This window comes from Facklamia hominis CCUG 36813 (assembly GCF_000301035.1).
Classification (GTDB): domain Bacteria; phylum Bacillota; class Bacilli; order Lactobacillales; family Aerococcaceae; genus Facklamia; species Facklamia hominis.
Genome location: NZ_JH932292.1, coordinates 792073 through 847464, shown reverse-complemented (window position 1 = coordinate 847464; position 55392 = coordinate 792073). Strand labels below are relative to the sequence as shown.

Below are 55392 nucleotides of genomic sequence, written 5' to 3'. Positions count from 1 at the left end.
GGCACTCGAATGAACTATATCTTGGATGCAGTATATTGTCAGGACCTCAAGGAAACCTATGATTACTGGATTGATTTATTTGACCTACCAGACTATACCGGGCATAACTTAGATGCCTTGTGGGATGCAATGACTGACCGATCTTATAGTCGAATAGAGGTAAACCATGCTCGCTTATTTTATGAACAGTTGGCGGAGCGTGGATTAGCTTTTTTAGATCTATTGGGTGACTTGGATCGGGATGGCTATCATCAAGTTATAATAAAATGGTAATAGGAAAGGAATCGAATCATGTCACAAGCGAAGGTCAAGATGGGACTATATATTCATATTCCTTTTTGTCAAAAAAAATGCCACTATTGTAATTTTTTAACATTTACGGATCAAGCCAATGAAGTTGATCCCTATATTGATTATTTGATTCGAGAAATGGCATTTTATCAGGAACAAAATTATTTGATTGATACCATCTATTTTGGTGGCGGGACACCTTCTTATTTATCTGCTGACCAGATGGTAAGAGTGATGGAGGGAGTTTATCGCTATTTTGAAGTGAGCCAAAGGGCTGAGATTTCGATTGAGATGAATCCTGAATCGGTTACTAGTCGCCGATTAGATAGTTATCTTGAATGCGGCTTTAATCGGTTTTCGATGGGTGTTCAATCTTTCAATGATGAAGTGTTAAAAATGATGGGGCGACTCCATGATCGAGCTACGGTCTTTGAGAAGATTGAATTGATGAAGAATAAAGGGATCGATCGACTAGGGATAGATTTGATGTTTGCTAATCCTAAGCAAACCTTGGAGATCCTAGAAGATGATTTGAATCAAGCACTGACGCTTCCCCTTACTCATTTATCAATTTATTCATTGATGATTAAGGATGATACACCTTTAAAACGCTGGGTATTAACGGGTCAGGTAAAGTTACCGAGTGAAGAATTAGAGAGGACGATGTATCATTATATTCAGGAGCGTCTAAAAGCAGCAGGTTTTGAACAGTATGAAATTTCAAATTTTGCCCGTCCAGGCTATGAAAGCCGCCATAATAAAAAATATTGGCGCCTAGATAATTATTTAGGCTTAGGCTTGGGAGCTTCTTCAAATGTGGATTTGATTCGCTATGATAATGAACGATCATTTTCAGCATATTATCAAAAGATTGATCGGGGGCTTCCACCTGTTATGTCTCAAGAAGTGATGACTTTAGAGGATCGTGAAAAGGAATATATCATGCTGAATATGCGGCTTTTAAAAGGTTTTTCAATTCCTGAAATTAATCAGCGATTTGGAATTGATTTTTTGACAAAATATCAGAAAGCCATTGAAAAGCACTTAAATACAGGGATCATCCAATTGAGTGAAGACCGCATAGCCTTTACAGAGCTTGGTTTAGACATTGGCAATCAATTTTATCTTGATATTTTGTAAATGATGGTATAATGAACTTGTAACGATTCAATTCCGTCTTAAGACGGAGGTTGAAAAAGTTATTGTAGTTGATAATACAATTAAAGGAGAGGATATAAATGTTATCATTGGAATCATTTTTTAAGCAAATCCCTAAAGATGCTTGGATTTATAATTATGTAGCTTCATTTGTTTTCTATATTATTGGAGACTTCAATAACTTCATGTCATTGATCTTGTTCCCTATTACAATTGCATTAGTCCTTTATGTATTGACATACGTCATTGATGGTAAAGAATATACGCAGTATCTTGGCTTTTATCCATTAGAACGAGATACGATTGCTTTTATTATTTGTCTTATCTGTAATTATATTTTATGGCACTTGTCCTTTGGTCTATTAGTCATTGCCCTTGCTTTAATTATTTGGCAAAATGTACGTCGGGCTTAATCAAAATTAACCCCCATCTAGTGTTTTTCTAATCACTAGATGGGGGCTTTGTTTGTAATTTTGAAGGATTTGATTTAATTCGTAGGTTTATATTTATTTTGAAGGATTATTTCTAATAAACTTTCGTAGATCGGTTGATTACCTAAGAACTCACTCACCAAGTCGGCGGTGTAGCAGGCGATCATCATGGGGAGTAACCAGGGGAGTGAGGCACCGGTCATTTCCATAATTAAAACCATCCCTGTTAAAGGAGCACGAACGATCGCTGCGAAATGACAGGCCATCGCAATAATCGAAAAGTAAGGGATTAAATCGGCAGAAGCTAATCCAAGTTGAGCAAGGGTCAAACCATAAATTTGGCCGACAAGTGACCCTAAGGCTAGTAGGGGAAAGAAGATTCCTCCTGGAATTCCTGAGCAAAAAGCTAGTAAAAGTAGAACCAATTTAACGAGGTATAGGTAACCTAGATTCGGTAACGTTAAGGAAGATTCGAAGGGAAGCTGAATCAAATTAGCGCCCGATCCAAATAATTGTGGGTCATAGAGTAGAAAAAGACCAGTGACTAAGAATGGCAAGGCTGTCTTAAGATACAGTGGGGCCTGCCAATTTGAGAAAATATTTTTGAGACTTAGAATGCCTTGATTAAATAGAAGCCCAGAAAAAGCGACTAAGATACCTAGTAAGAGGCATTGAATCAAGTTCGGGAAGTTATCGGAGTTAAATACCGGAATTGGAATGGATACCCGGTTGCCGAGGATATATTTAGCGGTTAAGCTAGAGCTAGCGATTGTGATTCCCGTATAGACAAATAATCGACGATTAGATTGATGAAGCAATTCTTCGATGACAAAAAAAAGACCTGAAAGAGGGGCGTTAAAAGCGGCTGCCATTCCTGCTCCAGCTGCACCAGCAATCAGATAGTTGGAGACTTCTTCCTTACTTCGACTTAATTGAGCCATTCCTTGACCGATAGAAGCCCCAATTTGGACAGAAGGGCCTTCGCGGCCTAACGTAAGTCCTGAACCGATGGTGGCTAAACCTCCTAGGAATTTATAGATGAGGACGCGCCACCAATTTTGTTGTAATTGACCTTGGAGTTGTCCTGATACCTGGGGGATTCCAGAACCAGAAATGTTACTTTCGGCTTTAAGACAGTAGCCTGCAAAAACACCAAGAATGAGTAATAAGCCTAAAAATAAAAGACCTTGAAAAAAGTGTTGTGAAGACTGGACAAGCAAGCTTTGTAAAAGATGATTGATTTGACTAAGAGCTAATCGAAAATAAGCAACGATAATACCGGTTAAAGTACCGGTTAAGAGGGCGAGCCCTAAGGGTTTTATTCGAAGGGTATGAGAGTGGGACACAAGAAACATCCTTTCTAATAGGCTAAAAGATTAGGAAATATTGATAAGTGAATGGGTATATTAAAATAATTATCGTCTCTGGAGCGCTTTATTAATTAGGGTTATTTTTTGAAGTCGTAAAGCAGTTGATTAGAATCAAGTAGGCTTAGTAGTGTGTTCTCATCAGAGAGCTTATATTTTTGTTGATGATAAACTTGTTGATCGGGAATCAGTAGGCTAAGTAAAGACTGATCTGGTAGACGGTCTACTACGATTCGGTCAACATGTTGATACGGAAGTTTTTTAATAGTAAAAGTGATGCCTTGAAGAACAAAAAAGCCATCCTTAGAGACACCCTTACACCCAGCCATTGATAAGGAATAGATCATAAATAAACCCAACAATAGATAAGCTTTCGGGTCCATTCTTAATCCGCGACCAACAAATAACAATATCAGTAACGTTAGAACTTGGGCAATCCACCAAGAAGGTGTGATCGTTTCCCGAAGGATTATTTGACGTTTTAAGTAAAGGTTATAGCTGATAGCGCCTAAAAGGATAATTAATATAGGATAAAAAAAGATAGCAGACATAAAAACCTCCAATTTTTTACTTGGCTTAACTATACCATAATTCGATAGCAATAAATCAGGTAATTTTAAGGACTAAGAATAAGTGCTGTAAGAAAATGGGAGCAGAGGGTCTATTTTTTAGAGGAGTTATTATATTTATCAGCTTATTGATAGGCTAATTACGAAAGACTAAGCTATATTAATTGTATGTAGGAGTGAATCTTGTTATACTTGTAAACAGATTTAATAGAGGGGGATTCTATGAAAAATAAACATATGCTTGGGAAACTTGGATTACTCTTGACGGCATTAATCTGGGGATCGGGCTTTACTTTTTCTTCAATTGCACTGAAATACTTTACGACGTTTCAAGTGATCGCTTTACGTTTTACGATTGCTTTTGTCATTTTATTGGTGATTAATGTGGGTAAATTAAAGAGAATTTCAAAGGACGAATTTATAAAAGGCGTCACAGTGGGAGTTATTTTATTTTTAGCTTATTTCTTTCAAACAAAGGGACTTGAGTTTACCACTACGTCAAAGAACTCTTTTTTAACAGCAGTCAATGTCGTCATTGTTCCTTTTATAGGATGGCTTGTTCTTAGAGAAAAGTTATCAAAGAATGCGTTGTTGGGGGCTTTGATTTCTTTAATTGGAATTGGATTCACTTCTTTCTCTGGGGGAATTGGTCAAATCGCCTTTAATTTCGGGGATGCTTTGTCACTAATTGGTGCCGTCTTCTTTGGAGCCCATATATTTTATATGGACCATTATGGGGAGGGAATGCCAAATTGGTCCTTGATGCTTCTTCAAATGGGGGCTGCAGCAGCCCTTAGTTGGATAGCGGCCTTCTTCTTAGGCGAAGCCAATATTCATTTTACTCAAGAGTCTATCCTACCTATTTTATATGTTGGAATTGTTGCAACACTTGTTGGTTATGGCCTTCAAACCATTTCACAAAACTATACTACCAGTAATGAAACAGCAGTTATTTTATCAACAGAAGCCTTTTTTGGAATGTTAACAGCTATTTTGATTTTAGGAGAGCCTGTTATGTTGACTATGATTGTGGGGGGAATTTTGATTTTCTGTGGTATTCTAGTAGTAGACTTAAAACCGCTTAAAGAAAGTTAGTTTTGATGGCTGCTTAATGAAAAAACTTAAATATCTAGTCGTTTACACTGTGATGAAAATCTGGTTTGAGCGACTAGTTTTTTTATGATCATTTATGTAAATGATTAGAAAAGATAAGGAATTCGTTTTTTTTTTTGGAAAACAACTAGTTTGGCTAACTTTTATTTGATACACTAGCGGAGTATTTCATGATTGTTTTGGAGAGGAGATGGCGAGAAATCATGTTTTTTGATCGTGAATATGAGCATTTGAAAAAATTTGCAGAGGATCTATTTGACCATCCGGAACTAGGCTTCAAGGAAGAACGAACTCAAGGTAAGGTGATAGATTACATTCATTCGGTTAATCCGAAGGCCAAAATTAAAACTTTTGCCTTAACTGGACTTCGTGTGGATCTAAATCATAATTGTCAACATACCATGGCCTTCTTGGCTGAATTGGATGCGGTCTATACCCCAAACCACTTCCGAGCAAACCCTCAAACCGGAGCGGCACATACATGTGGTCATTTTAGCCAGGTGACGATTGCATTAGCTTTGTACCACTATTTTTTTGTGACTCAAGCCTATCAGCAGTTAGATTTTAATCTAGCCTTTATCTTCGTACCAGCGGAGGAATATTTGGACTTACATTATCGGCGTGGTTTACGAGACCAAGGGAAGGTGGTTCACCTTGGTGGTAAGGCAGAAGCAATGCGTCTAGGGGTCTTCAATGATATCGATTTTGCGATTCATATTCACTCCATCGGTGAGCGTTTTCATGAGCCAACAATTGAATTGGCATGTGATTTGGCAGGCTTTTGTTATAAATACTTTGATTTTCAAGGTAGAGCCAGTCATGCCGGCTTTGATCCTTATTCAGGAGTGAATGCTTATAGTATGTCCACCCTGTTTAATACAGCAATTGGTTTAGCTAGGCAACAAATGCGCGAAGATGTTTATTTACGCTTAAATCCAATTATTATGGATGCAAGCAGCATGTCGACAAATGTGATTCCAGATCAAGTTCGTGTAGGAACCGATATTCGATCGATGTCATTAGATTATATGAGGGAAGTATCGCAACGTTTAGATCAGATGGCACAAGGCTCTGCATTAGCTTTAGGTGGGCAAGTGACCTGTGAGACAGAAATGGGCTATCTTCCTTTTCATCAAGATGATTATTTGACGCAATTAGCTAAAGAGGCATTTATGGCCTATCCAGCAATCACAGGTTTGATCGACCAACGAGGGGCAATTGCTGCAGCGGGAGATATTGGAGACTTATCATATATGCTGCCTTGTATTCAGATTTCTTATGGAGGCTTTGAAGGACGTATTCATGGGATTGATTTTCGGATGATTGATCCAGAATTCGTGCTAAAGACCTTCCCAGACTATTTGGTTCAATGTATTCACCATATCAGTGATTCAATGGATTACAACAAGCTATATCGACGGTCATACTCGGACTATTTATCAACCTTAACAACGATGTTATAAGATTATTAATTGAAGGAGAAGGACATTGACACATAAAAAATCATTAATGTATTTAATTCCCTTTATTTTGCTTGCGATAGTTGCTGCAGAATGGATTGGTTTTAGAAGTTTAAGCCTAGGTCGTTTTACCATAAATATTTTACCCCTTGTTTTTGCGGTATTAATTACCATGATATTTGCTATTCCATTATGGCGTAAAGGAATTTTGAAGAAAATCTATTCGCCCGAAAATATTAAATTTGCATCAGGAAGTTTAATGTTTATTATGTTGCCTTTAATGGCTCGTTATGGAGCCGATGTTGCTCCCAATCTAAAGGAAATCCTCAAAGTAGGCTGGGTTTTCTTATTGCAAGAGTTAGGGAATACGGGGACGGTTATTTTAGGGATGCCCATTGCTTTATTACTTGGGTTGAGACGGGAAGCCATTGGTGCAACGCTTGGACTTGGCCGTGAAGGAGAACTGGCTTATATTTCAGAAAAGTATACTTTGGATTCGGCAGAAGGTCGAGGTGTCCTTTCGTTATATTTGATCGGTACCCTATTTGGATCTATTTTCTTTAGTATTGTAGCCCCGCTATTTTTAAAACTGGGGCTAGATTATCGAGCTTTAGCAATGGCTTCTGGACCAGGCTCAGCTTCAATGATGGCAGCTTCCTCTGCTTCGATTGCAGCATTAATGCCAACAGAAGCAATGGCGGAAACAGTTCGTTCTTATGCGGCTGCTAGTCAATTGCTGACAAGTTTTTTGGGAACTTATACGATGTTCTTCATAGCCATCCCAATGCAACGATTCTTCTATAATTTCTTTACGAAAGGAGATCATTATGACCATGGAAAATAGTTCAAAGCAGAAATATTTTGATTTTGGTGCACGAATCGCTTTAGGCTGTTTTTTAATTCTTTTTACACAAGGAATTAAGCTATTAAAGAATCCAGCTTCCACTCCAATTACTGGATGGACGCTTTTAGGTCTTCTTATTTTATGGCTCTTTTCCATGTTGGGAATTTTTGTGGCCGATTTTATGAAGGCCAAAGAGATTCCAGTAGCGAAAGATTTTCCAATTCTGGGATGGGTTTCGATCGTTTCTTTAATTTTTTGCTTGATTTTTGGCGAAGTGATCATCAAGTCCATCCAATCGGTTGACTTTCTAGCGGTTACAACGCCTATTTTGGCAGTAGCTGGGATCTCGGTAGCCGATAGTCTAGTTGATTTACGACGTACCTCCTGGAAGATAATGATTGTGGCAGCCTTTGTTTTTATCGGTACCTACTTAGGGAGTGCTCTTATTTCTCAATTAGGTTTATGGTTAACTGGCGCTTTATAAAGTAATTTCAGAAAATCTGGCAGAAATTCTGCTGGATTTTTTGCTTAAAGCAATATTTGTCAGCTTTTAAGATTAAAAGTATAATTCGATTATGGTGGATGGGAGGTTGAAAATGTGTTGAGAGCCAAGTCAGGGAAGGGCCTTTTAGTGATGATACTAATTTTCACTTTAACTGCTTGTGGTAAAAGTCCCTCTGTTAAAAGTTTGGAGCACGATATTAGTCAAACAATAACGAAAAAGCAAGTAGACCAAGATGAGTTGGAATCACTTGTACAACGTTATCAAAAATTGACGGATTCAGAAAAAAGACAGGTCGCTAACTATCAAGAGTTACAAGAAATTCAAAGAAAAATGGATCAATTGGCAATTGATCACGTGGAATTACTTATTAAATCGATTAACCCGTCCGTTCCAGATGGACAAGAGTCCATCCAAAAAGCGAGAAGAGCATATGATGATCTGACAGATGATCAACAAGCTTATGTAGCGAATTTTAGTGATTTGCTTCAGGCTGAAAAAAAGTTTAAAGAGACTGTGTTTACTCAGACCTTTCAACTAATGGATAAAATGAGCGACTTAGCGGTTCAAGATCTTGCTGCTGTTGACACATTAAAAACGCTTTATTCTAAATTAACTGCTTCACAAATCCAACATTTGCCGCAAAATTATCAAGGGATCGACTCCTTTATCAAGGATTATAAGATTAATCTGTTTGATTATTTAGTAGATAATTCATCTTATCAAAGTGGCTTAACAAATGGTCAGCAGACTAAAGAATTATTAAATTTGATTCAAATATATAAGTTACTAAGTGCGGAAGATCAGACTCAGGCTCAACAAATAGAGACTTTTAAAAAAATGATACAAAACTATCTTTTTTATTATAATAATCGGCAGTGGGATGACCCTGTTTTTCAACGTTATCGATATTTGCAAGAATGCCAGAAGATTCCATTCGAGAAGTTAACAAAGTATCCTTCTAGTTTAAAAAATCGTAAAATTAAAATTACGGGTCAGATCATAAAATCCAAACACGGAAGCTTGATTCAACCGGCCCATCTATGGATTCAGGAAGATAATAAACCTGACCAGATATACCGGTTAACGGATTTACGGATTGCAAAGGAACCTAAATTAAAAGTGGGTGATTCATTATCTTTTTATGGCGGTTACATGGGCTTGGAGGATGGAGAGCCACAGATAGATCTGCGTTACACAGAGCTTGACAACTTAGGCGTAATCACTAATAATGATCCTTTGATGAAGATTAACTTCGATGAAGCCTTGGAAGACAAGCGTTTGGAACTCTATAAGGCGGCAAAGACGATACAATAAGGAGGACACCATGAAATACGTTGTGCAAATATTGAAATATATAACCATTTTAGTCTGTGTAGGCATCTTGACATATTTCTTCTTGCCAAGACAGTCTGAAAGCCCAAAAATTGCTACGCAAGAAATTGAGGCATCAATGGCAGATATTGGCGAATTAGCAACTTCGGAATATCGGTATAAGATTTCACAAGTGAGTGAAAAACCGAATAAGAAGGTATTAGGTTTTAACTTACCCTTTACAGACTCTAAGGTGTTATATAGTTATGAAGGAGTGATTAAGGCGGGCTTACAGTTTGAGTCGATAAAATTTACGGTGAATGAAGCTAAAAAGACAATTTATGTAGAATTACCAGATACTCAGATTCTTAGTCAGGAAGTTTTTCCAGATAGTTTATTAGTTTATGATGCAAGCTATAGTCCTTTTAATAATTTTACCTTCGAGGATATGAACCTTTCTCTAAAGGATTTGAAAGAAAGAGCTCAGGAAGATGCAATTAAGAATGGTTTACTTGAGGCAGCCCATGATAATGCGATTAAATTACTTGATTCGACCTTATCACGCTTTTATGATCAAAAGGAATATCAGATTGAGTACTATTAAATCAATTTATTAGACGTGAGTTGAATGATAGATAGCTTGACATTCAATCCATCAGCTTTTATACTTTTTAAGTCTTTTTGCTTACGATCGATCGGACCCAATGTTTGCCCGTGAGATGATTAATAAATGTATTGGAAGGGGTTGACTAATGAATCTGGCTTATTTTTTTAGAATAATCGAGGATAATCATCCTAGTCAAGTTCCTTTAGTCGTCGTTTTACTATTTATCGTTGTTTGTTATTTGCTAGCTAGAGTTGATTATTTAGTTAAGTTGTATGCTCTTTTTGCACTTTTTTTGCAATGTATGATTTTATTTTGGTATCAAGGATCGGGGCGGTTGTTAGCGGATGGCCTACCTCTTTATCATTGCCGACTAATCATTTGGATTTTAGGAGTGGGGTTGTTGTTGGGGCAGAATAATAAATTTATGAGTTGGATTAGTTTAATGGGGCTTCCATTTTCAGTGGGGGCTTTATTGATTAGAGATATGGATCCCTATTTATTTCCCCATGTGACCTTTGTGTATTATTTTTTGGGTCATGGCATGATTCTTATTTTATCCCTGATCTATTTGCGAAATGATTATTGTTCGCCTAGTTATAAAGAGATTAGCGCCTATACCTTGTTACTACATACTTTCATTCAAGGCATTAATATCTTTCTTCAGACAGATTATGCTTATTTAAGACAACTCCCCTTTATATCAGAGGCTACTTTTACTCATTCATCTTTTTTGATAGTGAGTTTGGTGGTTTTGATGGTTTCGTGGATTATGAAATTTTTGCAAGATAGAATACATTTAAGGCAGACATCAACTGAAGCGTTACTTTCATAATTGAATAAAAATTAACATTTTTTACGAAGGCTATGGTCAAATACCATAGCCTTTTATAAATATTTATGCAATAAATGTATTTAAAGAACCTACTTTGTTATTCGCTGATAGAACTTCTTGTCGCACAGCCTTTTTAATAAGCGTATAATGACAGCATACAAGGGAGCTTGAATGAGACCAAGCTTTAATATTATGGAGGCGGTAATATGATTTTGTCTCAAGAGGAATTAGAATGGTTAAAAGCATTACGGATGGATTTACATCTTCATCCGAAGGTGTCAGAACATGAAGCAGAAACGAAAATGCGTTTGATGAATTTTATTGGGCAACATTCATCTGTGAAGCTGGTAGATAAAGGGGCTTATTTTTATGCCATTAAGGATGAAGGGGCAACCGAAACGCTAGCCTTTCGTGCAGATATGGATTCAATTGTGAATTCTAAGATGCAAGCTTTCCATGGCTGTGGACATGATGGTCATTCGACAATATTGTGTGGGCTGATTTTGGCATTAGATAAAATTAAAACCGGAAAAAATATTGTCTATCTCTTTCAACATGCTGAAGAAAATGGAGTGGGAGCTAAGCAGTGCTGTGAAGTACTCGATGAGGCTAATGTCGATCGGATCTATGGATTACATAATTGGCCACATTTGACAAAGTTTTCGGCACATTTTCGTGCTGGAACACTAATGTGTGCTTCGACGGGAATGCGTTTAACTTTTGAGGGGATTCAGTCACATGCTTCTGAACCAGAAAAAGGTAAGAATCCAATCTATGCTATTGCCAAATTAGTCAATGACTGGCGACCATTAAGTGATTTTAGTGGTTATCAAGCCATGACTTTCCATGGCCAAAATTTCTCAGATCTAATCTTGTGTACGGTGGTTTCTGTTCGACTAGGGGAATCTAATTTTGGTGTGAGCCCAGGACAAGGAACCTTAGATTTAACATTGCGGGCGGCAAAAACTGAAGATTTAGATCAGTTACAAGCATTGATTCATAAAGAGGCTCAATATTTGGCGGATCAGGAAGGGCTTAAATTAGAGATGACCTTAACGGATACTTTTCCAGATACTTCCAATTCGCAGGCAGAAGTAGATCGCCTAAAAGTTATTTTTAAAGAGGCAGGATTACCTTTTGAGTTGCTACAAGAGCCGATTCGTTCCTCCGAAGATTTTGGTTGGTATTTAAAAAAACGTCCTGGCTGTTTCTTCTTTTTAGGTGATGGTCCCTATGCAGAACTCCATTCTGATCCTTATACATTTCCGGACGAATTAATCGAACGCGGCATAGAGTTATTTAGAGCGATCGCACTAGGTTAAACGGTCTTAAATATAGTTGATCAGTGTTTGGCTTGAGCCAGCTTATTCATTGAATCAGTATTTATTGTTGGTTTGATTGATCCTATTTGTATTGGGGATTGAAAAAAGAAAATGGAGAAAGTATTAGGTGAACATCGGGTCGGGTATCAGCAGGGATAATCTTTCATCATTCGATGTATTAGGGTCTAATTTTTGCTAGATTTTAAAATTTTACTTGCAATTTAGTATATTTGTTTTATTCTGAAATAAAGTGAATTAAAAGTAGGGATAAGGATGTTAAAACTGTTACAGATAGGGCTAGCCCTAGCGATTGTCGGGTTGCAGCTTTATGCGGTAAAAGCGATCACGTTTTTTTGTGATTCTCTCATTAAAGAAAAGCAAAGGAGACCTCATCAATCGGTTAAACATAACTAAAAACATTTGACAGATGTAAAAGAGGCGGAGACACCCAAAGTGCTCCGCCTCTTTTGCTAATATTGAATAAAAAAGTTATGCTAGGATTCCTCCATCTGCGATGAATTCAGATCCCGTTGAGTAGGAGGATTCATCAGAAGCCAGGAATAAGACTAAGTTAGAAATTTCTTGGGGCTCTGCCATTCGTTTTAACGGTATAAAATCAATCATAGCTTGAATCTGATCGAAAGCTTCCGAATGTTGGACCATCGGGGTGTTAATAACACCTGGATGTACGGAATTAACACGAATACCATAGTGGGCTAACTCTTTGGCAGCGGCTTTTGACATACCACGAACTGCAAACTTGGTATCGGTATAGCCAATCGCTCCCCCATTCATGCCATTAATGGATGAGATATTAACGATAGACCCTCCTTGGGCTTTTTTCATAGATGGAATGACATAGTGCATCCCTAGAAAGACAGAAATCTGATTAATTCCAAGTATTCGTTTGTAGTCTTCCAGACTAGAATGTTCGGTTGATAAGACAGTTGAGACACCTGCATTATTCACTAAAATATTGATTGGACCAAAAGTAGACTCTGTTTCTTGAATGACTTTTTTCCAGTCATCTTCAGAACTGACATCCTGTTTAATAAAAAGGACAGATTCTCCGAGTTCTTTAGCTAAGGCTTGGCCTTTTTCAACATCGATATCTGTAATCGCAACTTTAGCGCCTTCTTCAACAAATAAACGTGCATGGGATTCACCCATTCCTTGAGCGCCCCCAGTAATAATCGCTACCTTATTTTCTAAACGTCCCATTAAAACGCCCCCTTTAAGTGTTTGATTAAGTTAAGCATAGATGAAAGCTGTTTCAAAGTCAATGAATCTGATTTCAAAATGAGAAATGATTAGATTCATTGGCAGAGATTCTTAGTTCTTAGCTTGGAAACGCAGCCCCTTTGGATAGAAGTTTTTGATAGTTCCCTTGACAAGTTTTCCGAAGGCGACGGGCATTCCTTTTAGGCAGAGTAGATACCATCCATCTTTTTCGGAGGCTTTCAAGGTGAGACCGGCCATATAATCTTTCCATTGTTCTTGATCAATATCTAGATGAGCCATTGATGATATATCTTTCATAGCCATAGCTAAGGAGAAGGAAGGTTCAAAACGCCCTTTTAAAAATTGCCCGACTTCTAATCCCCAACGTAGGACTGAATGGAGGGGGATGCTTTCTTGTCCTTGAGGGATGAAATAAAGTGTATTTTGCTTAACAAATAGACGACCGTTGGATTCTTGTACGCAAGCTTTTAGTGGGCATTGGGAGCTAAAGGTTTGCCAGAGTTCTTTCTCTTGTTTGTTAGGAGAACGAAAGTCGGAATGGCTTGTTTTCGTATGTATCTTTGTTTGTGATGAATGTAATGGACTGATTGGTTTGATAAGTTGGGCTACAAAATGCCCCTCACCTGGATTTAGGTGAGGCCAGAGTCGAAGACAGCCTTCGAGTCCTTCTACACTCCCCCAATCAGGACGTCCATGGCTGACGCTTGCTAGAAATTGTTCCGTATCAATGGGAGCAATTTTTAGTTGATGTTCCTGGACTAACCAAGAGACAATGGCTTCATTTTCTTCGGGTGCGAAAGTACAGGTCGAATAGATGAGTCGGCCGCCAGGTTTTAGCATTTGAAGGGCAGATTGTAGGATATGTTGTTGACGAATGGCACATTCAGTCGGGTAATCAGGTGTCCACTGATCTAGGGCTGCTTGGTGTTTTCGAAACATTCCTTCTCCTGAACAAGGAGCGTCTACAAGTATGCAGTCAAAGGATTGTGGATAGAATGAAGTTAATTCATCCGGTCGGTAAGATGTTACTATACAATGTCCCACACCCCAATGTTCGATATTTCGTGAGAGTTCTTTAGCTCGTTTGGAATTAATTTCATTGGCAACAAGTAAGCCTTGACCTTGCATGGCTGAGGCGACTTGGAGAGACTTGCCTCCCGGTGCTGCACAAAGATCCAAGACCCACTCGCCGGGTTGACAGTTAGCCACACTTGCAACAATCATGGCAGAGGGGTCCTGATTATAGATATAGCCACTTCGTGCAAGCGGGCTGTTGCCAGAAATTTTACCTAGATAAGCAGATTCTGCATAGGGGGCAGGTTTAAGTGGATCTGGGAAAAAACTTTTTAAGGCAGCTAAAGCAGTTGGCTTTTCAGAATTTAGACGGAAGGCATGGTGTTGAGCTTGATCTTCAATGGCATGAAAGAGTGCTTGGCTTTCCTCAAGACCAAGGAGTTGTCGATATTTGTTCTTAAAGCTATCTTTTATAGGCATGAAATCCCCACTTTCTCAGTATAATCATACTCTAGCATAGGCAAGGGAAGGTCACAAGCTGGATTAATTTGTAGCGTTTTACTTTCAATTTTTAGAAGTTTTAGGTACAATAAAGTTAACCTTTAATAAAGGACAAACAATAAATGGAGGGATGACCATGAAGAAAATTAGACAGTTTATGACTTTGATGTTAGTTTTTGTGACGTTCTTAGCACCGGCATTATCTGTTAATGCTCAAGACAGTGACGTTTATGATAAGATTGTTGAAGCAAACTCAAAAATTGAATCTCAAGCAGGAAATTTTGACACGATGGTGAATCTGATTAGCCCAAGTGATGAAATGGATGTTTCCTATAATATTCATGGTGATTATCAAATTCAGGCAGAGCCATTTGCTATGAAGATGGTTCTAACGGTAACTGATGAAGCTACTGGAGAAACTAAACAAATCGATATTACTCATGTGGATGGTTACACTTATGTATATAATGGTCAAGAATGGTCTGTTATTAAAGAAGATACTTCTTCCATCATTAATGAGACGAATAAAACTTTATCAGATAGTCAGGATTCTCAAGTTATAAAAGATTTAATGCAAGTTTCTGAAACGGATGAAACGTATAAGTTAACAGCTGATTTATCGAAGGCAGATTTTTCATCTTACTTTGATGAGATTGACTTACAAGGTCAAGTGATCGATCAAGTCAAGAAAGGTATTGAAGAAGCGGGCGATCTTGGAGAAGAAGGCGAGATGGTTAAAGAACTTGTCGTTTCTCTTTTTGAAAAAGTTGACTGGAATCAATTAGCTACGGATATATTGCATGCCCTTGGACAGCTAGAAGCGGACTACGATAAAGAAAACTATTTATTAAAGAGCCTATCCTTTGGTTCGGAAACATCACTTAAGACTGTTTTAGGACAGTTATTAACTGCTTATGAAGACCTCTTAGGTGAGCAACTTATCGCAGAAGATACAGATATGGCGATCAATTATCATTTTGCCTTAGAAGTCACTGAATATAATGGTAGCTATGATATTCAAAAGCCTGAAGATGCACCAAGCTATGAAGAGTATCAATCTAGCTATGGAATGGAATCTTCTGAAGAAGCGGAGGAGTCGATGGAGGACTCTAATGAAAAGAATAGCTCACAAGACCCAGTAAATGATGCTGATCAAGAGGAAACAAGCGAATCAGTAGAATAGTCGAATATGATTGAATGAAAAGGTCAGGAATGAAATTCCTGGCTTTTTTAAATATAAAATCAATGAAATGAAAATGTCATATTTGCAATTAATATATATTAAATGTTATAATAAATACATATTGAAAATAGGAGGAATAAATTAATGACTGACGAAAAAATTATTGTTAAAGATCAAAATCCAGTCTATACGCAATCAACGAATGCTTATCGCCGAGCAGGGGATAATATTTCATGGGGAGCAATTCTAGCCGGAGTGGTAACATTCATTGGCTTATTAATCGTGTTCTCAATGTTAAGTATGGCGCTTGGCCTTGGTTTTGTGAATCCTACAGCAGCAGATCCTTTTGCAGGTATGGCATCAAGCCAAGCCATTCTATGGGTAGTTGCTTTAGTGGTATCTTTCTTATTAGCTGGCTTTGTAGCTGGATTATCAGCACGTCGTCTCGGAAGTATCCATGGATTCTTAACATGGGCAGCTAGTTTGATTGGAGTTCTTGCATTAACTACCTGGGCTGGTACATCCTTATTTGGTGTAGCTACCGACGTTGTGGGTAGCGTTGCTGAAGGAACAGGCTCAGCAATTTCAACAGCTGTTGAAGGAACGGGTTCAGCGATTAGTGATGCTGTGAGCGCCCTTGCCGACCAAGTTGATTTCGATAACGTTGAAACAGACAAATTACAAGCTTCAATGAAGGATGTTTTAGAAGATACGGATATTGAAGAGCTACAGCCAGAATATTTACAAAATGCTTTGAATGATTCTGTAGAGGAAGTTAAGGCAGCAGCTAAGACGATTCTTATGGATTCTGATCAAGCAAATGTAGAGTCAACGCTTCGTGATTTGGCAGATAGCTTACAAGCTCGTGCTGACGATATCGTTGGTGCAGTGGATGAAGACGCCTTAACCAATGCGGTTGAAAAGAATTCAGATTTATCGAAAAAAGAAGCTGAAAAGGCTGTTGAAAGTATTCAAGAATCTTATGAAAAAGCCTCGGTTGAAGCAAAAAATCAAATTGATAAGTTAACTGAAGAAGTTAATCGTTTGGCAGATGAATTACCTGAAAAGGTTGAAGATGCTAAAGAAACGGCTCAAGAAGTAACTGATACAGCTTCTAAGGGAACTTATTATACTGTAGCGGCGACCGTTGCTGGAGCTTTATTAGCGCTAGTTGGTGGATCCTTAGGTACCAAAGCAGCAGAAAGAGAAGATCGTTAGACTTTATTAGTAATTCAAATTAAGCATGAAAGCATGGGAATAATACGCCCATGCTTTTTGCATATATAAAACAGCCACCTGCTACTAGGTGGCTGTTTTTGAGGGGAATTAGTCATTAGCAGGCTGAACCTTATACATACGGTATTGTTCGTAACCAATAATGATCCGGTAATAACCTGAAATTTGTTGATCAACCTTGGGATCGCCGGTGTAGACGATTAGAGGCTTACCTTGAATGGAATTTAGCTTGCCAACGGTTGATAGAATGGTAATTTGATCTTTACTTAATAACTCCAATACTTTATTGGATAATTGTTGATTGCCTCGACCGAATAGATAGCCTTGTCCCCCCATCGGTGTGACAACAAGATGAACTTGATCTGCTTTATGAATGGCATCTACCATTTCTTGCTCATTGACATCACGAGCAATCAATTTTTTATTCTGGACAAGATCCACGCCTAACATGGTTCCGTCCAAGTTTAATTCTTCCAGAATGCGGTAGCATGTTGAACCGGATCCGATAATATATAGAACGTCGTCCTTCATAAGATCGATAAATTGTAGGGCTGCGGAAGTTTGAGCGCCTTCGTCGGATTGAGGTGTGGGAGATTTAGTGCTTTGTAAGTGGCTATCATCATAAGGGACTTTTAAATAGCCGTAAACAGCAATTACAATCTCATCACGACGGAAGGCATTCTCTTCAATATCAATGACTTCCTCTTCTTTAAGAGGTAAGCTACCTTCTTTTAAATAAGCGAGTGCGAGTTCGCCAGCTGCTTCGGGTGTTTTGGCATAGACACCGGAATGGATTTTTACACCAGCAGGGATACCGATAGCTGGAATCGTGAATTCAATATATTTTGTGACGTCTCGGGCAGTTCCATCTCCACCAGAAAATAGTATTAAATCAAGATCTAATTTTTTAAATTGTTCCAGTGTTTGATAAGAATCTTCGGGTTGGCTGTCTCCTTGATAATGGTGAATGACCTCATAGTTTAAGCCCAAATTTTCTAGTTGATTTTCACCCATATCACCAGCGGCTGTATAGAAGATAACCTGGTCTTTGATAGTAAGAAATTTTTCTAAAGCTTTTCCAGCTTTAAGCGGACTTTCAGGGCGAGCTCCTCGTTTACGTGCTTCTTCGAGAACATCGCGTCCATCGGTACCTTTAAGACCGACTTTGCCACCCATTCCAGCTACTGGATTGATTAATAGACCAATTTTTTTCATGATAAAACCCCTTTCTAATACAATAATAGTTTACCACAAGCTATATAATTATGCTTGTATTAAAATGTAACGAGTTAACTTGAATTGATGGTCTATAGGGAACTTGTTATAATAGATACGTTAGAAAAAGGAGGGATTTGATGCGTGATCAAAAAGAATTATTAGAAGAATTAAAAGAATTCGTTGTCGAAATGGAAGATGACGATATTATTGAAACCGCTAAGGAATATGTCGAAGGAGGCTACGATGTCAATGAAGGTGTCGATGCCTTAGTCGATGGAATGACCGAGGTAGGGCAACTCTTTGCAGAAGAGGAATATTATGTGACAGACGTCTTGATTTCGGCGGATGCCATGAATAATGCCATGGAAGTTTTTGAGCCCTTATTGATGGACCAAAAGAAAGAAGGTTCAAGCTTAGGGAAAATAGTTATTTCAACGGTTAAAGGTGACACACATGATATTGGTAAGAATCTAGTGGCTACGATGCTTGAAGTAGGAGGCTTTGAGATTATTGATTTAGGTCGAGATACCCCCTCACAAGAAATTATTGATAAAGCAGTTGAAGTGGATGCTGATATTATTGCTTTGTCTGCATTGATGACAACGACAATGACTGAAATGAAAAACTTGATCGATTTATTAAAGGATCAGGGACTGAGAGATCGTTTTAAAGTAATGATCGGAGGCGGTGCAGTGACGGCTTCATATGCAGATGAGATTGGCGCGGATGCTTACTCTAAGGATGCTAATGAAGCAGTCATTGTTGCTAAGCAAATTTTAGGACACCAGTCCTAGTCTAATAAAGGGAAATTACCATGTATGATGATAAGGAGGCGCTAGTATCGCCTTTGGATATTACTTATCCCCAAGTCTTTGATCAGAAAGGGGTCTATGATTCCGTTGCGAATGTAATCGCTATGGCTAATAAATATCAGGCGTATTATCAACGTCATTATTATACTTTACCTTTTGATCACATGCTGGAGTTTAATAAATTCCGTCGGCAGATCGATAATAGTCAAGTTTTACTTGAAGCAGTGAGTCAACTACAAGGACCGATCGTATTTAATGTGACAAGTCCTTTGACGGTTTTTTATGAGGTAGTTAAGCCTAAGGCTTTTCGTCAAATGATGAAGCAGCCTTTTCCTCAGGAATATCTTGAATGGTGGCAATTTCTTTTACGTGAACTTGATCAACGACAGGTCGCAGTGATCTCTTATGCAGATCCAACCTTTGTGGTCGAATTAGTTGGGCCTAAACGATTTAAAAACCAATATGCTCCGGTCAATTTAGCCGTTTTACAAGCTTTTCTTATGGGTGATTTTAATGCTTGCCTCCACTTGCATGCTAAACTGTTAGAAGGTTTGGAAGCTTGTGATCTGATTGCGGAAAAAGAATGTTTCCGATTTGAAGGGGCTTTAGTCACGGAATTGTTGAAACACCGAGGTCAAATTGTTTGTCAAAGCCGTATCACTGAATTAACAATAATAAAGAGAGTAGTGATTGAATGAATCCAAAGCAAAGACGAATTGCTTTATTTGAGAAAAAACCGATCGATCGGATGCCGGTCTATTTGTTCCATGGAACTTATGGGGCTAAGATTACAAATCAAAGTTATCGTGCTTCTGAAGCTTCTTCAGAAGGTATTGCTAAAAAGGAGATCGAATGTTTTAATCGGTATCATTGTGATAATATCTCGGTTAATTTTGGTCTGCAATCAATGGGGCGAGCTTTAGGTGCTCAATTGGATTTTCATGAAGAAACCTCTCCAACGGTAGAGGTATTCCCTTTAGAAGCGATTGATCAAATCGATCAACTTGATTTTTCGCTACTATCTTTGGAGCGAACAGATTTTATTCAGATGCATTTAAAAGCGATTGAAGCCATTCAGAAGGGTATTAATGATCAGGCGGTGGTGGACTATGAATTGACGGGGCCTTTAACGGCAGCGTCTTCTATCTATGCTCCAGAAAAACTATTGAAAGCGACGCGCAAGAATAAAGAACAGGTTCATTCATTATTAGATCAAACAACGTTAGCTTTAGAAAGATTGATTGAAGAGATGGCGGCGGCAAATCCTGAGTTAGGCTTTTCGATAACGGATCCTGTTTCTTCCGGGGATTTAATTTCCCCACGTCAGTATAAAGAGTTTACCCTACCTTATTTGAAACGCTTGGTTGATAAAATCCATCAACTAGGACAGACGGTTACGCTTCATATCTGTGGTAATGCCCTTAAAAATATTCCTTACATTATCGAAGCTGGGGTAGATATTTTTTCAATTGATCAAAAGGTGTCTTTACTGGATGCTGCGGAGTTAGCAGGTAATCAGTTAATCATCGCTGGTCATGTCAATCCGATTGAATGCTTTTTTAGAGGAACTCCTGACCAGGTAAGACAGGCGGTTGAAGAATGCTTTGAACAGATGCAACAGACGAATACACCATTTATTATTGCACCTGGATGCTCGGTTCCTTATGGGACACCTGAGGTAAATGTTTCAGCCTATATGGAAGCTGCGTTAACAGGGGCAGAAAGGATGCGTCAACATGGATAAGATGACACCAAAAGAAAGACAAATGGCCCTAAAATCAGGCTTAGAAGTAGATCGATTACCTATTACTTTTTCACATGAAGGTTACGCAACAAAAATTGCAGGTATGTCTTATCGAGAAGGGTTTAATTCCCCAGAAAAAGCTGCGGCTAAAGAGATCGCAGTTTATAATCGCTTTGGGGTAGATGGGGTATCGGTGTCCTATACTTCGATAAACTTTGCGATTCGTCACCGTTCTAAGATTCAGTCCCCTCACGATGCACCAGCTGCATTAGAAGAAGCAGCATTAAAGAAGGCTGATCAGGTTGATCAACTCGATCTAGAGCGGACTAGCTTTCGTAGAGATGTGGCTCAAAGAACGAATCGAGGAGCTTTAGAGATATTATTGGATCAGTTAGGGGATCAGGTGATTCCAACCTACTCAATTTCAGCGCCGTTTACATTAGCATCGGGTGTTTTAGCTGCCGATCAGATGCTCCGTGCTACCCGCAAGGATCCTGAAAATTTACATAAGTTATTGCAATTTACCGTAGACTCTATCAAACAAATAATTGATCAAGTGGCGGATTTAAAGGAATTGAACTATTTCTTATATGACCCAGTGGCTTCAGGATCTTTAATCAGCCCCAAAATTTATCGGGATTTTGTTGTGCCTTATTCTAAGCAGGTAGTTGACTACATCAAGGCTTTGCCACATGACCACTGGGTGGGAATGCATATTTGCGGGAATACCAGTCATTCTCTAGAGTTAATTGCGGAGTCAGGGATTGATGGGTTTTCTTTGGATCAGGAAGTCGACCTGGCTCTGGCTAAGGAGAAGATTGGTGATCGTGTGACAATTATAGGGAATGTAGACCCAGTTAAGGTCTTTTTACAGGGCGACGAGCAGGCAATGCGTCAGGCGGTTCGTGATAATTTTCTAGCGGCTTATGATAGTCCGGCTGGGTACATGATTCGTTCAGGTTGTCAAGTTCCATACGCTACACCGATTGAACAGGTGGATGTGTTTATGGATGAGTCCATAAAACAAGCGACCCTTGCTGCCGATAAATTATTTAGAGGAGGCCATTAATGACACCATTAGAACGTAAAGCAGCTTTTTTGGCAGGTAGAGAATTGGACCATCCTCCTTTAACCTTATTTCATCCTCAGTTTGCTGCTCAAATAATGGGTTTACCTTATATCTTGTCTTATAAGGATCCTGAAACCTTGGCTAGACGTGAGATCAATATGTACCGTAGTTTTGGAGTGGATGAAGTTAATGTAATGTATGTTTCTTTGAAATTGAACTCCGCACGGCTTATGCATAAGCTAAAAGATGTGAGTCTTTTCGATGGGAGTGTCTATGAGTACGATTTAGACCGCCAGCAACAAGTTAATCATCAAGCATTAGAAATGATAAATGCTGAAATTGGGCAGGAAGTGTGCTTAAACTATGGTCTGGCAGGGCCATTAACTCTAGCGAGGTCAGTCATGCCTATCGAGGAAATTCTTAAGGGTATGCGTAAAAAGCCTGAACTTGTTCATCAACTTTTAGGTGAAATTACCTTAGTTCTAAAAAAAATGGTCGATCGATTTGCAGATATTCCGAATCTTACTTACTTTATTTATGATCCGGTGGCATCGGGGGATTTAATTTCACCAAAAAATTATCAAGAATTCGCCTTGCCTTATGAAAAAGAATTAGTTCAGCATATTAACCAATACACCAGGGATGTGGCGCTTCACATCTGTGGAGATACGTCCAAGGAACTTTCTTTAATGGCTGATACAGGGGTAGCAGCTTTGTCACTGGATCAAGTGGTAGATTTAGCGTTTGCCAAAGAACAAGTAGGTGATCGGGTTATCTTGATGGGAAATGTGGATCCGGTTAAAGTGTTATTGCAAGGGAATCCTGAACAGGTCGCCCAAGCAGTTCGCAATTGTTATGAAAAAGCAGGGGACTCACCTAAAGGATTTATTCTAAGGTCTGGTTGTGGTGTACCTTATGCCACCCCTAAAGCGAATGTTCAAGCCTTTATGGAAGCCGGCCGCGCTTTATTATTGTAATGTATTAGCAGTAGTTTAAGTCTATTTACATGCAAGTATAATAGCAATGCTTAGTAGCTTATTGAAAGCTACTAAGCATTTTTGAATGCCAAAATGAATGCCAATTAATCAACCACTAGGGTTTATTGGGAAAATCAAAAACATATAAAAGGCTTTCTATCAAGGTTTAACACATGATAGAAAGCCTTAAAAGTTATTATATGGAGACTAGGGGGCTCGAACCCCTGACCTCATCGCTGCCAGCGATGCGCTCTCCCAGCTGAGCTAAGCCCCCTTAGGAACAACATATATAGAATATCATATTATTCTTAATAAAGGAAGCCTAATAAATTAATATTGATGTATATAATTAAGAGAACCCCTAAACCTCTTTTATGAAGCTTAGGGGTTAATTTAGTTTGAGTCTGATATTGCTGGTGTATCGCCTTATTTTTTACGCATGGTCTTACGAATATCCAAGGCAACGGCAGCAACTATGACAATCCCTTGGAAAACATTCGTCATTTCTGGCGTAATTCCTAGGAATTGTAAGCAGGTTTTTAAGAGTTCAAAGACGAGAACCCCAATTAGTATACCAGTTACAGATCCAACCCCACCTGCAGTTGATACACCACCGATGGTAGCAGCAGCAATGGCTTCAAGCTCGTAACCAGTACCTGCGGTGACTGCAGCAGAACCCGTTTTCGCGGTTAATAGAAAGCCTGCTAAGGCATATAACAACCCTGCAAGGCAGTAGATCGTTAATTTAGATCGACTAGTATTCACACCGGATACTTCGGCTGCTAATTCATTACCCCCGATAGCATACATCTGTTTGCCATAAACTGTGTAGCGATAGAGTATGTACATGAAAATACCCATGGCGAGAGCAATAAAGGTAAGATAGGGTATTTGTATCTCACCAACACGGAATCCTAAGGCACCAAATTTAGTGAAGTTCTGATTTAAAGAACCAATCGGAGCATTCTTTGAGAGAACCATATTTAAACCATAAATAGCAATTTGAGTTCCCAGGGTTGCAATAAAGGGTGGAACATAAAGTTTGGAAATTACTAAACCATTGATGCAACCAAAGAAAAGTCCTACTGCTAAAGCAGCTAAAAGAGCCACAATAATGGGAGAACCAGCAATGGCAGGATACATAATTCCTGAGCTAGCATCGGGTCTTTGTAAGAAAACAGCAGTGACAACGGCTGTTATCCCAACAATCCGCCCAGCAGATAGGTCGGTCCCACGTGTAATAAGAGGACCTGAAATACCTAGCGCGATGATGAAACGAACAGAAACATTAGCAAGAATATTTTTTAAATTATGAAAGCTTAAAAAGTTATTAGCTGAATAAGCAGTATAGATGACCATCAAAATAATTACCATTATTAAGGCATTTTCGATCATCCAATCCATAAAACTTCGTTTAGGTTTGATGACATTTTTAACTTTTTCAGTCATAGGGTCTCCTCCTTTATTTTTGGATGAATTTAGTGGCTAAATCCATGACTTTTTCTTGATCGGCTTCTTCTTTCGTTAAGTAGCCAGAAATCTTTCCTTCACACATGACCATGATTCGATCTGAAAGCCCCAGGATTTCGCTCATCTCTGAGGAAATTAGAATAATGGACTTTCCTTGACTCGCAAGACGGTTAATTATTTCGTAAATTTCATACTTAGCACCTACATCGATCCCTCGGGTTGGTTCATCCATAATAAAAATCTCAGGATTCGTAGCTAACCAACGAGCGAGGATCACCTTTTGTTGATTACCACCAGATAAATTCTCGATGCGAGTTAAGGCTGAAGGGGTCTTAATTTTCATTGATTGAACACCTTGATCAACGACTTTTTTAATATCACGTTCACTTAAAAGGCCAATTTTTCTAAGATATTGTCGTAGCGAAGCAATTGCAGTGTTATCTGATATAGATAAGACACCGAAAATACCAGTTTTGCGACGATCTTCTGTGACGAAAGCAAAACCGTTTTTAATGGCTTCTTTGGGATTACGAATACTAATTTTTTTACCGTGTACAAAAATTTTTCCATTCTCTTGTACCTGGCGTAAGCCAAAGAGTGCTTCCATTAATTCCGATCGTTGGGCACCAACTAGACCTGCGACTCCAAGGATTTCTCCTTTGTGAAGTTCAAAATTGCAGTCTTTGAAGGACTTATCACTAATAGAAGTATAATTTTCAACTTTTAGAATAACCTCTTCACTTGGTTTAAAGTTTTTAGAAGGAAACTGTTGGGTTAGCTCACGACCGACCATATTTTTAATAATTTCATGAATGGTTATATTCTTAGAATCATAGGTTCCAACATATTGGCCATCCCGCATAATCGTAATTTCGTCAGATATTTCAAGAATTTCATCCATTTTATGAGAAATATAAATAATACCTAAACCTTTTTCTTTGAGTTGACGAATAATTCGGAATAAATTACGTACTTCGGATTCTGTGAGTGAAGATGTGGGTTCATCCATAATTAGAATCTTGGCATCATGAGAGATAGCTTTGGCGATTTCGACAGACTGTTGTTGTGAAATCGTAAGATCCCCTAGACGGGTCTTAGGTGATACCTTGAGTTGAATCATATCGAGGTATTTTTGCGTTTCTTCATTCATTCGGTGGTGATCAACTAGAAGGCCTTTTTTAGGATAATCGCCTAAGAAGATATTTTCTGCAATCGTCATGTCTGGTATGGGTTGTAATTCTTGATGGATCATAGCAATTCCATGGTCTAACGCTTCTTTAGGCGTTGAAAAATTTATTTCTTCCCCATCATAAAGTACTTGCCCGCTATCCCGATGATAGATGCCATATAGGCATTTCATGAGTGTAGATTTTCCAGCACCATTTTCTCCCATCAGTGCGTGAACAGTCCCTCTTTTAATGGTTAGCTGAGCTTTGTTAAGGGCTTTAACTCCTGGAAATAACTTATCAATTTCTTTCATTTCAAGCAGAGGAGCTTCGTTCATTTTATCACTTCCTTTACATTAAAAAGGGCTTCTTCTCTTTTAGGAAAAGAAGCCGATTTTGTTTACTTAAACTTGTTTATTCGCCATAGGTTGTTTTAAGGCGTTCTTTGTATTGATCAATTGTTTCTTCGCGATAGTCTAAGCGTTTTAATTCTGCATCTTCTGCTTTGGTTGCTTTGACATAGTCGTGCCAGTAGTAAGGAGCTACTTCTTCACCTTGAAGTAATTTAACAGCAATTTCAGCAGCTGTATGTGATTGGTTGAAGTGGTCGTTTAGGACAGTTCCTGTAAATTCGCCTTTACTGATCAATTCAACGACTTCTGGTAAAGCATCAACCCCAACAATATAGATATCTTTATTGACTGTTCGACCAGCCCCATTGATAGCTTGGATAGCACCTAGAGCCATGCCGTCATTATTGGAGAAAATAACTTCTAGATCATCGCCATATTGACTTAAAGCGTTAGCAGCGATTTCTTGACCCTTAGCTTGGTCCCAATTACCTCGTTGAGGTTCGCCGAGAATTTCTGTCTTTATGGTTTTGTCTAAAGTCTCAACGGAATATTTGGTCCGTTGCTCAGCATCGACGTTTCCAGCATCCCCTTGAATCATGATATATTTAACGACGCCATCTCCGTTAACATCTCCATGATTTTCTAAGTCAGCAATAATTTCTCCTTGATAAACACCAGATTGACGAGCATCTACACCGACATAAGTTGTTTTACCTGGCCATAGTTCCATGGTTTCGATGGAAGGTTCACGGTTAATTAAGACAACGGGGATATCCGCACTTTGTGCAGAGAGAACGATTTGGTCAGCTCCTGTTGGATCGACAAGGTTAGCAATTAACAAGTCTTTCCCTTGAGCAATAAAATTATTCAATTGTTCAGTTTGCGTTGCTTGGTCATTCTTACCATCTTGGAACTCAAGATTATAAGTATTACCGTCTTTTTCACCGAGTTCCTTAAAATATTTTTCGAGTTCATTCCGGAAAAGGGTCATAAAGTTGTCATTATATTGATAGATGGCAACCCCAATTTCATAGGTTTGACCTTCTGCGTGAACCGGAGTGATTCTACCTAAGCTTACCAAGGAAGAGAGTAAAATTAGAGCGACAGCGGCAAATTTGAAGATTTTTTTCATGCAAATACCTCCTGTTTGTTTTGATGATTATATTATAGAAAGCCTTTACAAAAATGTCAATAGTAACTTAAAATTTTTAGCTAATAGATTGATCTATATCTTTATAATAGAGACATATAAAAAATAGCTATTAGAGGGAGTTTAAATTATAATACAACTATACAATAAGATGGAGGGACCTAATGATTAAGATATATGGAATTGACCATTGCTCCAGCACTCAAAAGATTGCTAAGTTAATGAAGGAACACGGCTTTGAACTAACGGATATTAAGGACATTCATCAAGAAACACCTAGTGTTAAAGAATTAAGGATAGCCTTTCATTCGATGGGTGAACAACCACGCAAGTTACTAAATACGTCTGGTCAACTTTATCGGTCCATTGGATTGAAGGATAAGGTCGATCAAATGACAGCGGATGAACTGTTTGATTTATTGCATCGAGAAGGTATGTTGATTAAACGACCATTTTTAACGGATGGCAAGCAAGCATCTACTGGGACGTCTTTAAAAGACTTAAGTCGTATCTGGGAATTTGATCAAAAAAAATAACAGGTTGGCTAAGGATAGCCAACCTATCTTCTTTATTTACGAACTTTTTTCTTGGGAACAATGAGTGTCGCTTCAGAATAAGTGAATTGGTCATCTTTATGGTAGAGACCATTCCAGTTTTCTTTGAAAACATTGCTATTATTGCGTTTGGTTTTTAGTAATAAGTCGAATGCTGTCATCTTTATCCCCCTAATCAGTGTTATTGCTCATTGATTGTATTTTAACATGATTCAAGCAGTTGATCTTGAAAAAGGAGTAAGAGTTTTGAGGGGATATCATGAGGAAGGGATCTTAATTGCTTAATTTACTCTCATCAATCTTAGTTGGCTTTTAAAAAGTCGTCAGAACTTATTTAAAGAGATTCATTAAAAAGTCGAGTAAATAGGTGGTGCCATAGGCATAGCAAGCGAGCGATATAGGCTTTCCAAATAATAGGGTCCAATTAAAATAACTGCTGGACATATTAGTTAAGCCTGCTCCATAGCATAATAGGTCTGCTGGTGCAAAGGGAGCAAACATTAATAGTGAGAAAATAACTTTGCCGATATTTCTGCGTTCAAAGAGATCCAGCATATGATCATAGGATTTCTTACCGATAATGGCTCGGACAGTGGGACGACCATAGATACGAGAAATCCAAAAGTTAATGACAGATCCTAAATAAATAGGTAGAAGGTTATAAACCATTCCCCAAATAGGACCAAAAGCAAGGATTCCGATAGGAATGGTTATTGCACCCGGCATAATAGGAATTACTGTTTGTGCTACTTGAATCAGCATGAAAACGATGGGCCCCCATATGCCAAGCTGATTGATGTAGGCCAACATTTTATCTTTATCAAGAAAGAGGCCACTTTTGAAGCCATAAATAACTATGACTAGGGTTAAAAGGATGCCAATGACATTTAACCAGTTCATCAGGGTTTGGATTTTTTTCTCTCTATTTGTTGTCATACCATCACCTCTTTCTTCTATAATAACAGAAGGGCTCAAACTGGCAATTATTTTAGCTAAAAGTCACAAAAAAACCACACATTTCCACACAGAAATGAGAAATCTTCTTAAATATCGGCCTAACAATCAATTAAAGGAGCTAAATGATTGTAAATTCTTCAGTAAACCGTTCAAAATCAAAATAAGATGAGAATTATTAAAAAGCAAGGGAAGCGGTTGCTATCACGATTGACTTAGGGTTATGATAGAGATTAAATAGGGTATACTGATCTTAAAGGGGGGCTTCCATGTTAATTTATCAAATACCAGGTAGAGATACGATCGAATTGAACTACCTTGTTTTAGATTTTAATGGGACGGTCGCTATTGACGGTCAATTGATTGAAGGAGTTAAGGAGCGACTTATTGCGCTTTCCAAACATATTAAGCTTTACATTGCAACCGCAGATACCCATGGGAATGTTCGTCAGGCTTGCCAAGATATTCCTGTTCAAATTCATACCTTTGAGTCACAAGCAGCAGCTAAGGAAAAATTGAAATTAATCTCACAATTAGGTCAAGACCGCTGTGTGTGTATGGGCAATGGCTACAATGATTTATTGATGATTCAAGCTGCAATGTTATCAATCGCTGTTATGGAGGAGGAAGGCTTATATAGCCAGTGCCTTTTACATGCTGATTTAGTGGTGAAGTCGATTTTAGATGGATTGGATCTACTATTAAAAGAAGACCGTCTTCGTGCAAGCCTACGTGCGTAAACTGATCAGTTATATCTAATGGTTTAGATTAAATATTTCGAATGTAACTTATAGAGGAACTTTGAGGAGAGTAACTATGAACAAAAAAACCATCGCTCATGCCTTTAAGGCGAGTTTACCAATTATGGTTTCTTATATTGCCCTAGGCTTAGGAGTAGGAATTATGATGCAGGCGAAGGGCTATAACTGGATGTGGTCTGTATTCATTGCAGTAGTCGTTTATTCAGGTTCTATGCAATTTATGGCTCCAGTACTTTTATCAACAGGAGCAGGTTTTGTTTCGACTGCTTTACTCACTTTGATGGTTAATTTTCGTTTGCTTTTCTATGGGATTAGCCAACTTAATCGATACAAAAGTAAGGGCTGGCGACGTTTTATTTTGATATTTTGTCTATCGGACGAGACTTTCTCTATTAATTGTACAGATGATTTCCCTCCGGGAGTCGAAGCGGAAGACTACTATCTACTTACTAGCCTATTTGACTATGGCGCATGGATTATTGGTTCGATCGTTGGACATGTGGTGGGGGATTTAATGCCATTTTCGACGGAAGGAATTGATTTTGCGCTAACAGCTTTGTTCTTAGTCATTGTGATTAATCACTGGGAGTCGACGACTAATCATATTCCAGCTTTACTCGGTTTTGCTTTTTCGATTGTTTATATGCTGATTCTTGGACCTAGTAATTTTCTACTACCAGCGATGATATCGGCAGTAGGTGTCTTATTGTATGAGAATAAACGTAGAGGAGGTCGACCAGAATATGTTTAGTTGGCATGCCTTTATTTTAGTTTTGATCATGGGAGTCGTCACAGCGGGAATTCGTTTTGCTCCCTTTATTGTTTTTAAGAAGAAGACACCACTTTGGGTAATTTATCTAGGCCAAGTTTTTCCCTATGCGATCATGGCTATTTTATTTGTTTACTCGATTAAAGATATTCAGTTTGTTTCTTATCAAGGCTTAGCCGTGTTGCTGGCGTCAATCAGTGTGATCTTGCTGCATAAATGGAAACATTCGACGATCCTTTCAATTCTAGGTGGGACAGTTATTTATATGATCCTCATCCAAACCATTCTGGCTTAAGTTAATTCAATTTAGATCATTAATTTTTGATAATTATTAGAATAATAGTATTATTGACAGATACTTGGTTAATAGATCTTCAACTTATACAAATTAATTAAATAGATTCATTTAATGATAAAGACGGCTACAACTGTTTAGTTATAGCCGTTTTTTACATTTACTAATAAGCTTAATTCTAGACAAAAAATAGAGTAAATCTAAATAAAAGGCATGAAAAGATTTCAGAAAGCGCTATTTTATAATCTTAATCTAATTTAAAACTATGGAAATAGTTTTCTTTTTTGTGTATTATAACAATAACGAAACTAAAACGTTATCATTTCATTTTCTTTTAGCTCATTAGACTTAGCTTTATAAAAGTAAATGAGAGTAATAAAATATATTTTTTAGATAAAGTTGACAGCGTTTTCAGTTTCTGTTACACTATCATTACCAATCGCAGAAGTGGAGGGAGAAATTAAATAGTTCGTTGTTGATAGATTAATTAAGGAGGAATGAAAATAATGAAGAAGCAACTTAAAAAAGTTTTTGTTACATTTGTTGCAGCCCTAACTGTAGGGTCCGCTGTAGCGCCACTCGCTACTTCTTTTGCTCAAGAACCAGAGTTAGTTCCAGAATATAAGGCAACCTATGCGGTTGACCCAACCACTCTCGACTATACATTCTCAATGCGTGATATCAATACTCAACATGCAATCAACTTTATTGATGGTTTGTATGAAAATGACCAATATGGGAATTATATTCCTGCGGTAGCTGAATCACACGAAGTTTCAGAAGATGGATTGACTTATACTTATAAGATTCGTCAAGGTGTTAAATGGTCAGATAACAATGGTAATGAATGGGGCGAAGTAACAGCTCACGACTTTGTGACCGGACTACAACACGCAGCAGATGCTCAATCTGAAATGTTACCAATCGTTCAAAATTCGATTGCTGGTTTAGATGATTATGTTAATGGTAAGATCACTGACTTTGCTGAAGTAGGGGTTAAAGCAGTGGATGATTATACATTGCAATATACTTTGACCAGACCAGAACCATACTTTAACTCTAAAACAACCTATGGTATTTTATATCCGATTAATCAAGAATTCCTAGATTCAGCCGGTGAAAGCTTTGGTTCTTTATCACCAGATTCGATTCTATATAATGGACCATTCTTACTATCAAACTTTACTGCTAAATCAATTATTGAGTATACCAAGAACCCTAACTATTGGGATCCAGATAATGTCTTCCTAGACACAGTGTCCTTTACATACAATGATGGTTCGGATAGTGAAGTATTCTACCGTCTATTTGAAGATGGTGCTGTATCTTTCTTTGGTGTAGATCCAACCTTACCAATCTATGATGAAATCAAAGAAAAATATGATGGAAAAATCACCGCTTCTCAAATTCAAGGTTCAACATTCATGCTTCAGTTCAATCTAGACCGGATGAAGCACGAAGCAACTGGTAAGACCGATGATGCTCAACAAGAAGCAACTCATAAAGCCATCTTAAATAAGAAGTTCCGTCAAGCTTTAATGTTTGGTTTTGACCGTGTTACTTATCTATCTCAACAACAAGGGGCCGAATTTGCGGCTAATGTTGTTCGTAATACCTTGGTTCCACCTGCTTATGTTAACTTAGATCAAGAGACATTCGGCGAAGCAGTATTACGTCACTTACAAGAAATGGACCCAGAATTATATGGTGATGTAAGTCTAGAAGATGGTCAAGACGGCTTCTTCAACAAAGAAAAAGCTCAAAAATTGATGGCAGAAGCTAAAGAAGAATTAGAAGCTGAAGGTGTTCAATTCCCAATTCAATTAGACTTACCAGTTAATGAAACCAATGCTAACTTTGTGAACATGGCTAAATCACTAAAAGCCTGCTATGAAGAGGTATTTGGTGAAGATGTTGTTGTAAACCCAGTGCTATTGAACTTAGACTCTTATCTTGCAGCTACTTTCAATGCAACAGTTGCAGAAGAAGTTGATTATGACTTTACGAACGAATCAGGTTGGATTCCTGACTACTTAGATCCATCTACCTTCTTGGATATCTATCATCCAGAAAATGGTACTTTCTTAATCCCAATTGGATTTAATCCATTATTAGTAGATGGTCAAGATGATCCTCAAGCAGAAGCCCGTGAAAAAGCTGGTCTTTGGGATTATGGTAAATTAGTCGACGAGGCTAATGGTATTACAGAGGATCAAACAAAACGTTTTGATAAGTTTGCTGAAGCTCAAGCTTGGTTAACGGATGCAGCCTTTGCCATCCCTGTAAGAGCCGGTGGTGGTAACCTTCGTGTAACTAAGATTGTACCATTCTCTGGACCATTCCCTTATGCTGGACCTATGGGCCGTATGAAATTCTTGAAAGTTCAAAAAGACATTGTTACTTATGAACAATGGGAAAAAGCTTTAGAAGAATGGAAATCTAAATTAAATACCACTTCAAGCGGAAGCTCTGAAGAAAAAGCTGAATCTAAAGAAGATGAATCTGAAGCATCTGAAGAATCCAAAGAAGACAGCGAAGAAGCTTCTAAAGAAGAAAAAGAATCTGAAAAAACTGACACAGAAGAAGCGTCTGAAGAAACAGCTAAAACAGAAGAAAAAGCTGAATAGGACACTTTAAAAATCTTAGATGAAAAAGGCTGAGAAATTGGCCTTTTTCATTTATTATAGGAGGATTCACATGGGGAAATATTTTTTTAATCGAATTCTTCGGTCACTTTTTTCCATATTTATGGTAACGACCTTAGTTTTCCTAGCAGTCTATACATTAGTCCCAAGAAAGGCTATTTTTACGGATGACCCAGCATATACCAAGTTAAAGTCTCAGCCAGATCGACTTTTAGATTATGAGAACACAGCCTTTGAACGCATGGGTTATCATCATTACTTAAGCCAAAAAGAGTTTCAAGAAGCGGTTCAAGAAGACCATCCAGAGTTTAAAAATGAAGGTTCAGAAGCTAACCAAGCAATCGTGGATGAATGGGCAAAGAAAAATCCTGAATGGAAAGTGGATCAATTGCCGATTTCTAAAGCTTATTTTGCGGTGAATGATATTTCAATTGGAACTCGAGTGCTTAACTTCTACAAAAACTTATTTGATATTGACCATCCTTGGCGAATAAAAGATCCAGAAAATCCGGATATGAAACGCGGCTATCGTATTACTCATGACCAGACGGCTGGTTGGGCATTAACGGGATCAGGAACTAAATATTATTATCAAATCTATTTCAATGGAGATTTTCCATTTATTCATCAAAATTTCTTGAAGTTAAATTTAGGCGTTTCCTATCCAACTTTTGCGGGTCAAAATGTGGTGGATGTTATTACCGACAAACAAGGACGCCCTGTTACTCAAGAAATCACTTTGGAGGATGGATCCATCTATAAGGCGTCCATTAATCCATATACGCGCTATTATAAACCCACTTCAGAAATTTCTCCGACAGAAAAACGAATTTTTGATAATAATTATGCTGGTGCTGAAAAAGTGAACAGCGATCCTTCTATGATGGGGATATCCTTCAGAATGGGGATTGTAGGGGTCTTTATTACTTATCTCATTGCTATTCCAATGGCGTCATTAATGGCTCGTTTTAAGAATGGTGCGATTGACCGTTTGGGTACCATTATTGTTATGGTCTTGATTTCAGTACCATCGGTTGCCTTTATTTTCTTCTTCCGATATATTGGATCGAATTGGTTCGGACTACCTGATCTTTTCCCAACCTTAGGTGCAGGTAATATCAAATCCTATATCATGCCAACGATTGTTCTTGGATTATTAGCTGTAGGGAACACTGTCATTTGGGTTCGTCGTTATATGGTAGATCAACAATCCTCTGATTATGTTAAATTTGCTCGGGCAAAGGGGCTTAGTGAGTCAGAAATTTCAAGTAGACACATCTTTAAGAATGCCTTTATTCCAATTGTTAATGGGATTCCTGGAGCTATTATCTTTACGATTGCTGGGGCAACGATTACTGAAACAGTTTTCGCAGTTCCTGGTATGGGTAAGATGCTTCCTGATGCGATTCTGGCTCATAACAACCCAATCGCTGTTGGATTGATCTTTATTTTCGCCGTTCTAGGTGTCTTCTCTGTATTCCTAGGAGATATCGTGATGACAATTGTCGATCCACGAATTCGCTTAGATGTGAAGGAGGATAAATAATGGTAAATTCAATTGAAGAAGTAAAAAATGCTCAAGCGCAAGCCAATGACAATTCATTTAAGTTTGTTGAAACAAACTTTAAAGAAGCAGAAGTCATTGATGCACCGAAGTATTCCTATTGGGAAAGTGTTTGGAGAACCTTTGGTAAAAATAAAGTGGCGATCTTTTTTATGATACTAATGATCATTATTCTCTTAATGTCCTTTATTCAACCTTTAATTTCAGGCTATGATCCAATGGACACCACTAATATCAATGATATGTCTGCACGTTATATTGAGCCTAATATGACTCACTGGTTTGGTACAGATGCTAATGGGCAATCCTTATTTGATGCTACTTGGTCAGGAGCCAAGACCTCTCTATCGATTTCCTTCTTGGCCGTACTTGTGACGACTGTTGTTGGGGTTACGGTAGGCGCTTTCTGGGGGTTATCACCCAAAATCGACCGAATCATGTTGGAAGTTTATAATATTTTTGCTAATATTCCGACTTTGCTCATTGTGATCATTTTAGCCTATTCAATGGGTAATGGTTTTTGGAACTTGCTCTTTGCAATGACGGTAACTTCTTGGATATTTACGGCTTATTTTATTCGTGTTCAAGTGATGATTCAACGGGACCGTGAGTATAATATGGCATCCAGAACTTTGGGAACCCCATCCTCACGAATGATTGTTAAAAATATTATGCCGTATCTTACATCTATTATCGTAACAGATGTTACTCGTGCTTTGCCTGGATTTATTTCGACAGAAACTTTCCTTTCCTTTATTGGGGTTGGTTTATCGGCAGATGTAGTGTCCTTAGGGGGACTGATTAAGAAGTATTCAACAAACTTGTCATCAAAGCCCTATCTATTCTGGATTCCAGTTGCAGTCTTGGCGATTATCACTATTTCACTTTATATAGTGGGACAAGCCTTGGCAGATGCGACCGATCCTAAGAACCATATTTAGGAGGTGGATTCCATGACTGAAGAAAAAAATAAAATTTTAGAAGTAAGAGACTTAGTCGTAAAGTTTAAAGTTCGTAATACTGAGTTGACAGCCATTCGTGGGATTGATTTAGATCTTTATGAAGGGGAAGTTCTAGCCTTAGTAGGAGAGTCCGGTTCAGGTAAGTCTGTTTTGACCAAAACATTTACTGGGATGCTTGAATCGAATGGTTATATTCCCCAAGGTACGATCATTTATCGCGGTGAAGAATTACAGAACTTAACCAGTAACCGACAATGGTTAAAATACCGTGGGAAAGAATTATCGACGATCTTTCAAGATCCGATGACTTCTTTGAACCCTGTTCGTACGATCGGTTCCCAAATCACTGAAGTCATTACTAAACACCGAAAGGTGTCTGCTTCGGAAGCGAAGAAGATCGCCATAGATTTGATGGATCGTGTTGGAATACGCAATCCTGAAAAACGATTTAATGATTATCCATTTGAATATTCTGGTGGGATGCGGCAAAGAATTGTTATCGCGATTGCCCTTGCTTGTCGTCCACGGGTATTAATTTGTGATGAACCGACGACCGCATTGGATGTGACCATTCAAGCACAAATTCTACGCTTATTAAAAGACCTACAAAAAGAGTATGAGTTTACGATTATCTTTATCACGCATGACTTAGGGGTGGTCGCTCAGATCGCTGATCGGGTTGCTGTAATGTACGCTGGACAAATTATTGAAACGGGAAGTGTTGAAGATATTTTCTATGATCCAAGACATCCCTATACATGGGCACTTCTATCTTCACTGCCTCAATTATCCAATAGTGAAGAAGATTTATATTCCATTGCGGGTACCCCTCCTTCATTGTATACGACCATTCATGGTGACGCCTTTGCTCCACGAAGTCCTTATGCGATGCAAGTGGACTACGAAGTAGAGCCACCGATGTTTAAGGTTTCAGAGGGTCATTATGCCAAGACTTGGCTACTCGATCCGAGAGCTCCTGAATGTGAAAAACCAGAGATTATTCATAATCTCCATCATAAATTAGAAGCTGTACATGGAACGGATGCGGCTTTAAGAGAGGAGACTGACCATGACGAATAATAATCGAGAAGTTTTGGTTGATGTTAAAGACTTAGAGATTAGCTTTGGTGAAGGTCGCAATCGTTTCGTGGCTGTTCAAGATGCTACTTTCCAAGTGTTTAAGGGAGAAACATTTTCCTTGGTAGGAGAGTCCGGGTCAGGTAAAACGACAATTGCTCGGGCGATTAACGGAATTAATAAAACGTCGGGTGGTCAAATATTTTTTAAGGGCAAACAGATTAATAAAAAATTAAGTGAAAGCGAAAAACACCAATTAATTTCAGAAATTCAGATGGTCTTTCAAGATCCTTCTGCTTCCTTGAACGATCGGGCAACAGTCGATTATATCATTTCTGAAGGACTATATAACTTTAATCTGTTTAAGAATGAAGAAGACCGGGTTCAAAAAGTTGAGGAAATGATTAAAGAAGTCGGACTATTACCTGAACATATGTATCGTTATCCTCATGAATTCTCAGGTGGTCAACGTCAACGGATTGGGATTGCTCGAGCATTAATCATGCAGCCAGACTTGGTCATTGCCGATGAGCCAATCTCTTCATTGGACGTATCCGTACGGGCACAAGTATTGAATTTGCTCCGTAAATTCCAACGTGAACAAGGTCTAACCTATATCTTTATTGCTCACGATTTATCCGTAGTACGTTATATTTCTGATCGGATTGCGGTTATTCGTAATGGACGCATTTTGGAAGTTGCTGAAACTGAAGAATTATTTAAGAATCCAATGCATCCATATACCCAAGCGTTATTGTCCGCCGTTCCAATTCCGGATCCCATCTTGGCAAGAAAAGTTAAGCTGAAGGTTTATGATCCAAATCAACATCATTATGAAACCGATAAACCGAGTGTCAGAGAAGTTCTTCCAGGCCACTTTATTTATTGTAATGATGAAGAGTTTGCGATGTATAAGGAAAAATATCATTAATATCGATTGATAGAACAAATGAGGGGTTGTGACAAAATGTTGCGACCTCTTTTATATAAGTTGATTTAAGAGGGCTGAATAGAGAGGAGTTGATTTAATGCTACCTCAAACGGGTGAAGCTGTAACTTGGTCACTAGTTGTAATTGGACTTATTGTTCTTGTGGCAGGGATCGCTTTAATTTTAAAAGACAAAAATGGAAAACATTAAACCGCAATAAATAGAAGAGCTCTCCCAGTCAAATCATTTTTGATGTGACCCCCAAATGTTAGACTTTATTGCGTAACAGCTATCACAAGCTGTTACGCAATTTTTTATGCAACCAAGAGGCTAAGCCTGTATTGCACGGGACTCATCCATCCTAGTTTTTCTTTTATCCTTTGCTCGTTATAATACTTAATGTATCGTTCAATTTCTGTCTTTAATTCTTCATAACTATAGTAAAGTACACCATAATAGATTTCTTGCTTAAGGATACCAAAGAAGTTTTCCATAACAGAGTTATCATGACAGTTTCCTTTGCGTGACATACTTTGGAAAATCTGGTTTTCTTTAAGGCGATGAGTGTATGCCTTCATCTGATATGCCCATCCTTGATCAGAATGAAACGTTCTTCGATATGGGCAATCAGAAGTTATTGCCATAGCCTCTTCTAAGGCATCCATGACGTTCTTAGCTGAAGGTTGTTTATCAATTCCATAGCTTAGGATTTCTCCATTGCACATATCCATAAATGGATCCAAATAAAGCTTGTGCATGGTCATATGTCCTTTAGAATCCACCTCATAGTACTTAAACTCCGTAGTATCTGTTGTAATCTTCTGATGGGGGATGTGTGTGTTAAACCGTCTCTTTATGCGATTAGGTGCAACTTTTCCAATTTTCCCTTTGTAAGAACGATACTTGCGACTCTTGCGGGTGAAGGATGTAACTTGTAATCCTAGCTTCTGCATTATACGTTGAACTTTCTTTTTATTAATGCGATAGCCTTGGTTTCTTAATTCTCCTAACATTCGACGATAGCCATAATCCTTATGACGTTCTCGAATTTCTAGTATCTTTTCCTCGATTTCTTTATCAGGATTTTCTCGATTAATTCGTTTTCGCCAATACATATAGGTTTCCTTAGGCATACCTATATAAGAGAGAAGGTCTTTTAGTTTGAATTCTCTTCGGAGGTCGTTGATGACGAGTGCCGTTCTCTCATTTTTTCCTCGTCCTCTAAACGCAGCCTCCTCAGTTCTTTTAAAAAGGCATTCTCAATTCTTAGCTTAAGCAGTTCATCCTCTAATTTTTTAACATGTTCTGCACTTATATCCACTGTTCTTTCTTCAACTTCCAGAGCCTTAATGTCTATCTTAGATTTATCCATTTTTTTCTTTCGACCTTTCTTGCGTGGTCTCAAAGCATCAGGACCGGCAACGCGAAAACGGTTAACCCAATTACTAATCATACTGGGGTTGGTTATACCTTCTTGAATCGCCAATTCTTGATACGAAATTTCACTTGATAGATATAATTCTACAACAGAAAGCTTTTTCTCGAAAGAATAGTTTGTTCGTTTACGAGAACGCATTAATCCTTTATCTCCCAAAGCCTTGTATGTATTGATCCATTTACGTAGCTGTGAGTTAGAACCCAATCCATATTTTTTAGAAAGATAGTGTGTTCCCCCTTTACCATCCAAATATTCTAAAACAACTTTCTTCTTAAATTCAAAACTATATTTTGCCATAAAAATACCGACCTCCCAATCGTTAGATTTTTTGGTCTAACTTTTGGGGGTCGGTACATTTGACTGGGAGAGCCTTTTATTAATGTTTATATTTCGCTTCTAATTGGGCCATCCACCATCCTAGTAGGCTGCCTCCTGCCAGTGATAAAAAACAGCTAAGGTATTGAAAGAATGAGAAGCCTTGGTAATTTGTAGGGATGATCATAATCGTAGAAGCAAGAACTACTCCAAATACAAAATGAAAAAATTTAGCGTAGTGATTTTTAAATATTTTTTCAATGAGTTTGGATAATAGTAAGATCGTTAGTAATCCGCCAATCGCAATCGGGGTGATAACCCCAAGGTCTACGCGTTTGAATCCATCCGCCATTGTCTTATATAATCCCATATAAAGAATAAAGTTTGAAGGGCTGAGTCCGGGAACTAGAACGCCAAGACTGATTAGTGCTCCACAAACCATCCAGGAAGTAAAGGAGGCTTGAACTTGCCCGTTAAATAAATGTTCGCCGAAGGATAGAAGGATGGTAGCGGCACCGGTTGATAGGAATAACATGACCCAATCGCTCGAATTTCTGCCTTCTTGTCCAGCCTCTTTCCATAAAGAAGGTAGCATGCCTAGAATACAGCCAACAAAGAACCACATTACAATGGTTGTATAGTGTTCAAGAACATGACTAACCCCAAAGGAAAGTATGATAATTCCAAACAGGGCACCAAGACCCACTGGCATAAAAAAACGAATATTAGACCAAAAGTTTTTTGTGAGATTTGCTAAAAAACCAATGAGTTGTTTGTATATTCCAAAAATTGCTGCTAAAGCACCACCTGAGACGCCTGGAAGAATAAAACCGGAGCCGATAAACATTCCTTTGACAAAACGCCATAACCAATCTTTTATTGTATTCATCGTCATCTGCCTTTCATTAATTCTAGCCTACAGTTTAAGGCTTTTAATAACAGAGATCAAGTATTAGAAGATTGGTCTTACTTTGAGGTATAATAGAGTTAGATTAGGAGGAGGTTTTTTGATGAAAGCAATTCTTTATTATTCAGATAAGTGTCCTGATACACTGCCCTTTGTGGAGGTGTTAAAAGCACAAAATATCGATTATGATTCGGTCAATATTATGGCGTCTATGAAAAATCTAAAAGAGTTTTTAGCTTTAAGGGATCAAAAGGAGGCCTTTCTTCCCATTAAAGCAGCCCATCAGGCTGGAGTCCCGGTTCTTAAGTTGGGAGAGCAGTTTATTTTTGACTTAGAGGAATTAAGCGACCTATAGTAAGGAGGAGATGGATTGGATCAGAATCAGATTGAAGCTTTAGTTGATGCGGCCAGAAATGTACGACAACATGCTTATTGCCCCTATTCACATTTTCCAGTGGGGTGTGCCTTATTAAGCCAAGATGGAAAAATTTTTACAGGTGTGAATGTTGAGAATGTTTCATTTGGAGCCACAAACTGTGCTGAACGCTCAGCACTATTCACAGCCGCTTCCTTAGGATATCGTCCAGGATTTATTAAAGCGATTGCTGTTACAGGTGCAACCGAAGACTTTCTTCCTCCTTGCAGCATATGCAGACAAGTACTGGTGGAATGGGCTGATCCGGAAACGCCAGTCTTTTTAACTCGCAATGATGGACAAATTAAACGATTGAAACTTTTAGACTTAGCACCCTATTCGTTTACCCAAATGAACTAAGCCTATCTTTTGATTTTTATAACTGTCTTTGGTAAATTGGAGGCAGATAAGGGGGAGTACTATGTCACAAAAACTATTACATACTTGCTATCGTATTCTTGATCGTGAAGCGAGTTTAGCCTTTTATACTCAAGTGTTTGATTTCAAAATTATGAGAGATCGTCGTTTTCCTGATGATGGTTTTGATATTATTTATTTACAAGTTCCAGGATCTGACTTTGAATTGGAGCTAACCTATAATTACGAGTCTGATCCTTATACGATTGGAAATGGCTTCTCACATATGGCCATTGGTGTGGATGATCTTAATGCGACCCACCAAAAATGCCAAGAGTCCGGTTATGAGACCACAGCTTTGAAGTCTTTACCAGGTTCTGAAAGTCAATACTTCTTTGTAACGGATCCAGATGGTTACCGCTTAGAAGTAATGGAATTAGATTAATCATTGTAATATCAATGGTTTATCAGGTGTTATAATTTTAAACTGAATAAAAGGGGCAAAAAAGGGGCAGATTAAATCAAATTATTTAATTTGTCCCTCGCTTCTTTTTGCATTCTCTCGGTAACGTGCGTATATACTTTCATGGTTGTCTCTGGGTTAGTATGCCCAACCCGTTCCATAATATATTTTAATGGGAAACCTTTTTCAGCTAGCAAAGATACGTGAGTATGTCTGAATACGTGTGAAGATAATTCAGGGTTGACCCTTTTTATTAACTCTTGAAAATAAGTATAAGTCAGAGGACCGTTTAACTTACTAGCAAAGATAAGGTTAGCTTCATCGCCAAACAGGAGATGGTTCAATTTGATGCGCCTTTCAAATATCTCATTGATCCTGTCGCTACTATCAATGGTTCTAATTGATTGAATATTTTTAGGTTTGCTGAAAGCATTCGTTTTGCGTTCGATTGATTTGTTAATTCTTATCTTGTTATCGAACCAATCTTCTTCTGTTAAAGCTCGCAATTCTCCGATTCTCATGCCAGTTAATATCTGAACTTCGACAGCATCAGCATACAACTCGTTAATATTGCTTCTCATATCTTCAATCAACTTTGGAATCTCATCGCTATTTATGATAGGAAGTTCTTTAGGTAACTCTTCTTTAATAAAAACTCTATCAAACGACTTTACGAACTCAATATCATACTCGTCATAACCATAATTTAAAACAGAACCAATCAGTGATTTTATATTGATAATCGTGTTCCTAGCCAGACCTTTGTCGTATTGAACTCGGTCTATGATACGTTGAATGTCATTCAGGGTTAGTTTGCAAACATAAAAATCATGTTCTGGATAAGGTTGGATATGCCTTTTATAAAAGCCTAAATTCTTATTATAAGTAGATAACGCCCAATGTTTCTTTTTAAAAGCGATGTATTCTTCTGTTAATTCCCCAAGGCGAATTTTCTTTATTTCTGTTTTAGTACGTTCTATTTTTTTATTCAACATCTTAATCGCATAGTTCTTAGCCTGTGGGGTGTTTTTATCTAGCGTTATAGAAGCGCGTTTATTCTTACCAGTTTTATGATCTAAATATCGCTCGCAATATTTAAATTTTCCGTTGGGCAATTCTTCGACCCACATTGTCTATTCCTCCTTAATTTGATAAAATAAGCAACATAAAGAGCCCTTTATACAGGGACTTTATTGTGCAACCTCACTCATCTTACTTGGCGGTGGAGAGTGGGGTTTTTATTGTAATTTTTAATGGATTACTTCACTAAGAAGTTATTTAGTGAAGTAAATGTGGTAGTTGCTTCATTAACGATTAAATAAAAAAGCAGGCAACCGAGGTTACCTGCTCAGCCCCTAGGGCTCTGTCATAAATATCCTAGTCCTTTAGACTCTATTTATATTATAGCTGATAACTGATGGTTTTTATATTAATATCTTCCGTAAAAGCACAAAAGGGAGCCGCTAGGCCCCCTTTAGGTTGGCTGAACTTCAGCCGTTCATTAAGATTATGTATATCTTAACTAAAATAAACGAGGGCGTCAATTATAAAATATTTTTGCTACAAAGTTACTCTCCTGACTAACCTTGTCACTTATCTTGGCGGATGGGAGTGGGGTTTTTAATATAGTTCAACTTTATCAAAGCTTTCAACAATAGTTTCGGGGCTATGAAATAGATATTCTTTTTCTTTACGAACTTTATTTGCCGAATATCTGATGCTGTATTCTAGAGCAGGGTAATCAGAATAAATATATTTTATATCATCTACATAATCATAAGTGGTAATCCATTTATAATTATCCATTAGAGAGATATGCTTTTTCAATTTAACATGATTGTGATGGTCAAAAAAGTTTGTATATAAATTCTTCCCCTGTTTGTAATAGGGGGGATCAAAGAAAACAAATAGCTGTTTTGGATCAAGATTTAACAGTTTTTCTTTTATTAAATCATTGGCTTCAAGGTTGGATAACTCAATCCTATTAGATAAAAGATTGATTTTCTTGATTTTTTTCACAAGATTGTCTTTGTTAAATCTGCAATCAATTTTATACTTAGAGGTTTGGTTTTGCCCCCCTATAGGACCCCCACCTATTATTCCAGACACATTGGTTCTGTTCAAAAAATATGTAGCAAAAGCAAGCTCAATCGAATATTTTTTTGTAGCAATTAGTTCATTGTAAATGTTTTTTTGATTGTGCCATTCCTCAATGGTTATTGGGGTGTTATAGATCATTTTAATGAACTCAGAACATTCGTTTAAAATAGCATACCATATACTGTAAATACCTGTATCTATATCGTTTATCATCACTTTATCTACGTAATTATCATGCAATAGCTGCATTCCTGCACCAAAACCTCCAGAAAAAGGTTCGCAATAGATTGGTCTGTTTAATCCGTTTATTTCTAGTAGATTGATTAAAAAATTAGAAAGTTGAGTTTTACCACCAGGGTACCTTAGTGGGGATTTTGTCATAGGCATTTTTTATCACCTCATTCCAATTATATAATTTAAAGATACGGATGGCCAGAAAAATCACAACTCAATTCTGGTGAAACCGTGTTTAATCCTTATTTGATTCATATAGGTTAATAGTTCATTTCTAAATTGATCAACCATCTCTTTGTGATCTTTAATATAGTGGGTAATGATTTTGCTTAGTATTGTGTTTTCGGTTGAAGAGTACCAATTTTTAAAAGGGGTTGTATTCGTGATGGTGTCGTAATTTGAATTGTTCAAGTTTATATTATATTGCACAAATCGCTGTTTCATCATTTCTTTAGTTTCTCCTAAATCATTGAACAGTTTATGAGCAGTATCTAATTCTAAAACATATCTAACTATCTCTTTTTCAAAAGCGTAACCATATATCGAAGGGATTTTCGTTAAGTATTTATAATACTGTTTATATTCTTCTATATTTGTATCTGCATCAACTATGACAATAGATTTAGTCTCTTCAAGTATTGCGGGGAAATTTTTACAAAGTTGTGTTAACAGCCTGTTACTGGTACCCGTATTAGCGTTACTCACTTTGTGTGAAAAAGCAATGTTGGTGGTGATCTTTCGATTTTTGATCATACGTTTAATTGCGTTTTCAGCGACCTTATCCTCGCATAGCACTTTTACTTTTAACAAATTGCTTTTTTCTTCCATGTTGGATAAAGTGAGCTCTCTATATGCTGTTTTATATTCAGGATTTTTTATGATAGTTAATCTATCTTCTCCGTCAGACTCAATAAAATTCAAAATGATATCATTTTGTTTTTTATCTTTCTCGTAGGTTAGATAGACATATTGTATTAAAAATAAAGAGTGTGTGTTTAATAGCACCTTTACTTTATAACGTTTCCCCCACTTGTAGAGAAAATCAAAAAGATTCGCTTGCGCTATAGGGTGTAGACTTGCTTCAAATTCGTCAATTGAAAAAATTCCAGTCAGACCAGTTAGGTTATTATCTTGTTTAATTTTAAAGACTCTCATGAAGGAGATCATAACATCAACAAAAGTGCTTAGATTGTCTTCCCCTGATGATATCGAATGAACATCATAATAAGATTTTTCTCCAGGTCCGTATGGTTTTTTTGAATTAATTGTTTTAGCTGAATATTTATTGAATTCATCAAAATCCGACTTTAAAAGAACTTTTTGATAAAAAATTCCTATAAACTTAATTTCTTCATCTGTATACTCTATATTATCGACTTGAATTATTTCGCCAGAATCAATTAGTGGATATAATCGTTTCAAATTAATATAGACTGAGGGTAACGAGAAATAACCATCCCCCTTTTGTCTTCCGCTAGGCACCAACCGGTGTCTATCTTTTTGACTATATTTTGTGTTCTTATTTCCTGGTTGAAAATATAAAGGAACAGGTTCTTCTAACAATAAGTTTCCGTTAACTTTTAATCTGATGTGATATAAATAATCGTTTTTATCTTTTTCTGATGATAATTTGAATACTTCACTAAACTTTGTTTCCATCTTTCTTCCAAAAACATCTCTGTGCTCTGAATTATAGGGTTGAGCGATTAATCCCATCAGAGTGGATTTCATTGTTCCGTTTCTGCCAGAAACGATAGTAATGTGAGAGCCCAATTCGAAAATCTGATTTTTAAACAGTCTAAAATTATCAACACGAATTCCGATTATATCGTCGATAACCATATCCTTATTGGATTGAAGATTATATTCATGTTTTCTTTTAAACTCCTTACTACTCATAACGCACCTCTTATATTTTATTGATTTTTCAGTACATCAAGGCCAATATATAAATATTACAGCACCACTGTTCCAACGACTTCTATATTTGAGTATTCATTAACAATGATATCCTCATAATTCTTATTAAGAGATACCAATCTCATTTGATCTTCTTCTACATATACTTTCTTCAAAAATGCTTCATCATCAACAATAATAGCTGCGAATTGTCCACTTCTGATTTCTTTTGTTAATTTGATAAATACATACTCTCCGTCTTCAAAAGCAGGTTGCATAGAGTCACCAACAATTTTCAGCATGATATCATAAGGCTCATCTGGAATAATTGCTGAGGGCACTTTTACATCTTCAACAGGATTATCAAAAATTTGTTGACCAGTACCTGCGGATAACCGTCCATAGAGTCCCTCAGTAATATATTCTGCAGGTTCTTCTTTTATAGTATCTATGTTAATAACACCATTCTGCTCGTCAAGTTGATTCTCAGCATAATTGAGTACGTTGTGTTGGCGAGGAGGGGTGAGTTGGTTGTATATAATTTGGATTCTATCATTGCTTTCCATTGGTACGTCCAGCCCTGTTAGCCATCCTGCATCCACGTCTAGTGCATTAGCTAAAATGTAAATCTTATCTTGTTTTGCTTCGTATTTTCCATTAACCCATTCACTTATGGATGATCTACCAATGCCGGTCATCTTGCTTAAATCTATTGCTTTAACTCCCCGGACTTCCATAGCGTGGGTTAACCTTTCTGAAAAAATGTTCACTTTTCCGAACCTCCTTTCAATGGTATTATATAGTATAGATTTTAATTAATCAACAAGAAATGTGAATTATTTTCAATTATCTGCTAAAAAAGTTCAGAAAATCGAACAAAAAGTGTTGACATTAAAAAAAGGCGTGGTATTATAGAGCCAAGAGGTTCGGGAAACCGAACAACAAGGAGGTGATAGAATGAGTTTGATGGATGTTGAGTTCGACCATTCAGCGCTTAAAGGACGAATCAGAGAAATGTATGGTACATACGATAATCTGATTCCTAAATTGAGTTATGGTGAAACATCCCTAAGTCAGAAATTAAATGGGAAAGTAAATTTTTCTAGAAAAGATATGCTGGAGTTGGCGAAGGCATTAAACATACCAGACACCGAGTTCTCCAGATATTTTTTTATAGTTAAGGTTCGGAAAAACGAACGGATGTAGAAAGGAGACCCAGATGCACGAAAAGAAAGATCTTGAGGAGATTTTTAGCTCTATTAGGGATATTGTGAGTCGGCACGAAGAATTACAGTCAGATTTTTATCAACGCACTGAGCTAACGAAAAAAATCCATCACGAAGACGGGCAAGTCATACATGATGGATTTGAGATTAAAGTTACCTTTACCGCACAACCTTTGTAATGAAGGGTTGGTTCGCAATACTATATTCAAGCTCTGATGTATAGATAGTAATAGCAGTTCTTGGTTTATCGTAGTGAATACAATCAACATCAGTGAAAGTGATGTCGTCATCGGATGTGTGATACACGACTTTGTGGACGCTGTCAAAAGAATAAAATTTGTTTGCTGTAGTAATCTCAACGTGCATGTTGTTTCACCTCCTTCCCGATCAGATTATATCAGGGCGGTAGGTGATCCAGTGTAGGAAAGGAGCGAATAAATGAAGAAAATAGATTGTATAGAGCTTAGACATGCAAAAGAAGTTAAAGTCATTAAGACGGTGGTGGTGAAAGGATCTGGGATAAAAGAAGATCCCTTTAAGCTGGTAGCTCAGTATTGGGATCATGATGGAAGATTATTAGGTGAAATTGAGGAGTCAGTTACTGATTCAGAAAGTCATGAGATTTTTGGCAAAGATGTTCTAGTTCTATGAAATGAATGAATCCGTGAATGAAGTTTTTCATATCTTTAGGAGGTGATGAACGGAAGATGGAAAGAACAGAAATTATAAAAGAGTTTTTAGAATTTAGAAAACAATTCACAAAGCGAGAGTGGTTTGAAATTAACCAAATAATCGAGGCTCGATTTAATGAGAAAGCCGACCAGTTGGTGCTGGACGACTCAGATTTAAAAATTATTAGTGATAGGTTGAAACGAGTTATTTGCTAACAATAGGTAGGAAAGGGTGAAGAGATGGATTTAACAAATATTTTATTGATTATTCATTTGATATTAAATCTTACCATATTAATTAAGCTTCGAAAATTTGACGATAATTGATTGCGAACTGGTCTGGTCGGTCAGAAAGATTATTAATAAACATGAAGAATTACTTATCAACAAACAGAGCTAAAAGGAATTAATTCTTAAAAATCATCAAATAGAAAGAAGATGAGTATTGAATGAAAGAACCTATTACAGACCTAAATTTTACAAAAGTACTTCAAGAACTAATAGATTGGGCTAGAGAAAATGAGATTAAAGAAAAAGACCTAGCAATGGCGTGCCAAGTCTTTCTTATAATCTATGAAACTAACGAAGCTTACGGAGTATTTCCGTTTTCTCAAAAACCATTAAAAATTGATGAACTACCGAAGACTATGGATTGTCATCAGAAAAATAACCTTGATCTAAAAGCCTACTAAACAAGCTATAAATCATGGTGCAAGTGTAATGTCTATTTTCATTTAATACAAATGCTACTAAAGAAGAACTCGATATAGCATCATCGTCATCAGCATAATCAGCTAATTTATCTTTAATGCTATCCGATGAATATTCATTTTCAACAATATTTTTATGTATTTCTTGAATCATTGATTCTAACTCTTCATTGGTCAAAATATTCACCCCCTTTCAATTTCATTATATCGAATTGGGGATAGAAAGGAGATAAACATTATGGAATTGAATCCAATACCAACAGACACAGCTTTTGCTTGTATAACAAGCAAGTTGCCAGAAGTCATAATCGGTCTAGGCAAACAACAGGCGCAAGTATACGTAAGAGAAATGTACCAAGATCCTAATTATAGCGATGGAGTTATAAAGCCGACAAACAAGACAACAATTGTTATTATTTCAAGGTTTATCGAATTTTTGAAATCAAAAGAAGAAACAAAATTTAAGTAAAGAATAGAGGTGACACTAATGATCATAGAAATATTAGCAATTCTTGCAATTCCAGCGATCGCTTCAACAGCGTTTTTACTGGGGCAAAAATCAGTGGAAAGTCGTGAGAATGCGGCTTATCGTGCAGGTTTGCAAGATGGATATGAGGAAGCAGCAAGGGAGAATAAGGTGGTGAGGATGGCGAGATGAAAAAAGCAGTAGAAAGTGCGCGAACACTATCTACCGCTCCAACTAAAGGTTAGCCCTTAGTTACGCCTTTAAAAGGTCCACCGGTAGTTTTAACATCCATAAACTTACCTGTACTAGTGTTGACTTTAACGTACAGACCAGTCTTGGGATTATAAAACTGTTTGCGACCTTTAACAGCTCCGTGACGACCATTGCCCTTGGCTCCATTTCTAGCCATAAAATCACCTCACTTCGAAAAGAATTTTGGTGACTAATAATCATATCTAGGTAGCCTAAAACACACTTTAGGGCATTTAGATTTAGATAGAGAATTATCGTCATGACTATTTTAGCAGAGGGCTAAATATAAATCAACAACATATAGTACTGATGAAAGGCGGATGACACAATATATGGTGGACATTAGTAAAATTCAACAATTAATCAGTGAAGATTCAAGGTCTCTATATCAGATCGCTAAAGATGCTGATCTTGACTATGCACTATTACATCGATTAGTAAATGGAAAAGTGAAGAAGAATGTTTGGCTAGATACAGCATTCAAGCTAGCAGATGTATTGGGGGTTGATGTTAATGAATTTAGGAAGGAGGAGTAAGGGTGATCACACAAATACTAAAAGACAAAGAGCTAAGAGAGTATCTCATCGCCATGGTTGATGATGGGTGCAACGTCAACCTTCAAGTCCAGTGCGAGGTTGAAAGGTGGCTAAAAGGGAATATCGACCACGATGAAATGATGGAGCATCTTGAGGCAGAGTGGCAATTTCAAAGGAGGCAGCGAGATGACGGTTAAACGAACAGATAAGAATGACAAAGTTCTAGAACAGGAGCTGAAGAAGGTTCAAAGGGAGACCAGGGAGAAAAAATCTGAGTTTGAAGATAAACTCGCTTTTATTAATTATAAAAATAATGGATCCGTGGTGTTTACCAACGGTTATGTAGCTGTTCTTATAGAAGATTACCACGAGGAGAAAGACCTAGAGCTAGCTGATTTTCCAGCTGTAGAAAAGTTCTTTGATATAGAGAAGAACGATTACTCGGTGATAAACTTCGACAGTTTTAAAGCCCTAAAAAACACCGTTCAGTTATTCTCAAAACACGGTTCAGAATACATATTTATGAGTCTCGATCAGGGGACGTTCAATATAAGGAGCGTTAACCCTGGTTATGAAGGACCTGAGGAAAGGCATAAAAAGCAATTTGAATTAGGAAGAGCTTTGACAGAAACGCCCCCAATGCGTGAAGCGAGCGTAAAGATCAGCGGAAATCCGACTTTACCTTTCACCTTTAAAGTGAAAGCGTCATACCTCGCAGATTGCTTTATGTTCTTCAACAAACTCGGAATTGATAAAGGGCAGATCCTTTACCGATCCGCAGTACAGCCTTTCACTATTTGTTCAGACAATGTCTATTACCTAATTTGTCCAATAAGAACTGTGGGTAATAGAGAATAAAAAAGACAGCCTACAAAATAGGCCGTCTCCAAAACACACTTACATTATAGCACAAAGGAGGAAGTTTGACGTGTTTAAATTATGCGTAAGTTATGAAGCGAAGAGTTTAGATGAAATTAAAGCATTACTAGAAATGAATAAAAACAATCAGGCAGTTGAGGTGGCAATCAAGGAGCCGAAGCAAGACCTGATTGAAGATGAACTAGAACAAAAAGCATCCGCTAAAGAAGTTGAAAAGCCTAAAGAAGACACCGAAGAAGCAGCTGAAGAAGCCGACTTCACGCTTGAAGATCTGCAGAAACTTGCAGTTCAAGCGAATAAAGAGGGGAACTTAAGCAAGGTCAAAGAGGTACTTGAAAAGCACGGCATTGAACGTGTTAGCAAGACACCACAAGATAAATTGGCCCTGATCGGTCAAGAGTTAAAGGGGTTGATCTAGTGCCTGAAGTACATGCAAGACTCAGCGCTTCTAGTGCCAAGCGGTGGCTTACTTGTCCGCCAATTATCGCCCTTGAGGAGCTAAGCGGTATTAAAGATCGATCAAGCTCTTATGCGGAAGAAGGAACTGAAGCCCACTCGCTTTCAGAGCTTAAGCTAAGAAGGTACTTAGCTAAGCCTAAGGAAGCCAGGAAGATTGATCTAGAAATTGAAGCCTTTAAAAAGTCTGCCTCTTGGTACGATCAGGAGATGGAAGAAGCGACTGATTTCTATGTGGATTACGTTGAAGAAATCTACAACTCACATTCAGACCTAGCCCAAATGGAATTGGAACAACAAGTTCAATTTGATAAGTGGGTGCCAGGGGGCTTTGGAACCAGTGACGTGGTTATTACAAGTCCTGAAGTGATTGAGATTGTCGACTTGAAGTACGGGAAGGGGATCAAGGTTGAGGCTTATCAAAATCCACAACTCATGCTTTACGCTCTAGGAGCCTTTGAAAAATATGATTGGCTCTACGATTTTGAGAAGGTGCGAATGACCATTGTTCAACCGAGACTTGAATGGATGGATACTTTTGAAGTAGCTACAGAAGAGTTACTTTACTGGGCAAATAATTATGTCGCTCCAAGAGCCGCCTTAGCCGATCAAGGGATTGGTGAGTGGACTATTACTGAAGATGTCATGCGATTTAGTAAGGTGAGAGGTCGTTTAAGACCTGAATATGAAGCCAATAAAAACTTCATTGAAAGGTATGAGTATCAAGAAGGAGCACTTTTAGAGCCCGAAGACCTTTCAGAGGTCTTGGCTCAAGCGGATCAGATTAAGCGGTGGCTTATGGATGTTGAGTCCTTTGCCCTTCAATCGATCCTAGATGGGGGCGAGGTGCCAGGCTTTAAAGTTGTGGCAGGTCGGTCGGTTCGTAAGATATCCAATCCAGTGGAACTGGCTAAGCGGTTAGAAGATGCAGGGTTTGATGAGAAAGCAATCTTCAAAGCCCCTCAGCTTGAGACGCTTGGTAATTTAGAGAAGTTAGTCGGTAAGAAAGAATTTGAGAGCTTGTCCGAAGGGACGATTATTAAACCCGAAGGCAAGCCAACGCTCGCACCGGAGAGCGATAAACGACCGGCGATAAACAGTACACAAGACGCTATTGAAGATTTTAAAGATTTATAAGAAAGAGGTAATTATATTATGACAACTGCAAATTCAACTAAAGTAATCGCTCCTAAAGTACGTTTAAGCTTTGTAAACCTACTTGAACCTAAGGCCTTTGAAGGGCAAGAAGCTAAGTATTCAGTCATGGCCATGATTAATAAAGACGATACTAAAACACTCGCTAAAATTGAAAAGGCGATTGATGCGGCTTACCAAATGGGTGTCGATAGTGGGAAGCTCAAAGGTGTTAAGCGAGACAAGCTAAAAGTAACACTGCGTGATGCTGATGAAGAATTTGATATCGAAGAAAATCCAGAATTTGAAAATCACATGTTTATTAATTTGAGTGCGAAACAAAAGCCAGGAGTTATTAATAAGTATAAAGAGAAGACGACTGATCCAGAGGAAGTCTACTCAGGTGTTTATGCCAATGTATCGATGAACTTCTATCCTTATAACACAGCAGGCAACCGTGGTGTTTCTGCAGGTCTAAACAATGTCATGGTGTTAGGCTATGGAGATTATCTCGGTGGACGGGCTTCTGCTGAATCAGACTTTGCCGAATTTGAAGCAGAGGATGAATCCGAAGACCTTGAAGACATTTTATAAAAAGTTGAATAGGGGGCTTTTTAGCCCCTTTTTATTTGAACCTGAAAGGAGTGATTGTCATGAATGTAGAAACCCTAGCTGAGGCAATCAAGCGTCTTGAAGACAAGATAGCTCGTCTTGAAGAAAGGATATCTGTATTAGAAGAAAATGACGCTAGAGAGACCCTTCAAGCGTTGGAAAGGGAGATAGAAAGAGAAAGGGAAAGAGAATGGCAATTTTAAACATTGATATCGAAACTTACAGCGAGGCAGATCTTCCACAAGTGGGGGTCTATCGCTATGCGGACGATCCAAGCTTTGATATCCTGCTTTTCTCTTATGCATTAGACGGTGGAGAGGTGACCTGTATTGACCTGACTAAGGACAAGTTACCTCAAAAGCTTGTCAAGGACTTGCTAGACCCTAAAGTCACTAAGAAAGCTTATAACGCTCAATTCGAGCGAGTCTGCTTAAGCCATTATCTCTTTAACGAAGGCTTTACAGATCACTTTGACTGGTTAGATCCAAGCCAGTGGCAATGTACAATGATCCACGCTTTAAGTTTAGGGCTTCCTGGAAGCTTAGGACGGTGTGCATCCTACCTTAAGGTGATGGAGCAAAAAGACCAAGCTGGGACCCAGCTTATTAACTATTTCTCAAAGCCTTGTAAGAAGACGAAGAAGAATGGCGGACGAACGAGAAATCTCCCAGAACATGATCCTGAAAAGTGGGCAGACTATGTTAAGTACAACATTCAAGACGTTAAGACTGAGATGGCCATTGCTAGACGTCTTGAGGCGTTAGCCGTTCCCGATTTTGAGTGGGAGATGTGGCACCTGGATCAAATGATTAATGATCGTGGTGTTGAGCTAGATATGGATTTAGCCGAGTCGGCGGTTGAGGTGATGGAGAAGCGATCGCAAATGAACTTAAGGCGGATGCAAGATCTTACAGACCTGAAGAATCCTAATTCAGTGGCTCAGCTAACCGACTGGCTAGAAGCCGAAGGCTATCCTTATGACAACCTTAGAAAAGGGAATGTGGAAAAGGCGCTGGAAGAAGGGAAGCTTAGCCCGAAAGTTAAAGAGGTACTAGATCTCAGACTAGCTAACTCAAACACCTCAACAAAAAAATATATCGTGATGGAAGAAGCGGTATGTCAAGATGGACGAATCAGAGGACTGCTCCAATTCTACGGAGCCAGTCGAACTGGACGGTGGGCAGGGCGATTGCTACAAGTGCAAAATCTACCTAGAAACTACCTTAAAAATATTGGCTTAGCTAGGCAACTGGTTAAAGAGAAAGAGGTAGAAGCGATTGAACTCATCTTTGATGAACTACCTGAAGTCTTAAAGCAGCTACTAAGGACTGGGATTGTAGCTAAAGAAGGTCGTCACTTTGTTATTAGTGACTACTCAGCGATTGAAGCCCGGGTGATCGCTTGGTTAGCCGGAGAAGAATGGGCCATTCAAGCCTTTAGAGATCATGGAAAGATCTATGAAGCAACCGCCAATCAGATGTTTAACCTAGGTGGCATTGAGAACGTGACGAAGTCTTACCGTCAACGAGGCAAGGTCGCAACACTAGCCCTTGGCTACCAAGGGGGCGTGGGAGCTTTGAAAGCGATGGGGGCTTTAGATATGGGAATCCCTGAAGAAGACCTACAACCCTTAGTGGATTCTTGGCGAAAGGCGAATCCTAACATTGTTAACTTCTGGTACGACGTAGATAAGAAAGCTAAGGCAACGGTAGTAGACGGACTATCCCGAAGGACGGCTAGTGGTCGGATTCGATTCACAAAAGAAAAAGGTTTCTTACGAATTCAGCTGCCTAGCGGTCGTTATATTAGCTACCCAAGACCTAAACTGGCCGATGGACGCTTTGGACAAGTCATTGAATTTGAAGGGCAAGGCTTAAGAGTCGGCATTGAGAGGATTGAAACCTATGGCGGAAAGCTAGTCGAAAATATTGTTCAAGCGACTGCTCGAGATATCTTAGCCGAAGGCATTAAGCGGATTGAAAAGAAAGGTTATCCGATTGTATTCCATGTTCATGATGAGGTCGTGGTTGAAGCCCCTTTAAACGTTCATACAGAGGAACTCAATCAACTATTAGCAACTAACCCTATCTGGGCAGAGGGTTTGCCTTTAGGAGCTGCAGGATTTGAAACGGAATACTATATGAAAGACTAGGGAAAGGAGGGAATGAATGTTAAAAATTGCAACAGCACATTCTAGGCTATCTAAGAAGTGGAAGAATGAAGAAGTAACGTGGGATGAGCTCGTAGAGCGCTTAAAGACACCGACCGTTACCCAAGAATCGCTTGCTGAGTATCAGCGGATGTCTAAGAAAGACAAAGCTCAAGTCAAGGATGTTGGGGGCTTTGTCGGAGGATGGCTTAAAGAAGGGCGGCGGAAGTCGGGAAATGTACAGACTCGAAGCGTCCTCACTTTAGATGTTGACCAAGCTAAGACAGATCTTCTAGACACGCTTGATTTTGTCTTTGTCTGGAAAGGCCTTGCCTACTCGACCCACTCACACACTAAGGCAAAGCCTAGGTATCGCCTTGTCTTTGAACTCAGTCGAGAAGTAGATTCCGATGAGTACCAAGCTATTGGACGCTACGTCGCTAAAGAGATTGGAATGAGTCAGTTTGATCCGACGAGCTTTCAACCAGAGCGATTAATGTATTGGCCGTCCTGTTCACGAGATGCTGAATTTAGTTTTAGTCAGTTTGGATCAACGCTTATTGATGCGGACGAGATCTTAAAGACTTACCCCAATTGGACGGACACGAGCTATTGGCCACTGCATCCTTTAGAAGATACCGCCCACCAAAAGAAAGCCGACAAGATGGAAGACCCGACGACCAAGAAAGGTTGGATTGGAGCTTTCTGCCGAGCGTAC

The 55392-nt window shown here is 38.2% G+C and carries 65 protein-coding genes and 1 tRNA gene (1 of these 66 only partly in view); 47 read left to right on the top strand and 19 right to left on the bottom strand.

What is annotated here, in order from left to right:
• The first annotated feature begins 9 nt into the window (after positions 1 to 9).
• The 3 genes from HMPREF9706_RS03820 to HMPREF9706_RS03810 all read left to right on the top strand — a co-directional run bounded on the left by HMPREF9706_RS03820 (position 10) and on the right by HMPREF9706_RS03810 (position 1862).
• The gene (locus HMPREF9706_RS03820) at positions 10 to 273 is read left to right on the top strand and encodes a barstar family protein (protein WP_006908067.1); all 264 of its coding nucleotides are present in this window, start codon (positions 10 to 12) and stop codon (positions 271 to 273) included.
• An 18-nt stretch (positions 274 to 291) separates the two neighbouring features.
• Positions 292 to 1431, top strand: a complete 1140-nt coding sequence (hemW, locus tag HMPREF9706_RS03815; protein ID WP_006908066.1) for a radical SAM family heme chaperone HemW — start codon at positions 292 to 294, stop codon at positions 1429 to 1431.
• A gap of 98 nt (positions 1432 to 1529) precedes the next feature.
• The gene (locus tag HMPREF9706_RS03810) at positions 1530 to 1862 is read left to right on the top strand and encodes a hypothetical protein (RefSeq protein ID WP_006908065.1); all 333 of its coding nucleotides are present in this window, start codon (positions 1530 to 1532) and stop codon (positions 1860 to 1862) included.
• A gap of 74 nt (positions 1863 to 1936) precedes the next feature.
• Here HMPREF9706_RS03810 and HMPREF9706_RS03805 read toward each other — a convergent pair whose 3' ends face one another.
• Both HMPREF9706_RS03805 and HMPREF9706_RS03800 read right to left on the bottom strand, forming a co-directional pair.
• Complete coding sequence (locus HMPREF9706_RS03805) at positions 1937 to 3235, bottom strand: ClC family H(+)/Cl(-) exchange transporter (protein WP_231285831.1); 1299 nt, start codon at positions 3233 to 3235, stop codon at positions 1937 to 1939.
• Between the two features lie 92 nt (positions 3236 to 3327).
• The gene (locus HMPREF9706_RS03800; protein WP_006908063.1) at positions 3328 to 3798 is read right to left on the bottom strand and encodes a hypothetical protein; all 471 of its coding nucleotides are present in this window, start codon (positions 3796 to 3798) and stop codon (positions 3328 to 3330) included.
• A gap of 240 nt (positions 3799 to 4038) precedes the next feature.
• Between HMPREF9706_RS03800 and HMPREF9706_RS03795 the strand changes: the two genes are divergently transcribed.
• From HMPREF9706_RS03795 to HMPREF9706_RS03760, 8 genes are all read left to right on the top strand, one after another.
• Positions 4039 to 4911 (top strand): DMT family transporter, encoded by an 873-nt coding sequence (locus HMPREF9706_RS03795; protein WP_006908062.1) that lies wholly within the window; start codon positions 4039 to 4041, stop codon positions 4909 to 4911.
• A gap of 221 nt (positions 4912 to 5132) precedes the next feature.
• Positions 5133 to 6392, top strand: a complete 1260-nt coding sequence (locus HMPREF9706_RS03790; protein WP_035392745.1) for a M20/M25/M40 family metallo-hydrolase — start codon at positions 5133 to 5135, stop codon at positions 6390 to 6392.
• A gap of 25 nt (positions 6393 to 6417) precedes the next feature.
• Positions 6418 to 7233, top strand: coding sequence for a DUF3100 domain-containing protein (locus HMPREF9706_RS03785; RefSeq protein WP_006908060.1), 816 nt, complete (start codon positions 6418 to 6420; stop codon positions 7231 to 7233).
• Positions 7217 to 7717 carry a hypothetical protein gene (locus HMPREF9706_RS03780; protein WP_006908059.1) on the top strand — a complete coding sequence of 167 codons (501 nt, stop codon included), beginning with the start codon at positions 7217 to 7219 and terminating at the stop codon, positions 7715 to 7717. Before HMPREF9706_RS03785 ends, HMPREF9706_RS03780 begins: the two co-directional genes overlap by 17 nt.
• Before the next feature lie 150 nt (positions 7718 to 7867).
• Positions 7868 to 9052: a hypothetical protein gene (locus tag HMPREF9706_RS03775; protein ID WP_231285888.1), complete on the top strand. Its 1185-nt coding sequence runs from the start codon at positions 7868 to 7870 to the stop codon at positions 9050 to 9052.
• 10 nt (positions 9053 to 9062) lie between these two features.
• Entirely contained in the window at positions 9063 to 9653 is a 591-nt protein-coding gene (locus tag HMPREF9706_RS03770) for a DUF4230 domain-containing protein (protein ID WP_006908057.1), read from the top strand.
• A 148-nt stretch (positions 9654 to 9801) separates the two neighbouring features.
• Positions 9802 to 10488, top strand: coding sequence for a TMEM164 family acyltransferase (locus tag HMPREF9706_RS03765; protein WP_006908056.1), 687 nt, complete (start codon positions 9802 to 9804; stop codon positions 10486 to 10488).
• 206 nt (positions 10489 to 10694) lie between these two features.
• Positions 10695 to 11810, top strand: coding sequence for a M20 metallopeptidase family protein (locus HMPREF9706_RS03760; protein ID WP_006908055.1), 1116 nt, complete (start codon positions 10695 to 10697; stop codon positions 11808 to 11810).
• 489 nt (positions 11811 to 12299) lie between these two features.
• Here HMPREF9706_RS03760 and HMPREF9706_RS03755 read toward each other — a convergent pair whose 3' ends face one another.
• Positions 12300 to 13031 carry a glucose 1-dehydrogenase gene (locus HMPREF9706_RS03755; protein ID WP_006908053.1) on the bottom strand — a complete coding sequence of 244 codons (732 nt, stop codon included), beginning with the start codon at positions 13029 to 13031 and terminating at the stop codon, positions 12300 to 12302.
• Positions 13032 to 13142: 111 nt separating this feature from the next.
• A complete protein-coding gene (locus tag HMPREF9706_RS03750; RefSeq protein WP_006908052.1) occupies positions 13143 to 14546 on the bottom strand; it encodes an RsmB/NOP family class I SAM-dependent RNA methyltransferase in 1404 nt (467 codons plus the stop codon).
• 157 nt (positions 14547 to 14703) lie between these two features.
• Here HMPREF9706_RS03750 and HMPREF9706_RS03745 point away from each other — a divergent pair, with 157 nt between their 5' ends.
• Together HMPREF9706_RS03745 and HMPREF9706_RS03740 are read left to right on the top strand one after the other, a co-directional pair.
• Positions 14704 to 15750, top strand: a complete 1047-nt coding sequence (locus tag HMPREF9706_RS03745; RefSeq protein ID WP_006908051.1) for a DUF6612 family protein — start codon at positions 14704 to 14706, stop codon at positions 15748 to 15750.
• Positions 15751 to 15894: 144 nt separating this feature from the next.
• Positions 15895 to 16968 carry a hypothetical protein gene (locus tag HMPREF9706_RS03740; protein WP_006908050.1) on the top strand — a complete coding sequence of 358 codons (1074 nt, stop codon included), beginning with the start codon at positions 15895 to 15897 and terminating at the stop codon, positions 16966 to 16968.
• A gap of 108 nt (positions 16969 to 17076) precedes the next feature.
• Here the strand turns inward: HMPREF9706_RS03740 and HMPREF9706_RS03735 are convergent, their stop codons facing one another.
• A complete protein-coding gene (locus HMPREF9706_RS03735) occupies positions 17077 to 18201 on the bottom strand; it encodes an ATP-NAD kinase family protein (RefSeq protein ID WP_006908049.1) in 1125 nt (374 codons plus the stop codon).
• A 140-nt stretch (positions 18202 to 18341) separates the two neighbouring features.
• On the opposite strand from HMPREF9706_RS03735, the gene HMPREF9706_RS03730 reads away from it, so the two are divergent.
• From HMPREF9706_RS03730 to HMPREF9706_RS03710, 5 genes are read left to right on the top strand one after another with little or no spacing between them, the layout of a single operon-like run.
• Entirely contained in the window at positions 18342 to 18998 is a 657-nt protein-coding gene (locus tag HMPREF9706_RS03730) for a cobalamin B12-binding domain-containing protein (protein WP_006908048.1), read from the top strand.
• 20 nt (positions 18999 to 19018) lie between these two features.
• Positions 19019 to 19714, top strand: a complete 696-nt coding sequence (locus HMPREF9706_RS03725; RefSeq protein WP_006908047.1) for a uroporphyrinogen decarboxylase/cobalamine-independent methonine synthase family protein — start codon at positions 19019 to 19021, stop codon at positions 19712 to 19714.
• The gene (locus tag HMPREF9706_RS03720) at positions 19711 to 20760 is read left to right on the top strand and encodes a uroporphyrinogen decarboxylase family protein (protein ID WP_006908046.1); all 1050 of its coding nucleotides are present in this window, start codon (positions 19711 to 19713) and stop codon (positions 20758 to 20760) included. Before HMPREF9706_RS03725 ends, HMPREF9706_RS03720 begins: the two co-directional genes overlap by 4 nt.
• Entirely contained in the window at positions 20753 to 21829 is a 1077-nt protein-coding gene (locus HMPREF9706_RS03715) for a uroporphyrinogen decarboxylase family protein (protein WP_006908045.1), read from the top strand. Before HMPREF9706_RS03720 ends, HMPREF9706_RS03715 begins: the two co-directional genes overlap by 8 nt.
• Positions 21829 to 22806: a uroporphyrinogen decarboxylase family protein gene (locus HMPREF9706_RS03710; protein WP_006908044.1), complete on the top strand. Its 978-nt coding sequence runs from the start codon at positions 21829 to 21831 to the stop codon at positions 22804 to 22806. The genes HMPREF9706_RS03715 and HMPREF9706_RS03710 overlap by 1 nt, the downstream gene beginning before the upstream one ends.
• 201 nt (positions 22807 to 23007) lie before the next feature.
• Here the strand turns inward: HMPREF9706_RS03710 and HMPREF9706_RS03705 are convergent.
• The 4 genes from HMPREF9706_RS03705 to HMPREF9706_RS03690 form a co-directional block, all read right to left on the bottom strand.
• Positions 23008 to 23080 (bottom strand) — tRNA-Ala (locus HMPREF9706_RS03705).
• A gap of 152 nt (positions 23081 to 23232) precedes the next feature.
• Positions 23233 to 24255, bottom strand: coding sequence for an ABC transporter permease subunit (locus HMPREF9706_RS03700; RefSeq protein ID WP_006908043.1), 1023 nt, complete (start codon positions 24253 to 24255; stop codon positions 23233 to 23235).
• A 13-nt stretch (positions 24256 to 24268) separates the two neighbouring features.
• On the bottom strand, positions 24269 to 25780 hold the full coding sequence (locus tag HMPREF9706_RS03695) for a sugar ABC transporter ATP-binding protein (protein ID WP_006908042.1): 1512 nt from the start codon (positions 25778 to 25780) through the stop codon (positions 24269 to 24271).
• Positions 25781 to 25856: 76 nt separating this feature from the next.
• Positions 25857 to 26927 (bottom strand): galactose ABC transporter substrate-binding protein, encoded by a 1071-nt coding sequence (locus HMPREF9706_RS03690; RefSeq protein ID WP_006908041.1) that lies wholly within the window; start codon positions 26925 to 26927, stop codon positions 25857 to 25859.
• A 182-nt stretch (positions 26928 to 27109) separates the two neighbouring features.
• Here HMPREF9706_RS03690 and HMPREF9706_RS03685 point away from each other — a divergent pair, with 182 nt between their 5' ends.
• Complete coding sequence (locus HMPREF9706_RS03685; RefSeq protein ID WP_006908040.1) at positions 27110 to 27481, top strand: ArsC/Spx/MgsR family protein; 372 nt, start codon at positions 27110 to 27112, stop codon at positions 27479 to 27481.
• A gap of 32 nt (positions 27482 to 27513) precedes the next feature.
• On the opposite strand, the gene HMPREF9706_RS09210 is transcribed toward HMPREF9706_RS03685, so the two are convergent.
• Positions 27514 to 27660: a hypothetical protein gene (locus HMPREF9706_RS09210; protein ID WP_006908039.1), complete on the bottom strand. Its 147-nt coding sequence runs from the start codon at positions 27658 to 27660 to the stop codon at positions 27514 to 27516.
• Positions 27661 to 27829: 169 nt separating this feature from the next.
• On the bottom strand, positions 27830 to 28435 hold the full coding sequence (locus HMPREF9706_RS03680) for a TVP38/TMEM64 family protein (RefSeq protein ID WP_006908038.1): 606 nt from the start codon (positions 28433 to 28435) through the stop codon (positions 27830 to 27832).
• A gap of 287 nt (positions 28436 to 28722) precedes the next feature.
• Between HMPREF9706_RS03680 and HMPREF9706_RS03675 the strand changes: the two genes are divergently transcribed.
• The 9 genes from HMPREF9706_RS03675 (at position 28723) to HMPREF9706_RS03635 (ending at position 37665) form a co-directional block, all read left to right on the top strand.
• Positions 28723 to 29193 carry an HAD family hydrolase gene (locus HMPREF9706_RS03675; protein WP_006908037.1) on the top strand — a complete coding sequence of 157 codons (471 nt, stop codon included), beginning with the start codon at positions 28723 to 28725 and terminating at the stop codon, positions 29191 to 29193.
• A 76-nt stretch (positions 29194 to 29269) separates the two neighbouring features.
• Entirely contained in the window at positions 29270 to 29965 is a 696-nt protein-coding gene (locus HMPREF9706_RS03670; RefSeq protein WP_006908036.1) for an AzlC family ABC transporter permease, read from the top strand.
• Positions 29958 to 30278: a branched-chain amino acid transporter permease gene (locus HMPREF9706_RS03665; protein WP_006908035.1), complete on the top strand. Its 321-nt coding sequence runs from the start codon at positions 29958 to 29960 to the stop codon at positions 30276 to 30278. The genes HMPREF9706_RS03670 and HMPREF9706_RS03665 overlap by 8 nt, the downstream gene beginning before the upstream one ends.
• Positions 30279 to 30784: 506 nt before the next feature.
• Positions 30785 to 32905: a peptide ABC transporter substrate-binding protein gene (locus HMPREF9706_RS03660; protein WP_006908034.1), complete on the top strand. Its 2121-nt coding sequence runs from the start codon at positions 30785 to 30787 to the stop codon at positions 32903 to 32905.
• Positions 32906 to 32975: 70 nt separating this feature from the next.
• Positions 32976 to 34469: an ABC transporter permease gene (locus tag HMPREF9706_RS03655; RefSeq protein WP_006908033.1), complete on the top strand. Its 1494-nt coding sequence runs from the start codon at positions 32976 to 32978 to the stop codon at positions 34467 to 34469.
• A complete protein-coding gene (oppC, locus tag HMPREF9706_RS03650) occupies positions 34469 to 35428 on the top strand; it encodes an oligopeptide ABC transporter permease OppC (protein WP_006908032.1) in 960 nt (319 codons plus the stop codon). Before HMPREF9706_RS03655 ends, oppC begins: the two co-directional genes overlap by 1 nt.
• Positions 35429 to 35440: 12 nt before the next feature.
• Complete coding sequence (locus tag HMPREF9706_RS03645) at positions 35441 to 36529, top strand: ABC transporter ATP-binding protein (protein ID WP_006908031.1); 1089 nt, start codon at positions 35441 to 35443, stop codon at positions 36527 to 36529.
• Entirely contained in the window at positions 36519 to 37457 is a 939-nt protein-coding gene (locus HMPREF9706_RS03640; protein WP_006908030.1) for an ATP-binding cassette domain-containing protein, read from the top strand. The genes HMPREF9706_RS03645 and HMPREF9706_RS03640 overlap by 11 nt, the downstream gene beginning before the upstream one ends.
• Before the next feature lie 97 nt (positions 37458 to 37554).
• Positions 37555 to 37665 (top strand): LPXTG cell wall anchor domain-containing protein, encoded by a 111-nt coding sequence (locus tag HMPREF9706_RS03635; RefSeq protein ID WP_006908029.1) that lies wholly within the window; start codon positions 37555 to 37557, stop codon positions 37663 to 37665.
• A gap of 104 nt (positions 37666 to 37769) precedes the next feature.
• On the opposite strand, the gene HMPREF9706_RS08915 is transcribed toward HMPREF9706_RS03635, so the two are convergent.
• Positions 37770 to 39190, bottom strand: a protein-coding gene (locus HMPREF9706_RS08915) for an IS3 family transposase (RefSeq protein ID WP_155949072.1) whose coding sequence is annotated in 2 segments (ribosomal slippage) — positions 37770 to 38623 and positions 38623 to 39190 — 1422 coding nt in all. Because the reading frame shifts where the segments join, the coding sequence is not laid out codon by codon here.
• Between the two features lie 79 nt (positions 39191 to 39269).
• Positions 39270 to 40097, bottom strand: coding sequence for a DUF368 domain-containing protein (locus tag HMPREF9706_RS03620; RefSeq protein WP_006908026.1), 828 nt, complete (start codon positions 40095 to 40097; stop codon positions 39270 to 39272).
• Positions 40098 to 40218: 121 nt separating this feature from the next.
• Between HMPREF9706_RS03620 and HMPREF9706_RS03615 the strand changes: the two genes are divergently transcribed.
• From HMPREF9706_RS03615 to gloA, 3 genes are all read left to right on the top strand, one after another.
• Positions 40219 to 40470, top strand: coding sequence for a hypothetical protein (locus tag HMPREF9706_RS03615; RefSeq protein ID WP_006908025.1), 252 nt, complete (start codon positions 40219 to 40221; stop codon positions 40468 to 40470).
• A gap of 15 nt (positions 40471 to 40485) precedes the next feature.
• The gene (locus HMPREF9706_RS03610; protein ID WP_006908024.1) at positions 40486 to 40890 is read left to right on the top strand and encodes a cytidine deaminase; all 405 of its coding nucleotides are present in this window, start codon (positions 40486 to 40488) and stop codon (positions 40888 to 40890) included.
• 61 nt (positions 40891 to 40951) lie between these two features.
• The gene (gene gloA / locus HMPREF9706_RS03605) at positions 40952 to 41332 is read left to right on the top strand and encodes a lactoylglutathione lyase (RefSeq protein WP_006908023.1); all 381 of its coding nucleotides are present in this window, start codon (positions 40952 to 40954) and stop codon (positions 41330 to 41332) included.
• 71 nt (positions 41333 to 41403) lie between these two features.
• Here the strand turns inward: gloA and HMPREF9706_RS03600 are convergent, their stop codons facing one another.
• From HMPREF9706_RS03600 to HMPREF9706_RS03585, 4 genes are all read right to left on the bottom strand, one after another.
• Positions 41404 to 42480 (bottom strand): tyrosine-type recombinase/integrase, encoded by a 1077-nt coding sequence (locus tag HMPREF9706_RS03600; protein ID WP_006908022.1) that lies wholly within the window; start codon positions 42478 to 42480, stop codon positions 41404 to 41406.
• 490 nt (positions 42481 to 42970) lie between these two features.
• Positions 42971 to 43837 (bottom strand): DNA adenine methylase, encoded by an 867-nt coding sequence (locus tag HMPREF9706_RS03595; protein WP_006908021.1) that lies wholly within the window; start codon positions 43835 to 43837, stop codon positions 42971 to 42973.
• Between the two features lie 54 nt (positions 43838 to 43891).
• On the bottom strand, positions 43892 to 45583 hold the full coding sequence (locus tag HMPREF9706_RS03590; RefSeq protein ID WP_006908020.1) for an ATP-binding protein: 1692 nt from the start codon (positions 45581 to 45583) through the stop codon (positions 43892 to 43894).
• A 56-nt stretch (positions 45584 to 45639) separates the two neighbouring features.
• On the bottom strand, positions 45640 to 46353 hold the full coding sequence (locus HMPREF9706_RS03585) for a S24 family peptidase (protein ID WP_006908019.1): 714 nt from the start codon (positions 46351 to 46353) through the stop codon (positions 45640 to 45642).
• A gap of 187 nt (positions 46354 to 46540) precedes the next feature.
• Here HMPREF9706_RS03585 and HMPREF9706_RS03580 point away from each other — a divergent pair, with 187 nt between their 5' ends.
• From HMPREF9706_RS03580 to HMPREF9706_RS09205, 5 genes are all read left to right on the top strand, one after another.
• Positions 46541 to 46789: a DUF739 family protein gene (locus tag HMPREF9706_RS03580; RefSeq protein ID WP_006908018.1), complete on the top strand. Its 249-nt coding sequence runs from the start codon at positions 46541 to 46543 to the stop codon at positions 46787 to 46789.
• 13 nt (positions 46790 to 46802) lie between these two features.
• The gene (locus HMPREF9706_RS03575) at positions 46803 to 46988 is read left to right on the top strand and encodes a hypothetical protein (protein ID WP_006908017.1); all 186 of its coding nucleotides are present in this window, start codon (positions 46803 to 46805) and stop codon (positions 46986 to 46988) included.
• Positions 46989 to 47247: 259 nt separating this feature from the next.
• Positions 47248 to 47460, top strand: a complete 213-nt coding sequence (locus tag HMPREF9706_RS03565; protein WP_006908015.1) for a hypothetical protein — start codon at positions 47248 to 47250, stop codon at positions 47458 to 47460.
• A 56-nt stretch (positions 47461 to 47516) separates the two neighbouring features.
• The gene (locus HMPREF9706_RS03560; RefSeq protein WP_006908014.1) at positions 47517 to 47696 is read left to right on the top strand and encodes a hypothetical protein; all 180 of its coding nucleotides are present in this window, start codon (positions 47517 to 47519) and stop codon (positions 47694 to 47696) included.
• Positions 47697 to 47929: 233 nt separating this feature from the next.
• Positions 47930 to 48172: a hypothetical protein gene (locus tag HMPREF9706_RS09205; RefSeq protein WP_006908013.1), complete on the top strand. Its 243-nt coding sequence runs from the start codon at positions 47930 to 47932 to the stop codon at positions 48170 to 48172.
• Here the strand turns inward: HMPREF9706_RS09205 and HMPREF9706_RS03550 are convergent.
• Entirely contained in the window at positions 48126 to 48368 is a 243-nt protein-coding gene (locus HMPREF9706_RS03550; protein WP_006908012.1) for a hypothetical protein, read from the bottom strand. The genes HMPREF9706_RS09205 and HMPREF9706_RS03550 overlap by 47 nt on opposite strands.
• Positions 48369 to 48428: 60 nt before the next feature.
• On the opposite strand from HMPREF9706_RS03550, the gene HMPREF9706_RS03545 reads away from it, so the two are divergent.
• Both HMPREF9706_RS03545 and HMPREF9706_RS09200 read left to right on the top strand, forming a co-directional pair.
• The gene (locus HMPREF9706_RS03545) at positions 48429 to 48659 is read left to right on the top strand and encodes a hypothetical protein (RefSeq protein WP_006908011.1); all 231 of its coding nucleotides are present in this window, start codon (positions 48429 to 48431) and stop codon (positions 48657 to 48659) included.
• Positions 48660 to 48677: 18 nt separating this feature from the next.
• Positions 48678 to 48848 (top strand): hypothetical protein, encoded by a 171-nt coding sequence (locus tag HMPREF9706_RS09200; RefSeq protein WP_006908010.1) that lies wholly within the window; start codon positions 48678 to 48680, stop codon positions 48846 to 48848.
• A 49-nt stretch (positions 48849 to 48897) separates the two neighbouring features.
• On the opposite strand, the gene HMPREF9706_RS09195 is transcribed toward HMPREF9706_RS09200, so the two are convergent.
• Positions 48898 to 49065, bottom strand: coding sequence for a hypothetical protein (locus tag HMPREF9706_RS09195; RefSeq protein WP_006908009.1), 168 nt, complete (start codon positions 49063 to 49065; stop codon positions 48898 to 48900).
• 163 nt (positions 49066 to 49228) lie between these two features.
• On the opposite strand from HMPREF9706_RS09195, the gene HMPREF9706_RS03540 reads away from it, so the two are divergent.
• The 9 genes from HMPREF9706_RS03540 to HMPREF9706_RS03505 all read left to right on the top strand — a co-directional run.
• Positions 49229 to 49444 (top strand): helix-turn-helix domain-containing protein, encoded by a 216-nt coding sequence (locus tag HMPREF9706_RS03540; RefSeq protein WP_155949071.1) that lies wholly within the window; start codon positions 49229 to 49231, stop codon positions 49442 to 49444.
• Positions 49445 to 49446: 2 nt separating this feature from the next.
• On the top strand, positions 49447 to 49641 hold the full coding sequence (locus HMPREF9706_RS03535; protein WP_006908007.1) for a hypothetical protein: 195 nt from the start codon (positions 49447 to 49449) through the stop codon (positions 49639 to 49641).
• Positions 49631 to 50302: a hypothetical protein gene (locus HMPREF9706_RS03530; RefSeq protein ID WP_006908006.1), complete on the top strand. Its 672-nt coding sequence runs from the start codon at positions 49631 to 49633 to the stop codon at positions 50300 to 50302. Before HMPREF9706_RS03535 ends, HMPREF9706_RS03530 begins: the two co-directional genes overlap by 11 nt.
• Positions 50303 to 50372: 70 nt before the next feature.
• Complete coding sequence (locus HMPREF9706_RS03525) at positions 50373 to 50741, top strand: hypothetical protein (protein WP_006908005.1); 369 nt, start codon at positions 50373 to 50375, stop codon at positions 50739 to 50741.
• Positions 50741 to 51916 (top strand): DUF2800 domain-containing protein, encoded by a 1176-nt coding sequence (locus tag HMPREF9706_RS03520; protein WP_006908004.1) that lies wholly within the window; start codon positions 50741 to 50743, stop codon positions 51914 to 51916. The genes HMPREF9706_RS03525 and HMPREF9706_RS03520 overlap by 1 nt, the downstream gene beginning before the upstream one ends.
• 15 nt (positions 51917 to 51931) lie before the next feature.
• Positions 51932 to 52507 (top strand): DUF2815 family protein, encoded by a 576-nt coding sequence (locus HMPREF9706_RS03515; protein WP_040444573.1) that lies wholly within the window; start codon positions 51932 to 51934, stop codon positions 52505 to 52507.
• A gap of 59 nt (positions 52508 to 52566) precedes the next feature.
• On the top strand, positions 52567 to 52728 hold the full coding sequence (locus tag HMPREF9706_RS09050; protein ID WP_006908002.1) for a hypothetical protein: 162 nt from the start codon (positions 52567 to 52569) through the stop codon (positions 52726 to 52728).
• Entirely contained in the window at positions 52716 to 54677 is a 1962-nt protein-coding gene (locus tag HMPREF9706_RS03510; protein WP_006908001.1) for a DNA polymerase, read from the top strand. The genes HMPREF9706_RS09050 and HMPREF9706_RS03510 overlap by 13 nt, the downstream gene beginning before the upstream one ends.
• Positions 54678 to 54693: 16 nt before the next feature.
• Positions 54694 to 55392, top strand: partial view of a virulence-associated E family protein gene (locus tag HMPREF9706_RS03505; RefSeq protein WP_006908000.1) — the start only. It continues 1773 nt past the right edge of the window; only the first 699 of its 2472 coding nucleotides appear in the window; its start codon is at positions 54694 to 54696; its stop codon lies off the right edge, out of view.

Bases quoted from the DNA above. Each gene is read 5' to 3' on its own strand.
- HMPREF9706_RS03795 (WP_006908062.1), top strand. From the start codon at position 4,039: ATGAAAAATAAACATATGCTTGGGAAACTTGGATTACTCTTGACGGCA.
- HMPREF9706_RS03540 (WP_155949071.1), top strand. From the start codon at position 49,229: ATGACACAATATATGGTGGACATTAGTAAAATTCAACAATTAATCAGT.
- HMPREF9706_RS09210 (WP_006908039.1), bottom strand. From the start codon at position 27,660: ATGACAGCATTCGACTTATTACTAAAAACCAAACGCAATAATAGCAAT.
- HMPREF9706_RS03680 (WP_006908038.1), bottom strand. From the start codon at position 28,435: ATGACAACAAATAGAGAGAAAAAAATCCAAACCCTGATGAACTGGTTA.
- HMPREF9706_RS03805 (WP_231285831.1), bottom strand. From the start codon at position 3,235: ATGTTTCTTGTGTCCCACTCTCATACCCTTCGAATAAAACCCTTAGGG.
- HMPREF9706_RS09205 (WP_006908013.1), top strand. From the start codon at position 47,930: ATGAAAGAACCTATTACAGACCTAAATTTTACAAAAGTACTTCAAGAA.
- HMPREF9706_RS03575 (WP_006908017.1), top strand. From the start codon at position 46,803: ATGCACGAAAAGAAAGATCTTGAGGAGATTTTTAGCTCTATTAGGGAT.
- HMPREF9706_RS03675 (WP_006908037.1), top strand. From the start codon at position 28,723: ATGTTAATTTATCAAATACCAGGTAGAGATACGATCGAATTGAACTAC.
- hemW (WP_006908066.1), top strand. From the start codon at position 292: ATGTCACAAGCGAAGGTCAAGATGGGACTATATATTCATATTCCTTTT.
- oppC (WP_006908032.1), top strand. From the start codon at position 34,469: ATGGTAAATTCAATTGAAGAAGTAAAAAATGCTCAAGCGCAAGCCAAT.
- HMPREF9706_RS03685 (WP_006908040.1), top strand. From the start codon at position 27,110: ATGATTAAGATATATGGAATTGACCATTGCTCCAGCACTCAAAAGATT.
- HMPREF9706_RS03780 (WP_006908059.1), top strand. From the start codon at position 7,217: ATGACCATGGAAAATAGTTCAAAGCAGAAATATTTTGATTTTGGTGCA.
- HMPREF9706_RS03820 (WP_006908067.1), top strand. From the start codon at position 10: ATGAACTATATCTTGGATGCAGTATATTGTCAGGACCTCAAGGAAACC.
- HMPREF9706_RS03670 (WP_006908036.1), top strand. From the start codon at position 29,270: ATGAACAAAAAAACCATCGCTCATGCCTTTAAGGCGAGTTTACCAATT.
- HMPREF9706_RS03775 (WP_231285888.1), top strand. From the start codon at position 7,868: ATGATACTAATTTTCACTTTAACTGCTTGTGGTAAAAGTCCCTCTGTT.
- HMPREF9706_RS03565 (WP_006908015.1), top strand. From the start codon at position 47,248: ATGAAGAAAATAGATTGTATAGAGCTTAGACATGCAAAAGAAGTTAAA.
- HMPREF9706_RS03580 (WP_006908018.1), top strand. From the start codon at position 46,541: ATGAGTTTGATGGATGTTGAGTTCGACCATTCAGCGCTTAAAGGACGA.
- HMPREF9706_RS03760 (WP_006908055.1), top strand. From the start codon at position 10,695: ATGATTTTGTCTCAAGAGGAATTAGAATGGTTAAAAGCATTACGGATG.
- HMPREF9706_RS03655 (WP_006908033.1), top strand. From the start codon at position 32,976: ATGGGGAAATATTTTTTTAATCGAATTCTTCGGTCACTTTTTTCCATA.
- HMPREF9706_RS03645 (WP_006908031.1), top strand. From the start codon at position 35,441: ATGACTGAAGAAAAAAATAAAATTTTAGAAGTAAGAGACTTAGTCGTA.
- HMPREF9706_RS03735 (WP_006908049.1), bottom strand. From the start codon at position 18,201: ATGAAAAAAATTGGTCTATTAATCAATCCAGTAGCTGGAATGGGTGGC.
- HMPREF9706_RS03660 (WP_006908034.1), top strand. From the start codon at position 30,785: ATGAAGAAGCAACTTAAAAAAGTTTTTGTTACATTTGTTGCAGCCCTA.
- HMPREF9706_RS09050 (WP_006908002.1), top strand. From the start codon at position 52,567: ATGAATGTAGAAACCCTAGCTGAGGCAATCAAGCGTCTTGAAGACAAG.
- HMPREF9706_RS03720 (WP_006908046.1), top strand. From the start codon at position 19,711: ATGAATCCAAAGCAAAGACGAATTGCTTTATTTGAGAAAAAACCGATC.
- HMPREF9706_RS03690 (WP_006908041.1), bottom strand. From the start codon at position 26,927: ATGAAAAAAATCTTCAAATTTGCCGCTGTCGCTCTAATTTTACTCTCT.
- HMPREF9706_RS03755 (WP_006908053.1), bottom strand. From the start codon at position 13,031: ATGGGACGTTTAGAAAATAAGGTAGCGATTATTACTGGGGGCGCTCAA.
- HMPREF9706_RS03640 (WP_006908030.1), top strand. From the start codon at position 36,519: ATGACGAATAATAATCGAGAAGTTTTGGTTGATGTTAAAGACTTAGAG.
- gloA (WP_006908023.1), top strand. From the start codon at position 40,952: ATGTCACAAAAACTATTACATACTTGCTATCGTATTCTTGATCGTGAA.
- HMPREF9706_RS03710 (WP_006908044.1), top strand. From the start codon at position 21,829: ATGACACCATTAGAACGTAAAGCAGCTTTTTTGGCAGGTAGAGAATTG.
- HMPREF9706_RS03530 (WP_006908006.1), top strand. From the start codon at position 49,631: ATGACGGTTAAACGAACAGATAAGAATGACAAAGTTCTAGAACAGGAG.
- HMPREF9706_RS03800 (WP_006908063.1), bottom strand. From the start codon at position 3,798: ATGTCTGCTATCTTTTTTTATCCTATATTAATTATCCTTTTAGGCGCT.
- HMPREF9706_RS03810 (WP_006908065.1), top strand. From the start codon at position 1,530: ATGTTATCATTGGAATCATTTTTTAAGCAAATCCCTAAAGATGCTTGG.
- HMPREF9706_RS09200 (WP_006908010.1), top strand. From the start codon at position 48,678: ATGATCATAGAAATATTAGCAATTCTTGCAATTCCAGCGATCGCTTCA.
- HMPREF9706_RS03740 (WP_006908050.1), top strand. From the start codon at position 15,895: ATGACTGACGAAAAAATTATTGTTAAAGATCAAAATCCAGTCTATACG.
- HMPREF9706_RS03600 (WP_006908022.1), bottom strand. From the start codon at position 42,480: ATGTGGGTCGAAGAATTGCCCAACGGAAAATTTAAATATTGCGAGCGA.
- HMPREF9706_RS03590 (WP_006908020.1), bottom strand. From the start codon at position 45,583: ATGAGTAGTAAGGAGTTTAAAAGAAAACATGAATATAATCTTCAATCC.
- HMPREF9706_RS03715 (WP_006908045.1), top strand. From the start codon at position 20,753: ATGGATAAGATGACACCAAAAGAAAGACAAATGGCCCTAAAATCAGGC.
- HMPREF9706_RS03700 (WP_006908043.1), bottom strand. From the start codon at position 24,255: ATGACTGAAAAAGTTAAAAATGTCATCAAACCTAAACGAAGTTTTATG.
- HMPREF9706_RS03770 (WP_006908057.1), top strand. From the start codon at position 9,063: ATGAAATACGTTGTGCAAATATTGAAATATATAACCATTTTAGTCTGT.
- HMPREF9706_RS03595 (WP_006908021.1), bottom strand. From the start codon at position 43,837: ATGCCTATGACAAAATCCCCACTAAGGTACCCTGGTGGTAAAACTCAA.
- HMPREF9706_RS03790 (WP_035392745.1), top strand. From the start codon at position 5,133: ATGTTTTTTGATCGTGAATATGAGCATTTGAAAAAATTTGCAGAGGAT.
- HMPREF9706_RS03620 (WP_006908026.1), bottom strand. From the start codon at position 40,097: ATGAATACAATAAAAGATTGGTTATGGCGTTTTGTCAAAGGAATGTTT.
- HMPREF9706_RS03765 (WP_006908056.1), top strand. From the start codon at position 9,802: ATGAATCTGGCTTATTTTTTTAGAATAATCGAGGATAATCATCCTAGT.
- HMPREF9706_RS03745 (WP_006908051.1), top strand. From the start codon at position 14,704: ATGAAGAAAATTAGACAGTTTATGACTTTGATGTTAGTTTTTGTGACG.
- HMPREF9706_RS03615 (WP_006908025.1), top strand. From the start codon at position 40,219: ATGAAAGCAATTCTTTATTATTCAGATAAGTGTCCTGATACACTGCCC.
- HMPREF9706_RS03545 (WP_006908011.1), top strand. From the start codon at position 48,429: ATGGAATTGAATCCAATACCAACAGACACAGCTTTTGCTTGTATAACA.
- HMPREF9706_RS03635 (WP_006908029.1), top strand. From the start codon at position 37,555: ATGCTACCTCAAACGGGTGAAGCTGTAACTTGGTCACTAGTTGTAATT.
- HMPREF9706_RS03510 (WP_006908001.1), top strand. From the start codon at position 52,716: ATGGCAATTTTAAACATTGATATCGAAACTTACAGCGAGGCAGATCTT.
- HMPREF9706_RS03695 (WP_006908042.1), bottom strand. From the start codon at position 25,780: ATGAACGAAGCTCCTCTGCTTGAAATGAAAGAAATTGATAAGTTATTT.
- HMPREF9706_RS03750 (WP_006908052.1), bottom strand. From the start codon at position 14,546: ATGCCTATAAAAGATAGCTTTAAGAACAAATATCGACAACTCCTTGGT.
- HMPREF9706_RS03725 (WP_006908047.1), top strand. From the start codon at position 19,019: ATGTATGATGATAAGGAGGCGCTAGTATCGCCTTTGGATATTACTTAT.
- HMPREF9706_RS03730 (WP_006908048.1), top strand. From the start codon at position 18,342: ATGCGTGATCAAAAAGAATTATTAGAAGAATTAAAAGAATTCGTTGTC.
- HMPREF9706_RS03560 (WP_006908014.1), top strand. From the start codon at position 47,517: ATGGAAAGAACAGAAATTATAAAAGAGTTTTTAGAATTTAGAAAACAA.
- HMPREF9706_RS03665 (WP_006908035.1), top strand. From the start codon at position 29,958: ATGTTTAGTTGGCATGCCTTTATTTTAGTTTTGATCATGGGAGTCGTC.
- HMPREF9706_RS09195 (WP_006908009.1), bottom strand. From the start codon at position 49,065: ATGGCTAGAAATGGAGCCAAGGGCAATGGTCGTCACGGAGCTGTTAAA.